This window comes from Cupriavidus necator (assembly GCF_013141915.1).
Classification (GTDB): Bacteria; Pseudomonadota; Gammaproteobacteria; order Burkholderiales; family Burkholderiaceae; genus Cupriavidus; species Cupriavidus necator_B.
In genome coordinates this window covers 1-56417 of sequence record NZ_SROX01000020.1, presented here as the reverse complement: position 1 = coordinate 56417, position 56417 = coordinate 1, and the positions used below count along the sequence as shown (strand labels likewise).

The following is a 56417-nucleotide window of genomic DNA, read 5'->3' as shown; positions in this document are numbered from 1 at the left end:
CTCATATTGCGTGGCGGGTCAGGAGCCCAGGGTCGAGCGGATGGCCTGGTAGCACAGGTTCATCAGCGCGGCCGGGAACAGGCCCAGCAGGATCACCGCGGCGCCGTTCACGCTCAGCATCGAACGCAGGCCGAAGGTGGCTTCCAGCTGCTCATCGCCGGCCGGAGCATCGAAGTACATCAGCTTGACGATGCGCAGGTAGTAGAACGCGCCGATCAGCGAGAACAGCACCGCCACCACCGCCAGCCAGGTCATGCCGGACTTGACCACGGCGTCGAGCACCGCCAGCTTGGCATAGAAGCCCACCGTCGGCGGGATGCCGGCCAGCGAGAACATCATCACCAGCATCAGGAAGGCAAACCACGGGTTGCGGCGCGACATGCCCTTCAGGTCTTCCAGCGTCTCGGCCTCGAAGCCCTTGGTGGTACGCAGCAGGATGATGCCGAACGTGCCCAGCGTGGTCAGCAGGTAGGTCACCGAGTAGAACATCGCCGAGCTGTAGGCATCGGCGGCGCCGTCGGCCTTGTTGGCGACCACGCCCGAGAGCAGGCCCAGCAGCACGAAGCCCATGTGCGAGATGGTCGAGTACGCCAGCATCCGCTTCAGGTTGCTTTGCACGATCGCGGTCAGGTTGCCGATCGCCAGCGAGACGATCGACAGCACCACCAGCATCATCTGCCAGTCGCTGGCCAGCGGCAGCAGGCCTTCCACCAGCACGCGGACGAACAGTGCGAACGCCGCCACCTTCGGGCCGCCGGCAATCAGCAGCGTCACCGCGGTCGGCGAACCCTGGTAGATGTCCGGAATCCACATGTGGAACGGCGCGGCACCCAGCTTGAACGACAGGCCGGCGACAATGAAGACCACGCCGAAGGCCAGCATGGTGGTGTTGATGCGGCCGGACTCGACCGCGCGGAACACCTCGCCCAGGTTCAGCGAACCGGTGGCGCCGTACATCATCGAGATGCCGTACAGCAGGAAGCCCGAAGCCAGCGCGCCCAGCACGAAGTACTTCATCGCCGATTCAGAGGTTACGCGCGACTCGCGGCGCAGCGCCACCAGCGCGTACGACGACAGCGACAGCAGCTCCAGGCCCAGGTACAGGGTCAGGAAGTTGTTGCCGGTGATCATCACGATCTGGCCGCCCAGCGTGAACAGCGCCAGCATGTAGAACTCGCCGGCGAACATGTCGCGCTCGGCCAGGTAGCGGCGCGTGTACACCAGCGTGACGAACAGCCCGGCGGCGCAGAACGCGGACAGCACGTTGGCCATCGGGTCGATCACGACCAGGTTGGCGAACGCGTAGTGGGTCTGGCCGGTGGCGGCATTCATGCCGAACCAGACCGTCAGTACCAGCGTGGTCAGCAGCGACAGCGGGTAAGCCACGCTCTGCCGGCCCTTGCCGCGGGCAAGGTCGATCCAGTTGACCGCGGCGATGGCGATCGCCAGGAAGATGATCGGCGCCACGGGGGCAAGTGTCGAGGACGGTTGCATGTTGATTTCTCTCCCCGATTACAGCTTGGACTGCGCCGCGTGGGACAGCAGGTTCACCACGGACGCGTGCATCACGTCAGTAAAGGGCTTCGGGTGCAAGCCCATGTACAGCGTCATGATGGCCAGCAGGCCGAGCATGACGAACTCACGCTTGTTCAGGTCGGCCAGCTCGCGCACGTGCTGGTGCACGACGTCGCCGAAGATCACGCGCTTGACCATCCACAGCGAGTAGGCGGCGCCCAGGATCAGCGCGGTGGCGGCCAGCAGGCCGATCCAGAAGTTGAACTTGACCGCACCCAGGATCACCATGAATTCGCCGACAAAACCCGAGGTGGCCGGCAGGCCGCAGTTGGCCATGGCGAAGAACACCGACAGCGCGGCGAACTTCGGCATGGTGTTGACCACGCCGCCGTAGTCGGCGATCTGGCGCGAATGCACGCGGTCGTACAGCACGCCGATGCACAGGAACATCGCACCGGAGATAAAGCCGTGCGAGATCATCTGGATGATGCCGCCTTCGACGCCGATGTCGCTGAAGATGAAGAAGCCCAGCGTGACGAAGCCCATGTGGGCGATCGACGAGTACGCCACCAGCTTCTTCATGTCGGCCTGCACCAGTGCCACCAGGCCGATGTAGATCACCGCCACCAGCGAGATGGTGATGATGAACGGGGCCAGGTAGTGGCTGGCGTCAGGCGCGATCGGCAGCGAAAACCGCAGGAAGCCGTAGGCGCCCAGCTTCAGCATGATGGCGGCCAGCACCACCGAACCGCCGGTCGGCGCTTCCACGTGGGCGTCGGGCAGCCAGGTGTGCACCGGCCACATCGGCACCTTCACCGCGAAGGCAACGAAGAAGGCGAGGAACAGCGCGATCTGCTCGTTCATCGACAGCTTGGCCTGGTGCCACTGCAGGATGTCGAACGTGCCGGTCTTGTTGTACAGGTACAGCAATGCCACCAGCGTCAGCAGCGAGCCCAGCAGCGTGTACAGGAAGAACTTGAACGCTGCGTAGACGCGGTTCGGGCCGCCCCAGACGCCGATGATGATGTACATCGGGATCAGCGTGGCTTCGAAGAACACGTAGAACAGCATGCCGTCGAGCGCGCAGAACACCCCGATCATCAGGCCGGACAGGATCAGGAACGACGCCATGTACTCGGCCACGCGCTCGGTGATCACCTCCCAGGCCGAGATCACCACGATCACCGTGATGAAGGCGGTCAGCACCACGAACCACATCGACAGGCCGTCAACGCCCAGCAGGTAGTGGATGTTGAAGCGCTCGATCCAGTTCATCTTCTCGACGAACTGCATGGCCGCGGTGGCGCGGTCGAAGTGGAATACCAGCGGCAGCGTGACGACAAAGCTGGCGATCGAGCCGAACAGCGACATCCACCGCACGAAGCCCGGGCTGCGGTCCGAGCCAAAGGCCAGGATCAGCAGGCCGAAAAAGACAGGCAGCCAGATTGAGAAAGACAGAACCATTTCTTCGTTTTCCTTACTTGGTGCCTATCACTTGGTGCCGATCACGCCCGTGATCGTCAGCGTCAGCAGCACCAGCATGCCGACGATCATCGCGAACGCGTAGTGGTAGATGTAGCCCGACTGCAGGTAGCGGCTGGCCGAAGCAAACGATGCCACCACGCGCGCCGCGCCGTTGACGAACAGGCCGTCGATCAGGCTCTGGTCGCCGCCCTTCCACAGGCCGGTACCGAGCAGGCGTGCGCCGCGGGCGAACACGGCCTGATTGATGGCGTCCATGTAGTACTTGTTGTCCAGCAGCGTGTACAGGCCCGAGAAGCGGTTCTTGATCGCCTCGGGGATGTCCGGGCGCTTCATGTAGAAGAACCACGACAGCACCACCCCGGCGATGGCCAGCCACAGCACCGGCGTGGTCAGCGAGTGGATCGCCATCGGCACCCAGCCGTGGAAGGCTTCCTTCAGCTCGGCCATGGCGTGGTGGTTCTCGCCGACGAAGATCACGTCCTTGAAGGCGATGCCCATCTTGAAGAAGTTGCCGAACAGCATCGGCTCGATCGCGATCGCGCCGATCACCACCGACGGAATCGCCAGCAGCACCAGCGGCAGCGTCACCACCCACGGCGATTCGTGCGGCGTCTCGCCGGCGGACAGGCCATGGTGATGGTCGTGCGAGACTTCCTCGTCCGCGTGGTCGCCCTCATGGTGCTGGTGGGCATGGTTCTGGCCCCAGCGCGACTTGCCATGGAACACCAGGAAGTACATGCGGAACGAGTAGAACGCGGTCACGAACACGCCCGCCAGCACGGCGAAGTAGGCAAAGCCCGAACCGGCTATGTGCGACTCGGCCACGGCCTCGATGATCGAGTCCTTGGAGTAGAAGCCGGCGAAGAACGGCGTGCCGATCAGCGCCAGCGAACCCACCAGCGAGGTGATCCAGGTGATCGGCATGTACTTGCGCAGGCCGCCCATGTTGCGGATGTCCTGGTCGTGGTGCATGCCGATGATGACCGAGCCCGCGCCGAGGAACAGCAGCGCCTTGAAGAACGCGTGCGTCATCAAGTGGAACACCGCCACCGAGTAGGCCGAAGCGCCCAGCGCCACGGTCATGTAGCCCAGCTGCGACAGCGTCGAATATGCGACCACGCGCTTGATGTCGTTCTGGATGATGCCCAGGAAACCCATGAACAGCGCCGTGATGGCGCCGATCACCAGCACGAACGACAGCGCGGTGTCCGACAGCTCGAACAGCGGCGACATGCGCGCGACCATGAAGATGCCGGCGGTCACCATGGTTGCGGCGTGGATCAGCGCGGAGATCGGGGTCGGGCCTTCCATCGAGTCAGGCAGCCAGACGTGCAGCGGAAACTGCGCCGACTTGCCCATCGCGCCGATGAACAGGCAGATGCAGGCCACGGTGATCATCAGCCAGTCGGTGCCCGGGAAGATCACGGTGGCCAGCTGGTCGCGCGCGGCGAACACTTCGGTGTAGTTCATGCTGCCGGCGTAGGCCAGCAGCAGGCCGATGCCCAGGATGAAGCCGAAGTCGCCGACGCGGTTGACCAGGAACGCCTTCAGGTTGGCGAAGATCGCCGTGGGACGGGTGTACCAGAAGCCGATCAGCAGGTACGACACCAGGCCCACCGCTTCCCAGCCGAAGAACAGCTGCAGGAAGTTGTTGCTCATCACCAGCATCAGCATCGAGAAGGTGAACAGCGAGATGTAGGCGAAGAAGCGGTTGTAGCCGGGGTCGCCGTCCATGTAGCCGACGGTGTAGATATGCACCATCAGCGAGACGAAGGTCACCACCACCATCATCATCGCGGTCAGCGAGTCGACCAGGAAGCCGACCTCCATCTTCAGGCTGCCGATGGCCATCCACTCGTAGACGGTGCCGTTGTAGCCGGCGCCGTTCATCACATCGAGCAGCACCATCACCGACAGCACGAAGGAAATGGCAACGCCCAGGATCGTGGCGGTATGCGCCACGACCCGGCCGCCGCGCGACTCCGAGGAAAACAGGTCGAAGAACTTGGTACCGAACAAGCCGGCGATCGCGGAGCCGACTAGCGGCGCCAGCGGGATCGCAAGCAGCAGGTTGGGGTTGAGCGTGGTTGCCATAGGACGCTTATTGGGGTGCGGTCGGTGAGTCTGGGTTATCTGTGTAGTGCGGCACGGATCAGTACTTCAGGGTGTCCATGTCGTCCACGTTGATCGTATCCAGGTTGCGGAACAGCACGACCAGGATTGCCAGACCGATTGCCGACTCGGCGGCGGCCACCGTAAGGATGAAGAAAACGAAAACCTGCCCAGCCAGGTCGCCCAGGTAATGCGAGAAGGCGACGAAGTTGATGTTCACCGCAAGCAGCATCAGTTCGATCGCCATCAGCAGCACGATCACGTTCTTGCGGTTCAGGAAGATGCCGACGATGCTGATCGCAAACAGGATCGCACCGAGCACGAGGAAATGAGCGAGAGAGAGCACAGCGATTTCTCCGGGCTTTAGTTCTTATTGGCGGCAGCCGCGGCTTCCGTCTGCTGGGTCTGGCCTTCGGACTGCATCGGCACCAGGCGCACGCGGTCGTCGCGGCGGGTGCGCAGCTGCGCCGACACGTCCTGGGCCTTGACGTCCTTGCGGCGGCGCAGGGTCAGCGCCACGGCGGCGATGATCGCCACCAGCAGGATGATGCCGGCCACTTCGAAGGCGTAGATGTAGTCGGTGTAGATCAGCCTGCCGAGCGCGGCGGTGTTCGAGTAGCCCGGCTCCTGCGAGCCGCTGGCCACCACCGGCGCGGTGGTGCCGATGAAGTTGCGCACCAGCACGATCGCCATCTCGGCAATGATCAGTGCGCCGACGATCGAGGCCATCGGCACGTAGGTCCAGAAGTCGCGGCGCAGGTGCTCGATGTCGATATCGATCATCATCACCACGAACAGGAACAGCACCATCACCGCGCCGACATAGACCAGCACCAGCAGGATGGCGAGGAATTCCGCCTGCAGCAGCATCCAGATCGCCGCGGCCGTGAAGAACGACAGCACGAGGAACAGTGCGGAGTGCACCGGGTTCTTCGCAGTGATGACTTTCAGTGCGGAGAGCACCAGCACCAGCGCAAAGACGTAGAAGATGGTGGTCGTGAGTTCCATGGTCCCTATCGGATCCTCTCTGGGCCGTCCGGCACAAGCCAACCCCTCGGGTGGCCCGCTCCTGCGGCATCCTTGCATTGGCCCCTGCATTGCGGGGGCCGCATTCAAATTCGGTGGCGGCGGCTACCAGGTCTGCTGCTTGCGGCAGCCGCCAACCGGCGGTACTTCAGTGGCCGAGACTTCCGGCCGGCATCGCGGCTTAGCGGTACTTCGCGTCGGCCGCCTTGGCCGCGGCGATCTGCGGCTCGTAGCGGTCGCCCACTGCCAGCAGCATGTCCTTGGTGAAGTACAGGTCGCCGCGCTTCTCGCCGTGGTACTCCAGGATCTGCGTTTCCACGATGGCGTCGACCGGGCAGGCCTCTTCGCAGAAGCCGCAGAAGATGCACTTGGTCAGGTCGATGTCATAGCGGGTGGTGCGGCGCGTGCCGTCGGCGCGCGCGTCGGACTCGATCGTGATGGCCAGCGCCGGGCACACCGCCTCGCACAGCTTGCAGGCGATGCAGCGCTCTTCCCCGTTGGGGTAGCGGCGCAGCGCGTGCAGCCCGCGGAAACGCGGCGAGATCGGCGTCTTCTCTTCCGGGAACTGGACCGTGATCTTGCGCGCGAAGAGATAGCGGCCGGTCAGGGCCATGCCCTTGAAGAGTTCCTTCAGGAGCAGGCTGTTGAAGAAGTCCTTGATGGCGAGCAGCATGATGCTTCCTAGTATTTCCACACGGTGCGCGCCCTGCCGTGCTGCGGCAGGCGCACCGTCGTTTGGCCGTTCAGTGCCAGATGTTCCACGGCGACTTGATCCAGATCGCCACGATGATCAGCCAGGCCACGGTCAGGGGAATGAACACCTTCCAGCCCAGGCGCATGATCTGGTCATAGCGGTAGCGCGGGAACGAGGCACGAATCCAGATGAACACGGACAGCAGCAGGAAAACCTTGATCAGCAGCCAGAAGAAGCCCGGGACCGCGTTGGTCACCACGCTCTCGAACGGAGGCGCCCAGCCGCCCAGGAACATCAGCGCGGTCATCGTCGAGATGACGATCATGTTGATGTACTCGGCCAGGAAGAACAGCGCGAAGCCCATGCCCGAATATTCGATCATGTGACCGGCAACGATTTCCGATTCGCCTTCGACCACGTCGAACGGGTGGCGGTTGGTTTCGGCCACGCCCGAGATGAAGTACACGCCGAACATCGGCAGCAGCGGCAGCCAGTTCCACGACAGGATGTTGAGGCCCATATCGGCGAAGTAGCCGGTGTTCTGGCTGTTGACGATGGCCGACAGGTTCAGGCTGCCGGCAACCATCAGCACCGTCACCAGGGCAAAGCCCATGGCGATTTCATACGACACCATCTGCGCCGCGGCGCGCATCGCGCCGATGAACGCATACTTGGAGTTCGAGGCCCAGCCCGCCAGGATCACGCCATACACGCCGACCGAGCTGATCGCCATCACGTACAGCAGGCCGGCGTTGACGTCGGCCATCACCACTTCGGCCTGGAACGGAATCACGGCCCAGATCGCCACGGCGGGCATCAGCACCATCAGCGGGGCAATCAGGTACATGCCCCGGCTGACCTGCGTGGGCATCATGACTTCCTTGAGCAGCAGCTTCAGCACGTCGGCGATCGGCTGCAGCAGGCCCAGCGGGCCGACGCGGTTCGGGCCGATACGGACGTGCATCCAGCCGATCAGCTTGCGCTCCCACAGGATCAGGTAAGCCACGCACAGCAGCAGCGGCACCACGATGATCACGGCGCGGATCAGGATCCACAGCGGCGTCCAGTAGGCGCCCAGCAGACCGTGTCCTTGCGAGGTAATCCAGTCAATCATGTCTTGTTCTCGCTCTTGTTCTTACGCCGTGGCCACGGTGCCGGTGGCCGGCGCCAGGTCAATGGCCTTCTCTACGGTGACCGTGCCGAACATCGCGCCCAGGCTCATCGCCGCCGGCGTCGCCGCCGGCACGCGCACGGTGTTGGCCGGCAGCGTGGCTTCGAGCACGGCCGGCAGCACCACGCTGCCCTGCCCTTGCGTGACCCGCACCGGATCGCCCGACTGGATGCCCAGGCGGGCGAACAGGTCGGCCGGCAGCGCGATCTGCATGGCGCGGCGCGCGGCGGCGCTCAGCTGCAGCGACTCGGCGCGACGCACGATCGGGTCGGCGTGGTAGATCGGCACGTCGGCGATGCGCTCGATGCCGTTGGCGGCAGCGGCGGCAACGCGGATCGGCGCGTCGGTGGCGTTGTCCAGCTGGGCCTCGACCGGGGCCGACAGAACTTCGGCGCGCACCGACTCGGCGGTCTCGTAGTCGAAGCCCGCCACGTCGAGCAGGTTACCCAGCACGCGCAGCACCTTCCAGCCCGGACGCGAGTCGCCCAGCGCGCGCACCACGCCGTTGAAGCTCTGCGGCTTGCCTTCGCAGTTGACGAAGGTGCCGGCGGTTTCCGTGAACGGCGTCACCGGCAGGATCACGTCGGCGTACTGCATGGCCGCTTCCGAGCGGAACGGCGACAGCACCACCACCGTGCCGGCCTGGGCCAGCGCGGCCAGCGCCTTGCGCGGGTCGGCGGCGTCGAACTCGGGTTCGGTGTTCAGCAGGATGTAGGCCTTGCGCGGCGTGTCCAGCATCGCCTGCGCATTGGCACCGCCCTGCTTCGGCAGCGCGCCGGCGACGTAGCCGCCGACGGTGTTGGCGGCTTCGGTCAGGAAGCCCAGCGTGGCGCCGGTTTCGGTAGCGATCCACTGCGCCAGCGCGTGCAGCGCCGAGAACTGCGGATGACGCACGGCCTCGTTGCCGAGGAACACGGCGCGGCGCTCGCCCGACAGCAACGCGTCGGCGGCCTTGGCGGCGGCATCGCCACCATCGAAGCCTTCGGTGCCGGCCGGCGCGGCCACGCCCTTGGCGGCGGCCACGGCACGGGCCACGCCCGCCAGCGCGGCGGTCCAGCCCGACGGGGCCACGTCGATGCGGGTGGCCGGCATCAGCAGGTCTTCACCGCCGGCGCCCAGCACGGTCACGCGGGCGCCCTTCTTGGTCGCCTGGCGCAGGCGCGAGGCCAGCAGCGGATGGTCCTTGCGCAGCGACGAGCCGATCACCAGCACGCGTTGCAGCGTGGTCACGTCGGCCACCGGCAGGCCCAGCCACGGCGCGCCCTTCAGCGCGGCCGAGAAATCGGTCTGGCGCAGGCGGAAATCGACATTGTCGCTGCCCAGGCCGCGCATCAGCTTGCCCAGCAGGAACAGCTCTTCCAGCGTGCTGTGCGGGCTGGCGAGCGCGGCGATCTGGTCGGCGCCATGTTCGCGCTTGATGCCGGCGAGGCCGTTGGCGACGTATTCGAGCGCGGTCTGCCAGTCGGTTTCCATCCATTCGCCGCCCTGCTTCAGCAGCGGACGGGTCAGGCGGTCGGCGCTGTTCAGGCCTTCATACGAGAAGCGGTCCTTGTCGGAGATCCAGCACTCGTTGATGTCTTTGTTTTCCAGCGGCAGCACGCGCATCACGCGCTGGTTCTTGGTCTGCACCACCAGGTTCGCGCCCAGGCCGTCATGCGGCGACACCGACTTGCGGCGGGCCAGCTCCCAGGTACGGGCCGAGTAGCGGAACGGCTTGCTGGTCAGCGCGCCGACCGGGCACAGGTCGATCATGTTGCCCGACAGTTCCGAATCGACGGTCTTGCCGACGAAGGTCGTGATCTCGGAATGCTCGCCGCGGTTGAGCATGCCCAGCTCCATCACGCCGGCCACTTCCTGGCCGAAGCGCACGCAGCGGGTGCAGTGGATGCAGCGGGTCATTTCCTCCATGGAGATCAGCGGGCCCACGTTCTTGTGGAACACCACGCGCTTCTCTTCCTTGTAGCGCGACTCCGAGGCACCATAGCCCACGGCCAGGTCCTGCAGCTGGCACTCGCCGCCCTGATCGCAGATCGGGCAATCCAGCGGGTGGTTGATCAGCAGGAACTCCATCACGGACTTCTGCGCCTTGACTGCCTTCTCCGAATTGGTGAAGACCTTCATGCCGGGGGTCACCGGCGTGGCGCAGGCAGGCAGCGCCTTCGGGGCCTTTTCGACCTCGACCAGGCACATGCGGCAGTTGGCCGCGATAGACAGTTTGCGGTGGTAGCAGAAGTGCGGGATGTAGGTGCCCAGCTTGCGGGCGGCTTCCATCACCAGGCTGCCCTCAGCAACCTCAACCTTCTTGCCGTCGATCTCTAGTTCAACCATGTTCTGCCACGCTTAGATGTAGGCCGGAACCATGCACTGCTTGTGTTCGACGTGATATTCGAACTCTTTCCAGTAGTGCTTGAGCATGCCGCGGACCGGCATCGCCGCGGCATCGCCGAGCGCGCAGATGGTGCGGCCCATGATGTTTTCCGCGACGTTGTTGAGCAGGTCCAGGTCTTCCTGGCGCCCCTCTCCGTGTTCGATGCGATTGACCATGCGGTAGAGCCAGCCGGTGCCTTCGCGGCACGGCGTGCACTGGCCGCACGATTCCTCAAAATAGAAGTACGACAGGCGCAGCAGCGAGCGGACCATGCAGCGCGTCTCGTCCATCACGATCACCGCGCCCGAGCCCAGCATCGAGCCGGCCTTGGCGATCGAGTCGTAGTCCATGTCGGACGCCATCATCAGGTCGCCCGGCACCACCGGCGCCGACGAGCCACCCGGGATCACCGCCTTGATGCGCTTGCCGCCGCGCATGCCGCCGGCCAGTTCCAGCAGCTTGGCGAACGGCGTGCCCAGCGGGATCTCGTAGTTGCCGGGACGCTCGACGTCGCCCGAGATCGAGAAGATCTTGGTGCCGCCGTTGTTCGGCTTGCCCATCTTCAGGTAGTTCTCGGGCCCGACCGCCAGCAGGAACGGCACCGCGGCGAAGGTCTCGGTGTTGTTGATGGTGGTCGGCTTGCCGTACAGGCCGAAGCTGGCCGGGAACGGCGGCTTGAAGCGCGGCTGGCCCTTCTTGCCTTCCAGCGACTCGAGCAGCGCGGTTTCCTCGCCGCAGATGTAGGCGCCGTAGCCGTGGTGCGCGTGCAGCTGGAAATCAAAGCCCGAACCCAGGATGTTGTCACCCAGGAAGCCGGCAGCACGCGCCTCTTCGAGGGCTTCCTCGAAGATCTTGTATTCGTTCCAGATCTCGCCGTGGATGTAGTTGTAGCCCACGGTGATGCCCATCGCGTACGCGCCGATGGCCATGCCCTCGATCAGCGCATGCGGGTTGTAGCGGATGATGTCGCGGTCCTTGAACGTGCCGGGCTCGCCTTCATCGGTGTTGCAGACCAGGTATTTCTGACCCGGGAAGGTGCGCGGCATGAAGCTCCACTTCAGGCCGGTCGGGAAGCCCGCGCCGCCGCGGCCACGCAGGCCCGAGGCCTTGACGTCGGCGATCACCTGCTCGGGCGGGATCTTCTCGGTCAGGATGCGCTTCAGTTGCTGGTAGCCGCCACGCTTGACGTAGTCTTCCAGGTGCCAGTTGTTGCCGTCCAGGCCGGCCAGGATCAGCGGCTGGATATGGCGGTCGTGCAGACAGGTCATGTTACTTGCCCCCCTTGGCGGCCTCGGCCCTGAGCTCGTCGACCAGGGCGTCGAGCTTGTCGTCGCTCATCCAGCTGCACATGCGGGTGTTGTTGACGATCATCACCGGCGCATCGCCGCAGGCGCCCATGCACTCGCCTTCCTTCAGCGTGAAGCAGCCATCCGCGGTGGTCTCGTTGTAGTCGATGCCGAGCTTGCGCTTCAGGTAATCGCCAGCCCGCTCGCCGCCCGACAGCGCGCACGGCAGGTTGGTGCAGACCGTGAGCTTGTACTTGCCCACCGGCTTGGTGTCGTACATGTTGTAGAAGGTCGCCACCTCTTCCACCCACACGGGCGGCATCTCGAGGTAGTTGGCGACGAACTGCATGACTTCGGGGGAAACCCAGCCCACCTCGCCCTGCGCCACGGCAAGCGCCGCCATCACGGCCGACTGCTTCTGGTCGGCCGGATACTTCGCGATCGCGCGATCGATTTCCTTGAGAGCTTCTGCTGATAGCATGGTCATTGCAGTAAAACGGCGGAGCCAGCGCACTGGTGCAAGCTTCCGCAGGTTTGCAGCCGTCGCTGCCGTTCCGCCGGCGGGCCTTAGGCCGTGCCGGTCCGCCGCGGGTCTTCCGGGCAGCTCCGCCCGGCGGAGCCCTCGGAAAGCGCCCGGATCGTCGTCCGGGCCGGCGGTCCGTGATTAGCGGTCGATCTCGCCGAAGACGATGTCTTGCGTGCCGATGATCGTTACCGCGTCAGCAATCATGTGTCCCTTGGCCATTTCGTCGAGCGCGGCCAGGTGCGGGAAGCCAGGCGCACGGATCTTCAGGCGGTACGGCTTGTTCGCGCCGTCCGAGATCGCGTAGATGCCGAACTCGCCCTTCGGGTGCTCCACCGCTGCGTACGCTTCGCCTTCGGGCACGTGCATGCCTTCGGTGAAGAGCTTGAAGTGGTGGATCAGTTCTTCCATGTTGGACTTCATCTCGACGCGCGAGGGCGGCGCCACCTTGTGGTTCTCGGTGATCACCGGGCCCGGGTTGCGGCGCAGCCATTCCACGCACTGCCGGATGATCCGGTTGGACTGGCGCATCTCTTCCACGCGCACCAGGTAGCGCGCGTAGCAGTCGCCGCCCACGCCCACCGGCACGTCGAAGTCCAGCTTGTCGTAGACCTCGTACGGCTGCTTCTTGCGCAGGTCCCATGCAATGCCCGAGCCGCGTAGCATCGGGCCGGTAAAGCCCATCTGCAGCGCGCGTTCCGGGCTGACCACGCCGATGTCCACCAGGCGTTGCTTCCAGATCCGGTTGTCGGTCAGCAGCGTCTCGTACTCGTCGACGTACTTCGGGAACCGGTTGGTGAAGTCCTCGATGAAATCCAGCAGCGAGCCCGAACGCGCCTCGTTCATGGCCTTGATGGCGCGCTCGTTGTGTACCTTGGACGCGCGATATTGCGGCATCGTGTCAGGCAGGTCGCGGTACACGCCGCCCGGGCGGTAGTAGGCCGCGTGCATGCGCGCGCCCGACACCGCCTCGTACATGTCGAACATGTCCTCGCGTTCGCGGAAGGCGTACAGGAACACCGCCATCGCGCCCACGTCGAGCGCATGCGAGCCGATCCACATCAGGTGGTTCAGCAGGCGGGTGATCTCGTCGAACATCACGCGGATGTACTGCGCGCGCACCGGCACCTCGAGGCCCAGCAGCCGCTCGATCGCCATCACGTAGGCGTGCTCGTTGACCATCATCGACACGTAGTCGAGGCGGTCCATGTACGGCACGCTCTGGATCCAGGTCTTCTGCTCGGCCAGCTTCTCGGTGGCACGGTGCAGCAGGCCGATATGCGGGTCGGCGCGCTGGATCACTTCGCCGTCCAGCTCCAGCACCAGGCGCAGCACGCCGTGCGCGGCCGGGTGCTGCGGGCCGAAGTTCAGGGTGTAATTCTTGATATCTGCCATGACGCGTTCTCAGTACTCCACACCGCCGTACTTGTCCTCGCGGATCACGCGCGGCGTGAGTTCGCGCGGCTCGATCGTGACCGGCTGGTAGATGACCCGCTTCTGTTCGGGGTCGTAGCGCATCTCGACAAAGCCGGAAACCGGGAAGTCCTTGCGGAACGGATGGCCGACGAAACCGTAGTCGGTCAGGATGCGGCGCAGGTCGGGATGGCCGTCGAACACGATGCCGTAGAAATCGAAGGCTTCGCGCTCGAACCAGTTGACCCCGTTCCACACGTTGATCAGCGACGGCAGCACCGGGAAATCGTCCTGCGGCGCAAACGCGCGCAGGCGCAGGCGCCAGTTGTGCGTAATGGACAGCAGTTGCGAGACCGCGGCAAAGCGCAGGCCGTCCCAGGCGCCATCGCCGTATTCGGAATAATCGACGCCGCACAGGTCGATCAGCTGCTCGAAGCGCAGCGACGGATCGTCGCGCAGGATCTGCGCCACTTCCAGGTAGTCGTCGGCCTTGACGATCAGCGTCAGTTCGCCGGTCGCCTCGACCAGTTTCTGCACGCGCTTGCCGAGAGCTTTCTCGAGCGCGGCCTTGAGGGTATCGAGCTTCGCCATTTCAGCCCTTGCGCGCGATGGTGTTGGTACGCTTGATCTTGTTCTGCAGCTGGATCACGCCGTAGATCAGCGCCTCGGCCGTCGGCGGGCAGCCCGGCACGTAGATATCCACCGGCACGATGCGGTCGCAGCCACGCACCACCGAATACGAATAGTGGTAGTAGCCACCGCCGTTGGCGCACGAGCCCATCGAGATCACCCAGCGCGGTTCCGCCATCTGGTCGTAGACCTTGCGCAGCGCGGGGGCCATCTTGTTGCACAGCGTGCCGGCCACGATCATCACGTCGGACTGGCGCGGCGACGGGCGGAAGATCACGCCGAAGCGGTCCATGTCGTAGCGCGCGGCGCCGGCATGCATCATTTCCACGGCACAGCAGGCCAGGCCGAAGGTCATCGGCCACAGCGACCCGGTGCGGGTCCAGTTGATCAGCTTGTCAGCGGTAGTCGTGACAAAGCCTTCATTGAGAACGCCTTCGATTGCCATTTCACATCACTCCCAATCGAGCGCGCCCTTTTTCCAGATGTAGACGAAGCCCACGATGAATTCCAGCAGAAACACGCCCATGGCGATGAAACCCGGCCAGCCGATATCCTTCAGGGCAACACCCCACGGAAACAGGAAGGCGGTTTCGAGATCGAACAGGATAAACAGGATGGCGATGAGGTAGTAGCGCACGTCGAACTTCATGCGCGCGTCCTCGAACGCTTCGAAGCCGCACTCGTACGGCGACAGCTTCGCGGGATCGGGCTTGTTCGGACCGAGGATCCGACCGATCGACATCAGCGCCACGCCAAGCACGACACCGAAAATGATGAAGATGAGAACGGGGAAGTAGGCTTCGAGATTCAAGGTACGGCCAGCCTTATCTGGAATGTTGTCAACAGCACCAGCTGAAGCGGCGTCCTGTTGCCCACCCCAGGCGCTAAGCCACGAGAATCATGGCGCGCCGCCTTGCGGACTGCCGGAGCCCCATGCGCGGGTGCATTGCCCGGCCAGGGACTCCGATCAAGTTGTTTGGTGCCGACGGCGAGACTCGAACTCGCACAGCTTTCGCCACTACCCCCTCAAGATAGCGTGTCTACCAATTTCACCACGTCGGCTGGGGGAGAAACAATATTGCCTGGCGCCGGGTTTTCAGGCCCTTCAGGTCCGTTGCAGAGGCTTTCGTCTTTGCTCGGAACCCCTCGCTGGGGAATCGTTTCAAGCCTTGCATTCTAACCCAAATTTCTTGCTTTGTTCAACGCACAACTGCAAAAAAACTCAGGAATCCGCCGCAAGGCAATCGGATTATTTCGGTACGGCGGGGGCTGCCGGCGCCGACGCATCCGCGGCTGCGGCAGGCGTCGAAGCACCGGCCACGGCGGGCGCCGATGCCGGCGCGGCGCCCATCACGCCCAGCGACGCGGCGGGCTTGTAATTGCCCAGCAGCGTCAGCGCTAGCGTGCAGACAAAGAACAGCGTGGCCAGCACGGCGGTGGTGCGCGACAGGAAGTTTGCCGAGCCGGTAGCGCCGAACAGGCTGCCCGAGGCGCCCGAGCCGAAGGCCGCGCCCACATCGGCGCCCTTGCCATGCTGGATCAGCACCAGGCCAATTACGCCCAGCGCCGACAACACCTGCAGCACCACCAACAAAGTCTTGAAGATTGCCATTTGATTTAAATAAGCCTTACTGGCTGGTTACTTGCCTGATCGGTCGATCGGGACGGCCGGCATTCAGGCGTTGCCGATCGCGAGAAAATCTTCCGACTTCAGCGAGGCGCCGCCAATCAGGCCCCCGTCGATATCGGTCATCGAAAACAGTTCGGCCGCATTGTCGGGCTTGACGCTGCCGCCATACAAAATCGCCATGCGTTCGGCCACGCCGGCATCGCGCGCGGCCACCTGGCCACGCAGGAAGGCATGCACCGCCTGAGCCTGCGCGCTGGTGGCGGTCTTGCCGGTACCGATCGCCCAGACCGGCTCATAGGCCAGCACCACGCGACCCAGCTGCTCCACGGTCAGCGCGTCCAGCACCGCCTGCAGCTGCCTGCCGACCACGGCTTCGGTCTCGCCCGCCTCGCGCTGGGCCAGCGTCTCGCCCACGCAAACCACCGGGACGATGCCGAACTCGAGCGCACGCAGTGCCTTGGCCGCAACGGTCTGGTCGGTTTCGCCATGGTAAGTGCGGCGCTCGGAGTGGCCGACCAGTGCATAGGTGCAGCCAAACTCGCCCAGCATCGACGCAGCCACTTCACCGGTGAAGGCCCCGCGCGCTTCCGCTGAGACGTCTTGTGCACCCCAGGCCACTTTGGAGCCCTGCAGCAGCGCCTGGCATTGTGCAAGATAGGGGAACGGCGCGCAGACCGCCAGCGTCGCGCCGGTCACACCAGCGCCAGCCTGGATGCCTTCCAGCAGCGCCGCGTTGGCAGCAAGGCTGCCGTGCATCTTCCAATTGCCGATGACGAGCTTTTGTCTCACGAGGTGCCCCTCCCAAATCAAACCCGCTATTGTAGCGTGTGGCAGGGGCAAGGCGCTACCGCCGCCCGCTGGCGGCGGGCCGCTTACCAGGTCAGCACGATCTTGCCAATATGCTCGCTGGACTCCATCAGCCGGTGTGCCTCGGCCGCCTGCGCGGCCGGGAACACCTGGTGGATCACCGGCTTGATCTTGCCGGCGGCCAGCAGCGGCCACACCTGTTCGTGCAGCGCCGCGGCAATCTTGCCCTTGAACGACGCCGGGCGCGGACGCAGCGTGGAGCCGGTCACCGTAATGCGCCGGCGCAGGATGTCGCCTAGCGGAATCTCGGCCTTGGCGCCGCCCAGCAGCGCGATGATGACAATGCGGCCATCGTCGGCAATGCATTTGAGTTCGCGCGCCAGGTACGGGCCGGCCACCATGTCGAGGATCACGTCGACGCCCTTGCCGCCGGTCAGCGCGGCAACCTCGGCGACGAAGTCCTGGGTCTTGTAGTTGATGGCGCGATCGGCGCCGAGGTCTTCGCAGGCCTTGCACTTGTCATCGGTGCCGGCGGTGACGAACACCTTGTAGCCGAGCGCCTTGGCGATCTGGATCGCGGTGGTGCCAATGCCGCTGGAGCCACCCTGGATCAGCAGGGTCTCGTCCTTGCCGCGCGGACCCTGGCCCAGGTAGCCGCGGTCGAACACATTGCTCCACACGGTGAAGAACGTCTCCGGCAGCGCCGCGGCCTCGATATCGCTCAGGCCTTGCGGCGCGGGCAGGACCTGCGCCAGCGGCGCGGTGCACAGCTGCGCGTAGCCGCCGCCCTGCACCAGCGCGCAGACACGGTCGCCCACCTTGAGGCTAAAGCGGTTGTCGGCATGGCCGAGGTCGCCGCCCACCACGACACCGGCCACTTCCAGGCCGGGCAGGTCCGAAGCGCCCGCCGGCACCGGGTAGTTGCCGGTGCGCTGGAATACGTCCGGACGGTTGACGCCGGCGGCAGCCACGCGGATCAGGACTTCGCCTGCGCCCGGCACCGGGTCGGGACGCTCGGTCAGCTGGAGGACTTCGGGGGCGCCGTATTCGCGGATCTCGATGGCTTGCATGCTTGCTGCTCCTTGTCTTCTGTCTGGGTCGGTGTGAGCCTGCGCTCGATTGGGTTGCCCGGCAGTGTAAACAAAAAAACGGCTGGACATGGTCCAGCCGTTTTGCGGTGGCGCCCCCAACCGGAGGCGCCGGCGGGCAGAACTGCCCGTGGTGTTACTGCTGTTCCGAACTACCGGCCGGTGCTGCCGGCGCGGCGCTCTCGCCAGCGTTGATCGGGCTGATGCTGCCGCCCTCTTCCGCCAGCGCGGCCTTCAGCGACAGGCGCAGGCGGCCCTTCTCGTCGGCCTGGATCAGCTTGACGCGGACCTGCTGGCCTTCCTTCAGCCAGTCCTTGATGTCCTTGACACGCTCGTTGACGATTTCCGAGATGTGCAGCAGGCCGTCCTTGCCCGGCAGGATGTTGACGATGGCGCCGAAGTCCAGCAGCTTCAGCACGGTGCCGGCGTAGATCTTGCCCACTTCGGCTTCCGCGGTGATGCCCTCGATGCGGCGCTTGGCTTCTGCCATGCCATCGGTCGAGGTCGACGCGATGGTGATGGTGCCGTCTTCCTGGATGTCGATGGTGGTGCCGGTTTCCTTGGTCAGCGCCTGGATGGTCGAGCCGCCCTTGCCGATCACTTCGCGGATCTTGTCCGGATGGATCTTCATGGTGATCATGCGCGGCGCGTGCGCCGACAGTTCGGTGCGGGCGTGGCCCATCGCTTCCTGCATGTTCGCCAGGATATGCAGACGGCCTTCCTTGGCCTGCGCCAGCGCCACCTGCATGATTTCCTTGGTGATGCCCTGGACCTTGATGTCCATCTGCAGGGCGGTGATGCCGTTGTCGGTGCCGGCTACCTTGAAATCCATGTCGCCGAGGTGGTCTTCGTCGCCCAGGATGTCGGTCAGCACCGCAAACTTGTTGCCTTCCAGGATCAGGCCCATGGCCACGCCGGCCACGTGCGCCTTCACCGGAACGCCGGCGTCCATCAGCGCCAGGCAGCCGCCGCAGACCGAAGCCATCGACGACGAGCCGTTGGACTCGGTGATTTCCGAAACCAGGCGGATGGTGTAGGCGAATTCATCGTCCTTCGGCAGCACCGGGATCAGTGCGCGCTTGGCCAGGCGGCCGTGGCCGATTTCGCGGCGCTTGGGGCTGCCCACGCGGCCGGTTTCACCGGTGGCGAACGGGGGCATGTTGTAGTGGAGCATGAAGCGGTCGCGGTATTCGCCGGCCAGCGCGTCGATGATCTGCTCGTCGCTCTTGGTGCCCAGCGTGGCCACCACCAGCGCCTGCGTCTCGCCACGGGTGAACAGTGCCGAGCCGTGCGCGCGCGGCAGCACCGACGAGCGGATCTCGATCGGGCGCACCGTGCGGGTGTCGCGGCCGTCGATACGCGGCTCGCCTGCCAGCACCTGGCCACGCACGATCTTGGCTTCCAGGTCGAACATGATGTTGCCGACTTCCACCTTGTCGGCTTCCACGCCGGCTTCGGCCAGCGCGGCCGCCACCTTGGCCGACACTTCCTTCAGCTTCTGGCTGCGCGCCGACTTCTGGCGCAGCTGGTAGGCTTCCTGCAGCAGCGGCAGCGCGACTTCAGTGACCTTGGCGATCAGCGGCTCGTTCTTGGCGGCCGGGGCCCAGTCCCACTCCGGCTTGCCGCCTTCGCGCACCAGTTCATGGATGGCGTTGATGGCGATCTGCATCTGCTCGTGGCCATAGACCACGGCGCCCAGCATCACGTCCTCGGACAGCTGGTTGGCCTCCGATTCCACCATCAGCACGGCGCGCTCGGTGCCGGCGACGATCAGGTCCAGGTCCGACGTGGCGAGCTGCGGGCGGGTCGGGTTGAGCAGGTACTGGCCATCCTTGTAGCCGACGCGCGCGGCGCCCACCGGGCCACTGAACGGGATGCCCGACACGGCCAGCGCGGCCGATGCGCCGATCAGCGCGGGGATGTCGGCGGGCACTTCCGGGTTCAGCGACACCACGTGCACCACCACCTGCACTTCGTTGTAGAAGCCTTCCGGGAACAGCGGGCGCAGCGGACGGTCGATCAGGCGCGAGGTCAGGGTCTCGTTTTCCGACGGACGGCCTTCACGCTTGAAGAAGCCGCCGGGGATCTTGCCGGCGGCGTAGGTCTTCTCGATGTAGTCGACGGTCAGCGGGAAGAAGTCCTGGCCCGGCTTCGGGTTCTTGGCGGCGACCACGGTCGCCAGCACCACGGTGTCTTCCACATCGACCAGCACGGCACCGCCGGCCTGGCGGGCGATTTCGCCGGTTTCCATGCGGACCGTGTGCTGGCCCCACTGGAATTCCTTGACGACCTTGTTGAACATGGACATGTGCATTCCTTGACTTGCGTGCTGGCCGCGCAATTCACGCAATGACACGTGCGCGGCCAACGACGCCTGCGTTCTCAGCCGCAGGCAAACTGCCGGGTTGCCGGTCGCGGTCGCAGGGAAGTGCTATGCCATTCCAGCGCGGCACCGGCGTTGCCGATGCCGCGCTGGAATGACACAAAGCCCTGTTTCCTTGCCCGATCCGGGGTGTTTGAAAAAGAACAACTTACTCCGTTGCGAAGCTTGCCGCAACGGGCGCCCGGGCCATCGCAATGGCCGGGCAGCATGAAGCGAAAATCACTCCATGGTCGGCCCGCACCGCCGGGAGAGGCGGTTCGCGCCCCGCCAGAAATGCAAAATGCCTGCCCAGCAATGCTGAAGCAGGCATCGAGGCCTCACGCGAAACCGTGCAAACGCTGGAATCGCGCTGCCATCGGACGCAACCTTACTTGCGCAGGCCCAGCTTTTCGATCAGGGCGCGGTAACGGTCGGCATCGTTGGACTTGAGGTAGTCCAGCAGGCGGCGACGGCGGCTCACCATGCGCAGCAGGCCGCGGCGGCTGTGGTGGTCCTTCATGTTGGCCTTGAAGTGCGGGGTCAGTTCGTTGATGCGGGTGGTCAGCAGGGCCACTTGCACTTCGGGGCTGCCAGTGTCGTTGGCGCCACGTGCGAACTGCTTGATGACTTCGGACTTGTTGATATCGGCGACTGCCATGATGATTTCCTTTCACTTGCGAACGCCACAGCGCGGGATGCGCCGCATGCGTCGTGCCATCTGATGACTGGCTACTGCCGTCACCCGGCCGATGGCCAGATCACGACAGCGGCGGATTATAGCCGAAAAGCCGCGACAGGAGTACCCGGGCGCCGCACCGCTCAGGGACGCTCCATGCGGCAGGTGGTGGGCAGCGTGGTCTGCGCTGCCTTGAGCTTGCGCACGGTGCGGAAGCCATAGCCGGAGCCCTCGTTGTCGAAGCGCACGGCCCCGCCCTGGCGCTCCATCACCGACACGTACAGCGGCTGCAGCACCTGGTGGTCGTCGGCGCGCACGGTGGCCTCATGGAAGTCGTTGACGTAGCGCATGTTCTCCAGCGCGCACGCCACCTTCACTGCGTCGGTGGATCCAGCCTGCGTGATCGCGCGCGCCAGCATCTCGACCATCATCTGCATGCGCAGGTGGACGTAGTCGTCCTTTGGTTCCGGATAGCGCGCCCGGAACTCCTGATAGAACGCATCGGAAGCCGTCCCGCCCACGTTCGGATGCCACTCTGCCACCGCCAGCACGCGCCCCACGCCGGCATCGCCCATCGCCGCCGGCGCGCCCAGGCCGTTGCCGTAGAAGGTATAGAACTTGGCCTGCAGCCCGCCCTCGCGCGCGGCCTTGACCATCAGTGTCAGGTCATTGCCCCAGTTGCCGGTGATGACCGCGTCGGCGCCGCTGGCCTTGATCTTGGCAATGTAGGGCGCAAAATCCTTGATCTTGCCGATGGGGTGGAACTCGTCGCCAACGATCTGGATGTCGGGACGGCGCGCGCCCAGCATCTCGCGCGCCGAGCGCGCCACCTGGTGGCCGAAGCTGTAGTCCTGGTCGATCAGGTAGACCTTGCGCACGCCCTGGTCGTGGCGGATCACCTCGGTCAGCGCCTGCATGCGCATGTCGGCGCTGGCGTCGAAGCGAAAGTGCCAGAAGCTGCAGTTCTCGTTGGTCAGGCTCGGATCGACCGCCGAATAGTTCAGGAACAGCACGCGCGCATCGGGCTGGCGCGTGTTATGGCGGTTGATCGCCGACACCAGCGCACCGGCCACCGCCGAGCTGTTGCCTTGCAGGACGAACGGAATGCGCTTGTCGGTCAGGGCGCGCAGCTGGATCAGGCTTTCGTCGACATTGCCCTTGCTGTCGAAAGTGACCAGTTCCAGCGGGCGCGTCCCCTCGGCGGTCTTGACGCCGCCGCGCGCATTGATGCGCTCGATCGCCAGGCGCAGGTTGCGCACCACCGCTTCGCCGGCATTGGCGAAGGGACCGGACAGGCCGTCGATCATGCCCAGCCGGATCGGCTCCTGCGCCGATGCGCCCGCCGCTGCCGCCAGCAATAACCCGCCCAGCCATCCCCGCCACCGCGCCCCAACCGTCATTCGTCTCTCCTGGAAAGCGCAGGATAGTACGGCAGCGTCCCGTTACGGGCAAATGCGCCCTCCGCGGGTCCTTCGGCTCCATTCCATGCAGATCCGGACGCGTTATCGCGCGATCCGCACAAAAGCTGCGCCCGGCGCACACAACACCGGTGCCGCACTACACTTGCGATATACGGAACCACTGCACCTACCGAGGTTTTGCCATGAATTCCCTCATCGCCAGGGCCACCCGCCGCCTGGGGCTGGCGCTATGCGTCGCCATGCTTGCCGCCTGCTCCACGCTGATGCCGGTGCAGGAAGGTAGCAGGCTGGTGGGCCAGCCGCAGGCGGCAGTGCAAGCCATGTTCGGGCCGCCCACCGATGTGTTCCAGCTGCGCGACGGCACCTCGCGCTGGATTTACTCGAAGCAGCCCATGGGCCAGTATGCCTATGGCGCGGATTTCGACCGCAACGGCAACCTGACCGCGTTCCGCAACATGCTGGCAACACCCGAGCTGTACCAGGCGCAAGTCAACACCTGGACCAAGCGCGACGTGGCCGAGCATTTCGGCATGACGCGGCTGCCGGTCAGCTACTACCCGCGCATGCGCAACGAGGTCTGGTCCTACCGCTTCCGCCACGAAGACGTGTGGCCGTCGCTGTTCCACTTCTATTTCGACGACGCCGGCGTGCTGCGCCGGACCCAGATCACGCCCGACCCGCTCTACGATCCCGACGAGCGGCGTTTTTTCTGACGCGCCGCCCTTGAGGCCATGAAAAAGCCCGCCATCCCCGGGTCGGGAATGGCGGGCCTGGTCCGTACGTTCGGGCCGGATAGGCCTTCCGCCGTCTGCGCAGAGGCCTGGGTCAGATCTGCGGATTGATCTTCTGCACGGCCTTGTCGTGCAGCTTGTTCAGCGCGGCCAGGTAGGCCTTGGCCGACGCGGCGACAATATCCGGGTCAGTGCCGACGCCGTTGACGATGCGGCCGGCCTTGGTCAGGCGCACCGTGACTTCACCCTGCGCCTCGGTGCCCCCGGTGATGGCGTTGACCGAATACAGCACCATTTCGGCACCGCTGGCCACGCGCGACTCGATCGCATGCAGGGTGGCGTCGACCGGGCCATTGCCCTCGCCTTCGCCGCTCTGCTCCTGGCCGTCCATGCTGAACACCACGCGCGCGTGCGGACGCTCGCCGGTTTCCGAGCGCTGCGACAGCGAGATAAAGCGGAAGTGCTCGTTGGCGTCGTGCTGGGCCTCGTTCGAGACGATGGCGACGATGTCCTCGTCGAAGATCTCGGCCTTCTGGTCGGCCAGTTCCTTGAAGCGGGTGAAGGCGGCGTTGACTTCGGCTTCGCTCTCGAGCTCGATGCCGAGTTCCTGCAGGCGCTGCTTGAAAGCATTGCGGCCCGACAGCTTGCCCAGCACGATCTTGTTGGCGGTCCAGCCCACGTCTTCCGCGCGCATGATCTCGTAGGTGTCGCGCGCCTTGAGCACGCCATCCTGGTGGATGCCCGAGGCATGCGCAAAGGCATTGGCGCCAACCACGGCCTTGTTCGGCTGCACCGCGAAACCGGTGATCTGCGACACCAGCTTCGACGCCGGCACGATCTGCGTGGTGTCGATGCCGAGGTCCAGGTTGAAGTAGTCGCGGCGGGTCTTCACCGCCATCACGACTTCTTCAAGGCTGGTGTTGCCGGCGCGCTCGCCGAGGCCGTTGATGGTGCATTCGATCTGGCGCGCACCGGCCATCTTGACCGCGGCCAGCGAGTTGGCCACCGCCATGCCCAGGTCGTTATGGCAGTGCACCGACCAGACCGCCTTGTCCGAGTTGGGGATGCGCTCGCGCACCGAGCGGATCAGCTCGGCATAGCCTTCCGGCACGGCATAGCCGACGGTATCGGGCAGGTTGATGGTGGTCGCGCCCTCGGCGATCACGCCTTCGAGCACGCGGCACAGGAAGTCCATGTCGGAGCGGCTGCCGTCTTCCGGCGAGAACTCGATATCGTCGGTGAACTGGCGCGCGAAGCGCACCGCCAGGCGCGCCTGCTGGTACACCTCGTCCGGCGTCATGCGCAGCTTCTTCTCCATGTGCAGCGCGGAGGTGGCGATGAAGGTGTGGATGCGGAACGAGTTGGCCGGCTTGAGCGCCTCGGCGGCGCGGGCAATGTCCTTGTCGTTGGCGCGCGCCAGCGAGCAGATGGTGGAGTCCTTGACCACCTGCGCGATCGAGCGGATCGCCTCGAAATCGCCATTGGAGCTCGCCGCGAAACCGGCCTCAATCACATCGACCTTCAGGCGTTCCAGCTGGCGCGCGATGCGGATCTTTTCCTCGCGGGTCATCGAGGCGCCGGGCGACTGCTCGCCGTCACGCAAGGTGGTGTCGAAAATGATGAGTTTGTCAGACATGGTGTGGAGCTCCTGATTGCTTGTCGTGTGCTGTCCCCGGCATGCTGCGTCCGGGGCTTTACCGCCTGTTCCGCGCTCCACGGCTGTGGAATGCAAAACGCCCCGGCGTGCATGGTGCAGGCCGGGGCGTTGGAAAAATTCCTTGCGGATTTCGCGCTAAGGGGTAAGTCCGTCCTTAGCGCGCGCGCGTCCCGACCTGATGGCCTAGTAGGCCACCTAGGGTGGTGCGGGCGATTAGGACTTGGCGCGAAATCATGGCTGCGACTATAGCTGACTTGGCGGGCGCGTGCAACACGGGGTTTTGCCGCACGCGCCGCCAGCCGTTGCCTCAGCCCTTGGGCGGGATGCGCAGCTTCTGGCCCGGATAGATCTTGTCCGGGTGGCTCAGCATGGGCTTGTTGGCCTCGAAGATCTTGTTGTAGTCGGCGCCGTTGCCGTAAGCCGCCTGCGCGATTGCCCACAGCGTGTCGCCCTTGACCACGGTGTGCCAGCCGGATTCCGCGGACTCGACATTGACCGACATCTTGTCCTCGACCTTGTCCACACCCTCGACATTGCCGGCGCACAGGATGATCTTCTCGCGCGTGGCCTGGTCGGGCGCCACGCCGAATACGGTGACCAGACCCTGCGAGCCGTCGACCTGCACCATCAGCCCGGTGGCGTCCAGCCCCATCTTCTTGATATACGCCTCGATCGCATCGCCCGCGGCGCGATTGGCGGCATCGACCTTCTCCGCCGATGCATCCGCGGCGGCGGCCGCCTGCGCGGCCTTGGCCTCGCCGGTACCGAACAGCTTTTCTCCCGCTTCCTTGATGAAGTCGAACATGCCCATGACATCCTCCTGACGGTGGGTGGAAAACACTGCAGAGTGCCACAGCCCGATGGCCGCGGCATGAAAACAATGGTGAACGCCGCAATGCATGAAGGGCGCCTGAGCGCCCTTCTGCCACCTATTCGCGCGGCTTCTTTTCGATCGCCGGCTTGCCGTGGATGGCCCGCCAGCCCCACAGCACATAGCCGGAAATGGCGTAGGCCACGAACAGCCCGAACAGCGCCACCGGCGGATCGGTCGAGACCACCACAAACAGCACCAGGACCAGCACCATCATGCCGAACGGCACGCGGTAGCGCACGTCGAGCGCCTTGCCGCTGTAGAACGGCGCGTTGGACACCATCGACAGTCCCGCGTACAGCGTGATGCCGAACGCCACCCACGGCATCCACAGCTCCTTGACCGGCAGCTTGTTGTCGATCACCAGCCAGACGAAGCCGGCCACCAGCGCCGCCGCGGCCGGACTCGGCAGGCCCTGGAAGAAGCGCTTGTCGACGACGCCGATATTGGCGTTGAAGCGCGCAAGCCGCAATGCCGCACAGGTGCAATAGACAAAGGCTGCGATCCAGCCCCACTTGCCCAGGTCATGCAGGATCCATTCGTACATCACCAAAGCCGGCGCCACGCCGAATGAAGTCATGTCCGACAGCGAGTCATATTGCTCGCCGAACGCGCTTTGCGTGTTGGTGATGCGCGCCACGCGCCCGTCCATGCCATCCAGCACCATCGCCGCGAAGATGGCGATGGCCGCGGCATCGAAGCGCATGTTCATCGCCTGCACGATGGCGAAGAAGCCGGCAAACAGCGCCGCGGTGGTGAAGGCATTAGGCAGCAGGTAGATGCCGCGCCGGCGCGGGCGCTGGTAGACGATGTCCTGGTCGTCGGCGGCTTCGTCGTCGAAGTCGTCGTCGGCGCCGCGCAACTGGTTGTGGCGGAACGGCCGCAAGTGGGTCACGTTGCCGCTGTTGCTGCGCTTGTTACGTCGATGGAAGGCAACCATCACAGTCCTCCGGTCAGGCCGCCGCTCACAGCACGTCGAGTTCGGCGAGGACCGTCGACGAGGCCGACACCTTCTCGCCGATGGTCACGCGCGGGCGCGCGTCGAGCGGCAGGTACACGTCGACACGCGAGCCGAAGCGGATAAAGCCGTAGCGCTGGCCGCGCGAAAGGTTGTCGCCGGCCTTGGTGTAGCACAGGATGCGGCGGGCCACCAGGCCTGCCACCTGCACCAGCGTGACCAACTGGCCGTCGGCCGCGCGCCGGATCAGCACCGCGTTGCGCTCGTTCTCGGTCGATGCCTTGTCCAGGTCGGCATTGACAAACTTGCCGGGAAAGTACTCGACCTTCTCCACCGCGCCGTCGACCGAGACGCGGTTCGAGTGCACGTTGAAGACGTTCATGAAGACGCTGATCTTCAGCGCCTCGCGATTGGCGTACGGGTCCATCGTCTTCTCGACCACGACGATGCGGCCGTCGGCCGGGGCCAGCACGGCATTGGGCTGCGACGGGATCGGACGCGGCGGATCGCGGAAGAACTGCAGCACGAATATCGTGATGATCCACAGCGGCAGCGCCCACCAGAAGCCCGCGCTGGCATGCACCAGCAGCGAAATGACAAAGGCGCCGGCCAGGAACGGCCAGCCTTCACGGGCGATCAGCGGATGAGGATAGTTCATGCAGTACGTGTTTCGGTGAAGTCAGGCCAAGGCAAGGCGGCATGGCTGCGGGCACGCATGTGCCGCGCGTGCCAGGCAGCCGCCGCAGGAGCAGCATCCGGCACGCCTTGCCCAAAAAGTTCGACAAGGATAACAAAAAGCCGTTCAGGTCCCGGCAATCCCCTTCCGATGATAGAAGGGCAAGGCACGGAACGCTGAACGGCTTCGGCCCGCCGCCGTGCGGCGCGGGCCATCAGACAGCGTGTCTGCTTAGTTCTTCGACTGGTCGACCATCTTGTTCTTGGCAATCCACGGCATCATCGCACGCAGCTTCTCGCCGACCACTTCGATCTGGTGCTCGGCGTTCAGGCGACGACGCGAGATCAGCGTCGGGGCACCGGCCTTGTTTTCCAGCAGGAAGCTCTTGGCGTATTCGCCGGTCTGGATGTCCTTCAGGCACTGCTGCATCGCCTTCTTGGTCTCCTCGGTCACCACGCGCGGGCCGGTGACGTACTCACCATATTCGGCGTTATTGGAGATCGAGTAGTTCATGTTGGCGATGCCGCCTTCGTAGATCAGGTCGACGATCAGCTTGAGCTCGTGCAGGCACTCGAAGTAGGCCATTTCCGGAGCGTAGCCGGCTTCCACCAGGGTCTCGAAGCCAGCCTTGATCAGCTCGACGGTACCGCCGCACAGCACGGCCTGCTCGCCGAACAGGTCGGTTTCGGTTTCTTCGCGGAAATTGGTCTCGATGATGCCGGCACGGCCGCCGCCGTTGGCGGTGGCGTACGACAGTGCGATGTCACGGGCGGCGCCGGACTTGTTCTGGTGCACGGCGATCAGGTGCGGCACGCCGCCACCTTGCGTGTAGGTGGCGCGCACGGTGTGGCCCGGGGCCTTCGGCGCGATCATGATCACGTCGAGGTCGGCGCGCGGGATCACGGCACCGTAGTGCACGTTGAAGCCGTGGGCGAAGGCCAGCGCGGCGCCTTCCTTGATGTTGGCGTGCACTTCGTTCTTGTACACATCGGCGATCTGCTCGTCCGGCAGCAGGATCATGACCACGTCGGCGTTCTTGACGGCCTCGGCCACTTCCTTGACCTGCAGGCCGGCGTTGACGGCCTTGTTCCACGACGCGCCGCTCTTGCGCAGGCCGACCGTCACGTTGACGCCCGAGTCCTTCAGGTTCAGCGCGTGGGCATGGCCCTGCGAGCCATAGCCGATGATGGTGACGTTCTTGCCCTTGATCAGGGAGAGGTCGGCGTCCTTGTCGTAAAACACTTTCATGATGATTCCTTCAATCTCTGTCTTTTGTATGAGAGGGACGGCATCCTCGGGCGCATCGTGTGCGCCCGGATCGCGCCGCCCCGGGGATACTGCGTGAAGCCGTTGCCGTGAGCCGGGAGCCGTTCAGACCTTCAGGATGCGTTCGCCGCGGCCGATGCCCGAGCCGCCGGTACGGACGGTCTCCAGGATGGCGGTGCGGTCGATCGCGTCCAGGAACGCATCGAGCTTCACGCCGTTGCCGGTCAGCTCGATGGTGTAGGTCTTCTCGGTGACATCGATGATGCGGCCGCGGAAGATGTCGGCGGTGCGCTTCATTTCCTCGCGCTCCTTGCCCACCGCGCGCACCTTGACGAGCATCAGCTCGCGTTCGATGTGCGCGCCTTCGGTCAGGTCGACCACCTTGACCACCTCCACCAGCCGGTTCAGGTGCTTGGTGATCTGTTCGATCACGTCGTCCGAGCCGGAGGTGACGATGGTCATGCGCGACAGCGAGGCATCCTCGGTGGGTGCCACGGTCAGCGTCTCGATGTTATAGCCGCGGGCCGAGAACAGGCCCACCACGCGCGACAGCGCGCCCGGTTCGTTTTCCAGCAGGACCGAAATGATGTGTCGCATTTACAGGTCCTCCGCGCCGAGCAGCATTTCGGAAATGCCCTTGCCGGCCTGGACCATCGGCCAGACGTTTTCGGTGGGATCGGTCTGGAAGTCCAGGAACACGGTACGGTCCTTCAGGCGGAAGGCCTCGCGCAGCGCCGGCTCGACGTCCGCGCTTTTCTCGACGCGCATGCCGACGTGGCCATAGGCCTCGGCCAGCTTGACGAAATCAGGCAGCGCGTCCATGTAGGAATGCGAGTAGCGGTTGTCGTACTCGATCTCCTGCCACTGGCGCACCATGCCGAGGTAGCCGTTGTTCAGCGAGCAGATCTTCACCGGGGTGTCGTACTGCAGGCAGGTCGACAGCTCCTGGATGCACATCTGGATCGAGCCCTCGCCGGTGATGGTGACCACCTCTTTCTCCGGGAACGCCTTCTTGATGCCCATTGCGTACGGCAGGCCCACGCCCATCGTGCCCAGGCCGCCGGAGTTGATCCAGCGGCGCGGCTCGTTGAACTTGTAGAACTGCGCGGCCCACATCTGGTGCTGGCCGACGTCGGAGCAGATGAAGGCGTCGCCCTTGGTCAGTTCCCAGATCTTTTCCACCACGTATTGGGGCTTGATGATCTCGGAGCTGCGGTCGTACTTGAGGCAGTCCACCGAACGCCATTGCTCGATCTGCTCCCACCACCTGGCGAGCGCCTCGCGCTTGGGCTTGATGTCGCTGGCCTTGATCTGGGCGATCAGTTCCTGCAGCACGTCCTTGACGTTGCCGACGATGGGGATGTCGACCTTGACGCGCTTGGAAATCGACGACGGGTCGATGTCGATATGGATGATCTTGCGCGCCTGCGAGGTGAAGTGCGACGGGTTGCCGATCACGCGGTCGTCGAAGCGGGCGCCGATGGCGATCAGCACGTCGCAGTTCTGCATGGCCATGTTGGCTTCATACGTGCCGTGCATGCCGAGCATGCCGACGAACTGCTTGCTGGTGCCGGGGAACGCGCCCAGGCCCATCAGCGTGTTGGTCACCGGGTGGCCGGTCAGCGCCGCCAGCTGGCGCAGCTCGTCGCTGGCATTGGCCAGCACCACGCCGCCGCCGCTGTAGATGTACGGGCGCTCGGCATTCTGCAGCAGCGCCACCGCCTTGCGGATCTGGCCCGAGTGGCCCTTGTTGACCGGGTTGTACGAGCGCATGTCGATCGACTTGGGGTACTCGTACTTGCAGGCATTGCGCGAGACATCCTTGGGGATGTCCACCACCACCGGGCCGGGACGGCCGGTCGCGGCAATGAAGAATGCCTTCTTGATGGTCGCGGCAAGATCGCGCACGTCCTTCACCAGGAAGTTGTGCTTGACGATCGGGCGGGTGATGCCGACGGTGTCGCACTCCTGGAAGGCGTCCTGGCCAATGGCGTGGGTCGGCACGTTGCCGGTGATGACCACCATCGGGATCGAGTCGAGGTACGCGGTGGCAATGCCGGTGACGGCATTGGTCACACCGGGACCGGAGGTCACCAGGGCGACACCCACCTTGCCGGTTGCGCGTGCGTAGCCATCCGCGGCATGGACCGCGGCCTGCTCGTGGCGCACCAGGATGTGCTCGAACTTGGTTTGCTTGTGGAGCTCGTCGTAGATGTACAGCACTGCGCCGCCGGGGTAGCCCCAGACGTACTCGACGCCTTCTTCGGCAAGTGCGTGAACGAGAATTTCCGCCCCGATCATTTCGGGTGCGGCAGATGAATTGCTATCGGCGTGGGAGAATTCCGCGCTGGGCATGTTCATTTCAGTCCTTTGCAATTTTCGGCAAAAAATTGTTTGGATGCTCTCTGCCGAACTTGTGGCTCGGGTTCAAGCGGTGCGCGTCTGCATGGAAGACCGCCTCATAAGCGGCCGGATGAGACAACCACTGATGTCGTGTGAACCGTCGATGATACTGCAATGCACCAGCGCGGTCTACGATTGTTTACGCCTGTGGCGCTGCCAAGTTCCCCGGATTCCTGAAAAAAGTTTTCCGCACTGCCATGTATGTCACGCCATACAAAACGGTACAGCGCGGCGAAATTTTGCTAGCATCGCAGCACATTGGGCATGCACGCGCCCTAGGCAGCACATTCACCAGAACCGGGCATTTGTCCCGCAGCAACAAGCCCCAACCGCCTGAATGGCCACCGACCAGGAACTGTCCGCTTTTCTTGCCAGCGTCGAGCGGCGCGCCTTCAAGCAGGCCGTGTTCGCCGTCCGCGACGACGAGGCCGCGCTGGACATCGTCCAGGACGCCATGATCAAGCTGGCCGAGAAGTATGGTGACAAGGGTGCCGCGGAACTGGCGCCGCTGTTCCAGCGCATCCTGCAGAACACCATCCACGACTGGTTTCGACGCCAGAAAGTGCGCAATACCTGGGTCTCGCTGTTTTCCAGCCTGCGCGACGACCGTGACGGCGGCGACGACAACGACCTGCTCGAGACGCTCGAGGCACAGGCCGGCTCGGCATCGGCCGAAAGCAGCGCCGACCACGTCGAGCGCGCCCAGACCATGCACATCATCGAGCAGGAAATCCAGCGCCTGCCCACGCGTCAACGCCAGGCGTTCCTGATGCGTTACTGGGAAGATATGGACGTCGCCGAAACCGCCGCCGTGATGGGCTGTTCCGAAGGCAGCGTCAAGACGCACTGTTCCCGTGCCACGCATACACTTGCGCAGGCCCTGCGCGCGCGGGGAGTCCGACTATGAGCAGAAACGACAAAGAAATCCGCGAACGCCGGTTTGCCCATGAGGTCCGGGCGGCACTGGATGCCGGCGCCGACGCATTGCCGGCCGATATTTCCGAACGGCTCGCCGCCGCGCGCCGGATGGCGGTCGCCCGCAAGAAGGCCGAGGCGCCTGTGCTGGTGCCGCAATTGGCCATGCCGGGCGCGCACGCACCGATGTTCGACGACGACGCCTCGCCGCTGCACCGCGCCGGCGCGTGGCTGCGGCGCCTTGGCCTGGTGTGGACGTTGGTGGCACTGGCCGCCGGCCTGACGGGCATCTACCACTGGCAGGAGCAGAAGCGCATCGAGGAACTGGCCGATATCGACGCCGCCATGCTGCTCGACGACCTGCCGCCCACGGCCTACGCCGACGAGGGCTTCCACGTGTTCCTCAAGCGCGGTCAATAGCATGGCGCGCGCGATCTTCCGTCCCGACGCCATGCGCCGGCTGGCAGCATTGCTGGCCGGCGCCAGCGCGGCCGCCTGCTGGGCGTTGCTGCCCGCCGTGGCGCAGGCCCAGGGCGCTTCCGCGGCGACCGGCCCCGCCGTGGCGCAGCCCGCCCAGACTGCCAGTGCCAAGCCGGCCTGGGCCGACCTGAGCCCCGTCAACCAGCGCATCCTCGCGCCGCTGCAGCCGCTGTGGGACAGCCTGCCGGAACTGAACCGCCACAAGTGGCTGCGCATCGCCGCGCGCTATCCGAAGTACTCGCCGGCCGAACAGGCACGGCTGCAGGCGCGCATGGCGGAGTGGGTCAGGATGACCCCGCAGCAACGCCGGCTGGCGCGCGAAAACTACCAGATCACCCGCACGTTGCCGGCCGAGAAAAAGGCCGAGGCCTGGGACAGGTATCAGCAGCTGCCTGAAGAGCAGAAAAAGAAACTGGCCGCCGCCGACCGCGTGCCGCGCCGCCCCGGCGCTGTCAGCGCGCTGCCCAGCGGCAAGCGCCTGCCCAGCGACACCAGCCGCCAGCTCCACCGCGAGCCCAGGACAACCGCTGCCACGGGCCACGGCGGCCGCGCCACCGGCAAGCCGGCCAGCGAGGCGCAGGCGCAACCGGCCGCGTCGTCGGCTGCCATGGCCGCCGCTTCCGGGCCTGCCGCCCCGACCGCCCCTTCTGCCGCCACCCCCGCACTTCCCGCGAGCGCGGCGCCGGTTGCGCCGCAGGCAGCCGAGGTCGCCACCGAAGCGGCTGCGGCCGCTTCTGACGCCACCGTGCGCCAGTAATTTCCACGCCATTTGGCATAATGGCGGTCTCACGCCGGCCAGCGAAGCCAGGCCGGCCCCGCCACCGCATCGGCACCCAAGGCCGCGCGCCGGCGCCCGTCCCCATCGCCTTCCATGCCCGCCGCCACACTCAAACCCAAGCCCCCCGCCACAGCTGCCACCGTGCCGGCCGCGCCGCCGCTGCGCCGCCGCATCGCCTGCATGCTTTACGAAGGCGTGCTGCTGTTTGGCGTGCTGAGCGCATCGACCGCGGCCTATTTGCTGGTGCGGCCGCTGCTGCAGAAGCTTGGCATGGATGGAGCGCTGGCGATCCAGCTATGGAGCTTCCTGGTGATGGGGTGGTATTTCACCTGGTTCTGGCAGCGCAACGGCCAGACCCTGGCGATGCAGACCTGGCGCATGCGCGTCGAAAACTCCGCGGGCGTGCCGCCGCGCTGGCCCCAGGCGGCCCTGCGCTACGTGCTGGCGTGGCTGTGGCTGCCGCCATCGGCCGCGCTCGGCCATCTGCTGGGGCTGGTGAAAGGCCCGTTCGTCGGCGTGCTGGGCGCTGGCCTGCTGGTCTGGATCCTGCTGGCATGGCTGGATCCGCGCCGCCAGTTCCTGCATGACCGGCTGGCCGGCACGCGGCTGACGGACCTGCGCGGCAAGCCATGAGCCTGGGGGCCGCCGGCATCCGCCGCGTCGCGGTGACCTTGCAGGCGGCCGCAGCGCTAGGCATTGCCGCGGCGCTGGTGCGCGCGGCCGCCTGGCCGTGGCCCGGCGCGCTCGCCGCCGGTGCCGGGCTGATCCTGGGCGGCTTCGCCATCGGCATTGCCATCGCCTTCGGGTTGAGCGGGCGCGGCCTGTGGGTCGGACGCGGCAATCACCCGCCCGCGCCGCCCGTTGCACTTGCCGCCACCCGCAGGCCGCTGAAGCTGGCGGAGGCGTTGCGCTGCTACGCAGCCGAATGCCTGGCCGTGCTGCGTATGTTCGACTGGCTGCAGCCGTTCCGCGCGAGGGCGTCCTTCGTCCCGGCCGTGGATGCCGCGCCCGGACGCGATGCCCCGCCGGTGCTGCTGGTCCATGGCTACGCCTGCGGCCAGGCCATCTGGCTCGACATGCAGCCGGCGCTGGCGGCCGCCGGCTACCGCTGCCAGGGGATCGACCTGGAACCCGTGTTCGGCGACATCGACGACTACGCGCGTGCGCTGCTGGCCTCGATGCGGCGTATCCGCGCGGAAAGCGGGCGCGCGCCGCTGCTGCTCTGCCACAGCATGGGCGGCCTGGCCGCGCGCGCCGCGCTGCGGCTGGCCGGCGACGAAGACGCCTGCGCCGGCGTGGTGACGCTAGGCAGCCCTCACCACGGCAGCGCGCTGGCGCGCTTTGGCGGCGGCCATAATGCGCGCCAGATGCGCTGCGGCAGTCCCTGGCTGCGCGCGCTGGCAGCGGCCGAAACCCCACGCCTGCGCGCCCGCATGGTGTCGATCTTCAGCTGGCATGACTCGATTGCCGGGCCGCCTTGCACCGGCTGGCTCGACGGTGCCGGGTATATCGCGCTGTCCGGCATCGGCCATGTGTCACTGCTGCGCCATCCCGCCGCGGTGCGGGCCGTGCTCGACGCGCTGGCCGAGTTGTCTGCGCGTGGCCGCTGAGCCGGCCGGCCGCCTGCCCTGTCCCGCCGCCGCAACGATTCATATGTCAGTCATGTTTCCGTCACGGTGCCGTCATCGCGGGCTGGCTGAATGCAGCCATCGCCGCAACCGGGACTGGCATGGTGCAAGCAATCCGATCTGCCCGCGGGTATCTGTCGAAGGCCTCGCAACTGGCGCCATGGCTGCGCCGCAGCGCTGACAGCGGCCCCGCCGCGCCGGTGACCGCCTTCATGGCGCCGGTGCTCGATGGCGCCACGCTGGCGCCGCCGCGCGAAGCGCAGGAAACCTATCCGCCCGAGCCGCACCCGATCCAGCGCTACCGCGCAATCTGGTTGTCGGATATCCACCTGGGCACGCCCGGCTGCCAGGCCGATTACCTGCTGGATTTCCTCAAGCACAATGAATCCGACCAGCTCTACCTGGTCGGCGACATCATCGACGGCTGGCAGCTGCGCCGCGGCTGGTACTGGCCGCAAAGCCACAACGACGTGGTGCAGAAGCTGCTGCGCAAGGCGCGCAAGGGCACCGAGGTGATCTATGTCCCCGGCAACCACGACGAAGCCGCGCGCCAGTTCGACGGCATGGCCTTTGGCGACATCACCGTGCGCGAAGAGGCGGTGCACGTCACCGCCACCGGGCGCCGCCTGTGGGTGGTGCACGGCGACCTGTTCGACGGCGTGGTGCAGCACGCGCGCTGGCTGGCCTACCTGGGCGATTCGCTGTACACGATGATCCTCGTGCTGAACCGGCACTTCAACCGGCTGCGTGCGCGCCTGGGCTTCCCGTATTGGTCGCTGTCGCAATTCCTGAAGCACCAGGTCAAGAACGCGGTCAACTACATCGGCGCGTTCGAAAGCGCGATGGTGGACGAGGCACGCCGGCGCGGCTGCGACGGCGTGGTCTGCGGCCATATCCACAAGGCCGAGATCCGCGAGGTCAACGGCCAGCTTTACTGCAACGACGGCGACTGGGTCGAGAGCCTGTCGGCGCTGGTCGAGACCCTGGAAGGCGAACTGAAGATCGTCTACTGGACCACGCTGCTGGACGCACCGGCGTCGGCCACGCGCCGCCGGCGCCGTGCTGCCGTGGCCGGCTGACCCGGCGCCACCCGTTGCCCTATCCGCATTGCCCTTCCACCGCGCCCGAGGAGGCTGCATGAAGATCCTGATCGTCACCGATGCCTGGGAACCGCAAGTCAATGGCGTGGTGCGCACGCTCAAGTCCACGCGCCGCGAACTGGAGGCAATGGGCCACCTGGTCGAGATGATCACGCCACTGGAATTCCGCACCGTGCCGTGCCCGACCTACCCCGACATCCGCCTGTCGCTGTTGCCGGGTGCGCGCGTGCGGCGCCGCATCGAGGCCTTCGGCCCCGACGCCCTGCACATCGCCACCGAGGGTCCGCTGGGACTGGCCGCGCGGCGCCATGCGCTGCGCTGCAAGCTGCCCTTCACCAGCGCCTACCACACCCGCTTTCCGGAATACGTGCAGGCCCGCTTCGGCATACCGGTGGCGTGGACCTACCGCTTCCTGCGCTGGTTCCACGGCCCGGCCCAGGCCGTGATGGCGCCGACCCCGGTGGTGCTGGACGACCTGCGGCGTTACGGCATCACTAACGCCGTGCTGTGGACGCGCGGCGTGGACCTCGACGTGTTCACGCCGCAGCGCGCCAATGTGCTCAACACCGCCCACCCGATCTTCCTGTACGTCGGCCGCGTGGCGGTGGAGAAGAACGTCGAGGCCTTCCTCGCGCTCGACCTGCCCGGCTCCAAATGGGTGGTCGGCGACGGGCCGGCGCTGCCGGCGCTGCGCGCGCGCTATCCCGGCGCCAACTATCTGGGCGTGCTGAGCCAGCCCGAACTGGCCCGGGTGTATGCTTCCGCTGACGTGTTCGTGTTCCCGAGCCGCACCGACACCTTCGGGCTGGTACTGCTGGAAGCGCTGGCCAGCGGGCTGCCCGTGGCCGCCTACCCGGTCACCGGCCCCATCGATGTGCTGGGCGACAGCCCCGCCGGCGTGATGCACGAAGACCTGCGCGAAGCCTGCCTGGAAGCGCTGCGCATCGACCGCGCCACGGCCCGGGCCCATGCCGAGCGGTTCTCGTGGCGCGCCGCCTCCGAGCAATTCCTGGCCCACCTGCGGCCGTTCGCCGCCAGGCCCGGGCGGGGCGGCGCAGCGACCCAACCCGCCCCGCAAACCCATGTCGACACCGCATCCGCAACTGCCGCCCGACCCGCCAATGCAGAGGCCGCCGCCGGCAATGCAGAGCGCTGACTACTCGGTCGACCAGAATCCTCACAAGGGCAACCGCGGCCTGGCGCGCGCCTGGCACGCGGCGATCAATTCGCTGTCGGGGCTGCGCTACGCAGTGCTGGAGGAAAGCGCGTTCCGCCAGGAACTGACCCTGGTGGTGCTGCTGACGCCGTGCGCGTTCCTGCTGCCGGTGGCGGCGGTCGAGCGCATCCTGCTGCTCGGCACGCTGCTGGTGGTGCTGATCGTGGAACTGCTCAACTCCAGCGTCGAGGCCGCGGTCGATCGCATCTCGCTGGAGCGGCACAGCCTGTCCAAGCGCGCCAAGGACTTCGGCAGCGCGGCGGTGATGCTGGCGCTGGTGCTGTGCGGCGGCACCTGGCTCACCATTGCCGGGCCGCACGTGGTGCGGTGGGCGCGGGCGCTGGCGGGCTGAGCCGGCGCCAGGCGGCCCCGCCCGGAGCGGGATGGGGCATGGCAAGCCGATTGCTTATAATCGCTACCCTGCCCCCGACTTAACGATCGCACCGATCGCCCGGACGCCCATGGAACCGAAACCGCAAACCGGCCCCCGCCGCACCAGGGACCGCATCCTCGACGTCTCGCTGCGCCTGTTCAACGAAGTCGGCGAGCCCAACGTCACCACCACCACGATCGCGGAAGCGATGGAGATCAGCCCCGGCAATCTCTACTACCACTTCCGCAACAAGGACGACATCATCAACTCGATCTTCGTGCGCTTCGAGCAGGAGATGGAGCGCCGCCTGAAGATGCCGGACGACCACAAGGCCACGCTCGACGAAAGCTGGGGCTACCTGCAGTACATGTCCGAGTTCCTGTGGAACTACCGCTTCCTGTACCGCGACATCAACGACCTGCTGGCGCGCAACCGGATGCTGGAGACCAACTTCAAGCGCATCGTCGAGCAGAAGCAGCGCTTCGCGCACGAGATCTGCCGCCAGTTCATCGAAGACGGCGAAATGGATGCCACGCCCGAACAGGTCGAAGCCATCTGCACCAACATGGTGGTGATCGCCACCTACTGGCTGTCGTTCCAGTTCGTGCAGCACCCGCGCCAGTACAACGACCCCGAGCAGATCCGCGGCTACCTGCACGGATCGAGCTACCACATCTTCTCGATCCTGGCCCCTTACCTGCGTGGCCGGGCGCGGGAGGCATTCGACCAGCTGGCGCGCGACTACTCCGCCGCCAAGGCCGCCGCCGGCGCGGCAAAGGAACCGAAGTGAAATCCGTCTGCGTGTATTGCGGGTCCAGTCCCGGCAACCGCCCCGAATACGCCGAAGGCGCGCGCCTGCTCGGCCGCACCCTGGCCGAAAGCGGCCTGGCGCTGGTGTACGGCGGCGGCAAGGTGGGCCTGATGGGCATCGTCGCCGACGCCGTGCTGGCGCATGGCGGCAGCGCCATCGGCATCATCCCGGAAGCCCTGATGCAGAAGGAAGTCGGCCACCGCGGCCTGACCGAACTGCATGTGGTGCGCAACATGCACGAGCGCAAGCAGATGATGGCCGACCGTGCCGATGCCTTTATCGCCATGCCCGGCGGCGTGGGCACGTTCGAGGAACTGTTCGAGACCTTCACCTGGCTGCAGCTGGGCTACCACGACAAGCCGGTGGGCCTGCTAAATGTCGCCGGGTTCTACGACGGCATGCTGGGCTTCCTGTCGCATGCGGTGCGGGAGGGCTTTCTGAAGCAGGTGCACGCCGACCTGCTGCACGTGGCCGACACGCCCGCTGGCCTGCTGCAACAACTGGCGGCCGCGCCACGCGTGCGCGTCGACAAGTGGCAGCAGGCGCGCGACAAGACCTGAGCGCGCCCTGCTATCCCGGCCTGGGCTCGCTCAGAACGACGAGCCCGGCTGCTGCAGGAACGCCATTTCCTCAGCCGTGCTCTGCCGCCCCAGCACTGCATTGCGGTGCGGGAAGCGGCCAAAGCGCGCGATGATCGCGCGGTGCTTCTCGGCCCACTCGACCACGTCCACTACGCCGCCGCTGGCCTCGCGCAGTTGCGTCATCAGGCGCACGGCCTCGTCCTGGTCTTCCAGTGATTCCGAATGCTCGAACGGCATGTAGCAGAACATGCGGTGATAGTCGGTCGGCAATGCGCGGTCCATGCCGGTAGCGACGATGCGCCGGGCCAATGCCAGCGCCAGCGCATCGGTGCCGAAGCTGCGCGGATCATTGCGGAACATGTTGCGCGGGAACTGGTCCAGCAGCACCACGCGCGCGCAGGCGCCTTCAGGCGTGACCGACCAGTCGTCCGGTGCCCCGTCGCAGGCGACCTGCCAGTCGGACAGGAAGTTTGCGCGGATCTGCGCATCGAAGGCGTCCGACTTGGTGAACCATTGCGGGCGCTCGGTATTCCAGGCGGCCGTACCGGGCTGGCCGAACCAGAAATCGAGCAAACGCAGGGCGTCTTCAGGCAGTTGGTCTGTCATGGGCTGGGAAACCTTTCGGTAGAAAGAAGGAAGTGGCAGCGCCTCAGCGCGCCACGTTGCGCATCCAGTCGGCGGTCTGGAAGAAGGCCTGCATCAGGCGCAGCTGCAGGTCTTCGGACAGGCCGAGGTCCTGCATCGCCAGCGCCATGCAGCGCATCCACTGGTCGCGCTCGCTCACGCCGATCTCGAACGGCATATGACGCGCGCGCAAGCGCGGATGGCCGAAGCGCTCGATAAAGTGGTTGGGGCCACCCAGCCAGCCGCACAGGAACCAGAACAGCTTGTCGCGCGAGCCCTCCAGCGAGGGCGGGTGCAGCGCGCGCAGGCCCGCGAACTGCGGCTCCAGGTCCATCAGGTCATAGAAGCGGTCGACCAGTTCGCGCACGCGCGCCTCGCCGCCCACCAGTTCAAATGCTGTCACCTCGGCGCTGCCGGGCTTGTCGTCGGATTCAGTACTCATCACACACTCGGTCTGCGCTGCGCGGCCAAGTTGGCTCAGGCATCGCGCAAGGTCGCCAGCGCAGGCTGGCGCAGCACTTCGCGCAGGCCCAGCCAGCCGCCGGCAAAAGCGCACAGCATGCCAGAAACCACGCCCACCGGCACGATCCAGGCATTGAAGCGGTAGGGAAAATCGAACACGAACTGCGACAGGCCCCAGCCTACCGCGATCGCGCCGAGGCTGGCCAGGAACCCGGCCAGGCCGCCCACCACCAGGAATTCGGCGTACTGCGTCTGCCGCACCAGCGCGGCCGAGGCCCCCAGCGCCTTGAGCAGGCCCGCGTCGCGCCTGCGTTCGTCGCGCGCGCCGGACAGCGCCGCGTACAGCACCGTCACCCCTGCGGCCAGCGTGAACACGAACAGGAACTCCACCGCCGCGATGACCTGGTCCAGGATGTCCTGGATCTGGCGCAGGATCATGTCGGTGTTGACCACGGTGATGTTGGGAAAGGCCGCGATCAGCCGGTTGCCCAGCGCGGCGCTGGCAGCCGGCAAATGGAACGACGTGATGTAGGTCTCGGGCAGCCCCTGCATCGCCCGCGGCGGCAGGATCACGAAGAAATTGACCCGCATCGAACCCCAGTCGAGCTTGCGCAGGGAGGTCACGCGCGCCTGCACGGGCTGGCCGGCGACGTCGAAGCGCAGCGTGTCGCCAAGCCGGATCCCCAGCGTCTTGGCGATGCCCTCTTCCACCGACGCGCCCGCCTCGGCGCCGTCTGACCCGTTCGACCAGCTGCCGGCGATGACGCGGTTGCCCTCCGGCAGCGCATCGGTATAGGACAGGTTGAACTCGCGCTCGACCAGGTTGCGCGCGCGCCCGTCCTCGAAGCTGTCGCCGCGGATGGCGCGCGCGCCGATATGGGTCAGGCGCCCGCGCACCATCGGGTAGAGCAGGTCGGTGATGCCGGCGCCGGCCAGTATCTGGCGCAACGGCTCGCGCTGGTCCGGCTGGATATTGATGATGAAGCGGTTGGGCGCGTCAGCCGGCGTGGCGTTGCGCCATGAATCGACCAGGTCGTTACGCGTCATGCCGAGCAGCAGCAGCGCCATCAGCCCCACCGCCAGCGCCACGGTCTGCAGCACCGTGACCGCGCGGCGGCGCTCCAGCACCGCCAGCGCAAAGCGCCACCCCATCGCCGTGCGGCCGCGCAAGCGCCCCCGCAGCAGCCGCGACAGCAGCGTCAGCAGGCCGAGCGCCAGCACGCCGAACACCACCCCCGCGGCGACAAAGCCGCCGGCGGTGGCCAGCCCGAGCCGCAGGTCCCGCGCCGCCACCAGCAGCAGCGCGATAAAGGCGCCCAGGCCCAGCGCGTAGGCAATCCAGGCCGACACCGGTGGCAGCCCGATATCGCGTCGCAGCACCCGCAGCGGCGCCACCCGCGTCAGCGCCAGCAGCGGCGGCAGCGCAAACCCGGCCAGCAGCACCAGCCCCGCCAGCATGCCCACCAGCGCCGGCAGCAGCGACGGCTGCGGCAGCGACACCTTGAGCAGCCCGCCGAGCGACAGCAGCAGGCCATAGTGCGCGAGGTAGCCGAGCAGCACGCCGGCCAGCGCGCCGGCCCCGCCAATCAGCAGGAATTCCAGGCCGAACGCCCGCAGGATCTGCCCGCGCGACAGCCCCAGGCACTTGTAGACCGCGCAGGCATCGGTGTGGCGTTGCATGTAGCGGCGCGCCGACATGGCGATCGCCACCGCCGCGATCATCGACGACAGCACCGCCACCAGCGACAGGAAGCGCTCGGCGCGGTCCAGCGTGGCGCGCATCTGCGGCTGGCCGGACTCCAGCGACTCAACCCGCGTATTGCGCAGCTGGCGGCGTTCGATCTCGTCCTGCGCCCATTTCTGGAAGGCCGCGCCGGCGGCATCGGGGCCGGCCACCAGCAGGCGGTAGGTGACGCGGCTGCCCCAGCCGATCAGCCCGGTGCTGTCCAGGTCCGACAGCGGCATCAGCACGCGCGGCGCGAAGTTCATGAAGCCGGTGCCGCGATCGAGTTCCTGCGTGATGATGCGGTCAATGCGGAAGGTGCGGCTGCCGAGCCGCACGCTGTCGCCCACCGCAACGCCCAGCGCGCCCAGCAGCGCCTCGTCGACCCATACCGTACCCGGCGCGGGAATCCCGTCGGCGGGGGCCTCCGGCCCGCCCGGTGCCGCGGCCACCTTGAGCCGGCCGCGCAGCGGATAGCCGTCGGTGACCGCCTTGAGCGCGGCCAGCTGGCTGGCCGGCCCGGCGCCGTCCGGTGCCTTGCCGTTGGCGGTGGCCATGCTCGGGAAGGTGACGGTCTGCGCTACCGACAGTCCGGCCGCCCGGGCACGCTGCGTGAACGCGGCGTCGAAGGGCTGGTCAGCCACCAGCAGCACGTCCGAGGCAATCATCTGGCGCGCATCGCGCTCCAGCCCCAGCCGCATGCGATCGGCCATGAAACCCACGCTAGTGAGCGCGGCCACCGCCAGCACCAGCGCAAACAGCAGCAGGTATAGCTCGCCCGCCAGCCAGTCGCGGCGGGCCATGCGCAGCGCCTGGCGCCAGGCGGAGAACTTGCCGCCCGCGGCGGGGTGCGTACCGGCAGGATGGGCGGCAGTGGCCGGGACGTCGATGGCGGACTCGGAGGGCATCGGTTGGTGTGGTTCTTGGTTGCTGGCGCCGGTGCGCCTCGGGTCAGTCGGGCAATGCGAAAATGCTGGCCAACAAGGCCGCGGCGCTAGCGCGGTGCGTCGCGCCGGGCCCCGCCGCGCAGGCTGGCATGGAGGCGGCGCACCCCGCGCCACAACTTCGGCAGCAGCCACACCGACACCAGCAGGAACACCGCCAGCAGGACCAGGAACAGCACTGGCACGAAGAACGCCAGCAGCAGGCTGCCGGTGGCGGTCAGGTCTTCAGTGAATGAGGCCGTCCAGTTGGAAAACGGTTCCGGCGACACGTTGATCAGCGCGCGGGTGCCGGCCTTGACCGCATGCGCGGTGCCGGCCAGCGTGCCGCCGACCAGGCCAGCCGCCACCATCCACTGCGGATCCAGCTGGCCGAAGGCGGCGGCGGCCAGGATTGCACCGGCAGGAATGCGGATGAAGGTATGGATGCCGTCCCAGACGGTGTCGAAGGCCGGCACCTTGTCCGCCACGAACTCGGCCACGGCCAGCGCCGCGGCCACGCCGATCACCCACCAGGATTCCAGCGGCTGCAGCCCGGGTGGCAGCTCCAGCCAGCCCAGCCGCGCCAGCACTCCGGCGGCCAGAACGGCAAGATACAGGCGAAATCCGCTGGCCCAGGACATGCCCGCGGCCAGCGCGGCGGTTTCCAGCATGGCGCTCCTTGCAAGGATCCGGCGCGAGCCGGTGCAGACATCGGCGCGCCCTGGCAGGGAGTGTAATACGGACCCGCGTGCGGTGCGCCCGGGCCGTGTGCGGGGGGAAAGCCGGCCTTCAGTTGTTTTCCTTGCCGTCCACGCCGAACCAAGGCAGCGCCTCTTGCGGCGTCAAGATGCCAGCCGACTCGGCCATGGTGTAGCCCGGCAGCGCCTCGATGCGCCGGGCAAAGGCCGGGTCGGCCAACAAAGCCAGCAGCCCGGCCATCCACCCGGCGGTCTGGTCGTTCTTGCGCAGCGCCAGGTAGTAGGCCTCGCGCGTGAGCGGCACGAACGCCAGCCCGTGGGCCTCGGCATTCATGCGCAGCCCGAAGCCGGCCTGCGCGCGGCCGGTGTGCACGGCTTCGGCCACTTTTTCGTTGCTGAACTCGGTTTCGTCGTAGCCGGCGATCTGGTCCGGATACAAACCCTCGGCAGCCAGCAGCTGGTCGAACAGCATGCGTGTGCCCGAACTGCGCTGGCGGTTGACAAAGCGCGCCTGGCTGCGCGCCAGCCCGCGCAGGTCGTGCACCTCGCGCGCCACGTCGGGCGCCAGGATCAGCCCCTGCTCGCGCCACGCCAGCCGTAGCAGCCGCACTGAGGCCGGCCGCAGCCATTTGCGCAACGTCACATGCGCCACCGAGCCCGCGGTCTGCACCGGCGAAACATAGAATCCGGCCAGCTCCGACTGGCGCTCCTGCAGGCAGATCAGCCCCTCGACGCTGCCGCAGAACACCGTGTCGAGTTGCAGCGGAGTCCGCGCCGTGCCCAGCGCGGCGGCCAGCACCTCCACCGCCGGATCATGGCTGCCGGTGAAATGCACGCATGACTGCGGCTGCTGGGCGTCGTCCAGGTCGGCAATGAACTCGGCCATGGCCCGCTGCACCGCCGGCTCGATCGATTCGCGCAAGCGCAATTCGGCGCGCAGCAGGCGCTCGCCGAAACGCGTCAGCGAGGCGCCCCGCCCGCGTTCCATATCCAGCATGCTGCGCCCGAGCATCGCTTCCCATGACCGCATCACGCCCCAGGCGTGGCGGTACGACAACCCGATCTCGCGCGCGGCGCGATGCAGCGATCCGGTTTCGCGCACGGCCTTGAGCAACTGGAACACCTTCGCATTGGCGCGCGGATTGTCGTCGGCGGCAATCACCGGAAACAGGTCGAAGCGGAAAGTCATAGGTTCTCCGCGACATATTTACTTGGCGATCTTGGCTGGATCACAATGTTTACCCCATTTTTATCTTTGTTTTGCCGCATTCTCCCCGAGAACCCAAGGCAAAAGCAATTATGTCCACAGAAACATAACATCGAGGAGATACCGCATGTCCCGTCGTGCCCAACCCATGCATCGCCGCTCGCGCCACCTGGTCGCGTCGATCCTAGGCATCGGCTTGCTGTCGGCCGCGCACGCCGGCGACCTGAAGCTCGCAACCACCACCAGCACCGAGAACTCCGGCCTGCTCAAGGTCCTGCTGCCGCGCTTCGAGCAGAAGTCGGGCGTCACCGTAAAGGTGATCGCGGTGGGCTCGGGCAAGGCCATGAAGATGGGCGAGATGGGCGATGTCGACGTGCTGCTGGTGCACGCACGCAAGATGGAGGACGCCTTTGTCGCGGCGGGCTACGGCGTGAACCGGCGCGACGTGATGTACAACGATTTCATCGTGGCCGGGCCCGCCAGCGACCCGGCCGGCCTGAAAGGCGGCAAGGACGTGCTGGCCGGCCTGCGCAAGCTCGCCGGCAGCGGCAGCAAGTTCATCTCGCGCGGCGACAACTCCGGCACCGACGTGATGGAGAAGGACTATTGGAAGCAGCTCGGCATCGAGCCCAAGGGCCAGCCGTGGTACGTCAGCGCCGGCCTGGGCATGGGCGAGGTGCTGACCATGGCGGCGCAGATGCCGGCTTATACCCTGTCAGACCGCGCCACCTATGGCGCTTACCGCGCCAAGACCGGCCTGGCGATCGCCATCGAAGGCGATCCAAGGATGTTCAATCCGTACGGGATCATCGCGGTCAACCCGGCTCGGCATCCGGGCACCAACTACAAGGACGCGATGAAGCTGGTGGAGTGGATCACGTCGAAGGAGGGACAGGACGCGATTGCGGGGTACAAGCTCGAGGGCGAGCAGTTGTTCTTTCCCGACTACAGGACATCGACCGCCCAGAAATAACGGAGTGGCTGTCGTGCCCCGGATGGCGGGTCACCCCGCCTCGGCCTCCAGCCTGGGCAACTGCGGCAAGTCCGCCGCTACCTCCGCGATCATGCGCCGGATCCACATCACGTCCGGCGCGGCATGGCAGCGCTCGTGCCAGAGCTGGTAGAAGCGCATGCGCGGGAACGACACCGGCGACGGCACCATGCGGATCGGCAGGTACTGTGCATAGTGCGCGGCAAACTGCCGGCCGGTGGTAAACACCATATCGGTCTTCATCAGCACATACGGCACCAGGCCGAAATACGGCAGCGTAACCTGGATATTGCGCTTGTAGCCCTGCTCGGCCAGGGCCTGGTCGATCATGCTGCGCTGCATCGACGCATAGGGCGCCGGCGCCAGGTGCGGCATCTCAAGGTAGTGTTTCAGCGTCAGCCCCTTGCGCGCCAGCGGATGCTGCGCGCCCAGCATGCACACCACCTCATCGTCGAACAGCGGCGAGATGTGCAGGTGCTCCGGCGGCGACAGCCAGTTGCCGACCACAATATCCAGTTGCCCCTGCTCGAGGTCATCCAGGAAGTCCGATGACGAGGTCATCGGATGCACGAACAGCTTGGCGCCCGGCGCCAGCCGGCGCACGCGCTCGACGATATTGGGCAGGAAGAAGGCGTCCAGGTAATCGGGGGCGCCGAGGTGGAACGTGCGCGTGGTGGTGGCCGGGTCGAACTGCTGCGGCGGCCGCGCGATGCGGTCCATCGCGGCCAGGCTCTGCTCGGCCAGCGCCAGCAGTTCGCGGCCGCGCTCGGTCGGCACCATGCCGTTTTTGCCCCGCACCAAAATGGCGTCGCCGGTGATTTCGCGCAGCCGCTTCAGCGTATTGCTGATGGCGGGCTGAGACTGGCCCAGGCGCACGGCAGTGCGGGTCACGCTCTGCTCGGTGAGCAGGGTATGGAGCACCCGCAGCAAATAGGTATCGAGATGGTCGCGTCCGTGCATGGCGATGGCGGCCCTCCGGCGGGGGCCGGATGGGTGGCGTGGGGGATGGGAACGGCGCATAGTGTATGACAGGCACCCCACAATCGGTCAAATCACCCCCTCGCGGGGGGCGCCGCCTGGTGCGGCGGCGTACCGACCGGTGCGCCCGCTGATGGGGCATATCACCTGGGCTGAATATTGCTGCAAAGCCCGGGTGCTATGTTTCCGCCATCACCAAGAGAGAGAAGACCATGGAGACGCAAACCATCCGCTTTTTCCACCGCGGCCAGGTCAAGGAAGTATCCGACGCCCCCATTACCCGCACCGTGCTGCAGTACCTGCGTGAAGACGCGCGCTGCACCGGCACCAAGGAAGGCTGCGCCGAAGGCGACTGCGGCGCCTGCACCGTCGTGATCGGCGAGCTGCAGGACGGCGGCGATGTCGAATTCAAGGCGGTCAACGCCTGCATCCAGTTTCTGCCCACGCTCGACGGCAAGGCCCTGATCACGGTCGAGGACCTGCGCCAGGCCGATGGCAACCTGCACCCGGTGCAGGAAGCCATGGTCGAGTGCCACGGTTCGCAATGCGGCTTCTGCACCCCGGGCTTCGTGATGTCGCTGTGGGCGCTGTACCAGCAGCACACCCCAGGCGGCGAGGCACCTTCGCGCCAGACCATCTGCGACGCGCTGACCGGCAACCTGTGCCGCTGCACCGGCTACCGCCCGATCATCGATGCCGGCGAGCGCATGATGGCCCTGCCCGCCCCCACCGCGGACAAGCTCAACCCCAGGCAGATCGCCGACACGCTGCGCAACCTCAAGCGCGGCGAGACCTTCCGCTACCGCGCCCAGGGTCAGGAATTCCTGGCCCCGCGCACCGCGGCCGAGTTCGGCGCGATCAAGGCTGCGCAGCCCGATATCCGCATCCTGGCCGGCAGCACCGACGTCGGCCTGTGGGTCACCAAGCAGTTCCGCGAACTGGGTAACCTGCTCTACGTCGGGCAGGTTGAAGACCTGAACCAGATCGAACAGCGCGACGGCATGATCGAGATCGGCGCCGCCGTGACGCTGGAAAAGGCCTACACCGCACTCAACGCCGCGCACCCCGAGCTGGAAGAACTGTGGAAGCGCTTTGCCTCGCTGCCGATCCGCAATGCCGGCACGCTGGGCGGCAATATCGCCAACGGCTCGCCGATCGGCGATTCGATGCCGGCATTGATCGCGCTGGGTACTGAAGTGGTGCTGCAGCACAGCGAGACGCGCCGCACGCTGCCCCTGGAAGACCTGTACCTGGCCTACCAGAAGACCGCGATGCAACCGGGCGAATTCGTCGCCGCGCTGCGGGTGCCGGTGACCGGCCCGCAGCACTTCCGCACCTACAAGCTGTCCAAACGCTTTGACGAGGACATTTCCGCCGTGTGTGCCGCATTCGGCATCACCGTGCAGGACGGCATCGTCACGCAGGCCCGCATCGCCTTCGGCGGCATGGCCGCGACGCCCAAGCGCGCCGCCGCCACCGAGGCGGCCCTGACCGGCCAGCCGTGGAACGAAGCCACCGCCCGCGCCGGCATGGCCGCACTGGCACAGGACTACACGCCGCTGTCCGACATGCGCGCGACCGCGTCGTACCGCAGCCGCGGCGCCGCCAACCTGCTGTACCGGTTCTGGCTGGAAACCCACGCCAACGCGCTGCCCGCCGCAGCCGTCAATGTCCGCGCCCCCGGCGCAGGCGCCACTGCAATCGCCACGGCCTGAGCCAGAGAACAAGGAACGCATCGGCATGAACAAGCAAACCGAACCCTTCCTGCTCGACGCCACCGCCGAACAGGTCCCGCAGGTCGGCATCTCGCGCCCGCACGAATCCGCCCACCTGCACGTGGCCGGCACCGCCACCTACACCGACGACATCCCGGAGCTGGCCGGCACGCTGCACGCCGCGCTCGGCATGAGCACCCGCGCGCACGCGCGCATCAAGTCGGTCTCGCTCGACAAAGTGCGTGCCGCGCCGGGCGTGGTCGACGTGCTGACCGTGGACGACATCCCCGGCACCAACGACTGCGGCCCGATCATCCATGACGACCCGATCCTGGCACGCGACGTGGTGCAGTTCATCGGCCAGCCGGTCTTTATCGTGGTGGCTACCTCGCATGACGCCGCGCGCCGCGCTGCCCGCCTCGGCGTGATCGACTACGAGGACCTGCCACCGGTGCTGTCGCCGCAGGCCGCGCACGAGGCCGGCAGCTATGTGCTGCCGCCGATGCACCTGACCCGCGGCGAGCCCGCCGCGCGCATTGCCGGCGCGGTCCACCAGGACAGCGGCACGATCCACCTGGGGGGCCAGGAGCAGTTCTACCTGGAAGGCCAGATCTCCTACGCCGCCCCGCGCGAGAACGACGGCATGCATGTGTGGTGCTCGACCCAGCACCCGACCGAAATGCAGCACGCCGTGTCGCACATGCTGGGCTGGCACGCGCACCAGGTGCTGGTCGAATGCCGCCGCATGGGCGGCGGCTTCGGCGGCAAGGAATCGCAGTCGGCGCTGTTCGCCTGCTGCGCCGCGCTGGCCGCCTGGAAGCTGATGTGCCCGGTCAAGCTGCGCCCGGACCGCGACGACGACATGATGATCACCGGCAAGCGCCATGACTTCGTGTTCGACTACAGCGTGGGCCACGACGACGAGGGCCATATCGAAGGCGTCAAGGTCGAGATGGTGTCGCGCGCCGGCTTCTCGGCCGACCTGTCTGGCCCGGTGATGACCCGTGCCATCTGCCACTTCGACAACGCCTACTGGCTGCCGAACGTGCAGATCGACGGCTACTGCGGCAAGACCAACACGCAGAGCAACACCGCGTTCCGCGGCTTCGGCGGCCCCCAGGGCGCGTTCGCGGTCGAGTACATCCTGGACAATGTCGCCCGTACGGTCGGCAAGGATTCGCTGGACGTGCGCCGCGCCAACTTCTACGGCAAGACCGAGAACAACGTCACGCCTTACGGCCAGACCGTCGAAGACAACGTCATCCACGAACTGATCGACGAACTGGTGGCCAGCAGCGCATACCGCGCCCGCCGCGAGGCCACGCGCGCGTTCAACGCCGCGAGCCCGGTGCTGAAGAAAGGCATCGCCATCACCCCGGTGAAGTTCGGCATCTCGTTCAACGTTGCCCACTTCAACCAGGCCGGCGCGCTGGTGCACGTCTACAACGACGGTTCGGTGCTGGTGAACCACGGTGGCACCGAAATGGGCCAGGGCCTGAACACCAAGGTGGCGATGGTGGTGGCGCACGAACTGGGCATCCGCATGGAACGCGTGCGCGTGACCGCGACCGATACCAGCAAGGTGGCCAACACCTCGGCCACCGCCGCGTCGACCGGTGCCGACCTGAACGGCAAGGCCGCGCAGGACGCCGCGCGCCAGATCCGCGAGCGCCTGGCCGCTTTCGCCGCGCGCAAGGCGGGCGTGGAACCGTCCGAAGTGCGCTTCAACGATGACCTGGTCAGCGCCGGCGAACTGCGCCTGTCGTTCGGCGAGCTGGCGCGCGAAGCCTACGTGGCGCGCGTGCAGCTGTGGTCCGACGGCTTCTACACCACGCCCAAGCTGCACTGGGACCAGAGCAAGCTGCAGGGCCGCCCGTTCTACTACTTCGCCTACGGTGCCGCGTGCTCCGAGGTGCTGGTCGACACCCTCACCGGCGAATGGAAGCTGCTGCGCGCCGACGCGCTGCACGACGCCGGCCGCTCGCTGAACCCGGCGATCGACATCGGCCAGGTCGAAGGCGCCTTTATCCAGGGCATGGGCTGGCTGACCACCGAGGAACTGTGGTGGAACAAGGACGGCAAGCTGATGACGCACGCCCCGTCCACGTACAAGATCCCGACGGTCAACGACTGCCCGGAAGCATTCAACGTGCGCCTGTTCCAGAACCGCAACGTCGAGGACAGCATTCATCGTTCCAAGGCCGTGGGCGAGCCGCCGCTGCTGCTGCCGTTCTCGGTGTTCTTCGCGATCCGCGATGCCGTCGCCGCGGTGGGCGACTACCGCATCAACCCGCCGCTGAAGGCGCCGGCCACCAGCGAGGCGATCCTGGACGCCGTCGACGCGGTGCGCGAGGCGGTGGCGCAAGGGGCTGCGCAGGCAGCCTGAACCATGGTCAGGAAGCGCGCGCCCGCGGGCGCCCCGGACTTTCCCCCGGCGGCTGCGTTGACAGCCGCCGGGCCGGTGGAAGAAGCCGGCGCGCGCCACCCCTGAACCCGGCAACTCAAAGCCTCACCAGGCATCACCAGGCATCTCCCCAAAGGCCCCCGACCATGCAGGACGCACCGCTCAAACCCTTCCGCTTCGCCGATGCCGCACGCATGGTGCGCGCCGGCGTGCCGGTGGCGATGGTCACCATCGTCGAGGTCAAGGGCTCGGCCCCGCGCGAGGCCGGCATCCGCATGCTGGTCAGCGCCGACGACCTGGTCGGCACCATCGGCGGTGGCCACCTGGAGTGGCGCGGCATGGATATCGCCCGCGCAATGCTGGTGCGCGGAGAGGCCCGCCGGATCGAGCGCATTCCACTGGGGCCCGCGCTGGGGCAGTGCTGCGGCGGCGTGGTGCAGCTGGCGTTCGAGGTCCTTGGCGCGTCCGACCTGGCGTGGCTGGATACCGTCGAACGCAGGTTTGCCGCGCACCGCTCGCTGCAACGGCATGTCCCCGCCCACGGTGCCATCACGTTCGCAGACAGCCGCGCCGTCCTGCCCGGCGTCATGCTGGAGCCGGACGGCAGCTGGACCGACACGCTGGTGCCCGACACCATGCACGTGGTGCTGTTCGGCGCGGGCCATGTCGGCCACGCGCTGGTCAAGGTGCTGGCCACGCTGCCGTGCCGCGTGCACTGGGTGGACGAGCGCGACACCCTGTTCCCCGGCGGCCTGCCCGACAACGTCGAGGCCGAGGCCAGCGACACCCCCGAGGCCGTGGTGGCGCAGGCGCCGGCGGGCAGCTACTTCCTGGTGATGACGCACAGCCATGCGCTCGACCAGACCCTGTGCGAAGCAATCTTCAAGCGCACCGATTTCGCGTACTTCGGCCTGATCGGCTCCAAGACCAAGCGCGCATGCTTTGAACACCGCATGGCCGAGCACGGCATCGACCCGGCCCGGTTTGCGGAAATGACATGCCCCATGGGGGTTTCGGGGATCACCGACAAGGCTCCGGCTATGATTGCAATTGCCATCGTCGCCCAGCTGCTCCAGGTCCGTGAACAGCGCCTTGCCGCGCTGCGTGCGGGCCATGCCGAGACGGTGCATCCCTGAACCCGTGCCGCCGGCCCTGCCGGCCGGCACAGAAAAGCCCAGAAACGAGGCCCCCATGACCATCGATGCCGCGCTCGCGGAACAGATCCGCCGCACTCCCAAGGCCGAACTGCATGTGCATATCGAAGGCACGCTTGAGCCGGAACTGATCTTCCGGCTGGCGCAGCGCAACCAGGTGGCGCTGCCCTACCCCAGCGTCGACGCGCTGCGCGCCGCCTACGCCTTCACCGACCTGCAATCGTTCCTGGACATCTATTACGCCGGCGCCAGCGTGCTGCTGACCGAGGAAGATTTCTTCGACATGACCATGGACTACGTCAAGCGCGCCGTCGCCGACAACGTCCGCCACGCCGAGATCTTCTTCGATCCGCAGACCCATACCGCGCGCGGCGTGCCGATGGGCGTGGTGATCGACGGCATTGCCGATGCCCTGGCCCAGGCCCGCACCGAATACGACTTCTCCAGCAGCCTGATCCTGTGCTTCCTGCGCCATCTGCCCGAGGAAGACGCGTTCGCCACGCTGGAAGCGGCGCTGCCCTACCGCGACCGCTTCGTCGGCGTGGGCTTGGATTCGTCCGAGCAAGGCAACCCGCCGGAAAAGTTCGCACGCGTGTTCGCGCGGGCGCAAGCGCTGGGCCTGCACCGGGTCGCCCACGCCGGCGAGGAAGGCCCGGCGCAATACGTCACCGATGCGCTCGACATCCTGAACGCCGAGCGCATCGACCACGGCGTGCGCGCCATCGACGATCCCGCGCTGGTCGAGCGCCTGGCGCGCGAGCGCGTGGCGCTGACCGTATGCCCGCTGTCGAACGTCAAGCTCAAGGTCTATCCCGACCTGCGCGACCACCCGCTCAAGCGCATGCTCGATGCCGGCGTGGCGGTCACGCTGCATTCGGACGACCCGGCCTACTTCGGCGGCTATATGAATGCCAACTGGGAAGCCAGCTTCGACGCGCTGCCGCTGGATGCGGCCGACGCGCACAAGCTGGCCCGCAACAGCTTTGAAGCGGCCTTCCTGCCTGCCATGCAGAAGGCCGAGTTCCTGGCGGAAGTCGACCACTTCTGGTCCGATCCGCCCAAGTCCCTGCCTGCAACGGCCCCCGCGGCCTGAGCACGGCGCATGCCAATAGCGCGGCCTGCTGCTTGCACCCCTGCGGTGCCGCGCGGGCCGGCCACGAGAGACAAACCATGACGACCCACCCCATTACTGACTCCCGTACCCGCGCCATTCGCGGCCGCGTCCTGCATTTCCTGCGCGATCCGCAATTCCATGAAGACGCGTATCAGTATTGGGACGACGGGGTGCTGATCGTCACCGACGGGCGCATTGCCGCCGCCGGCGACTACGCGGAACTGGCCGCGCGCATCCCGGCCGGCGCGGAGGTGATCGACCACCGCGGCAAGCTGATCGTGCCCGGCTTTATCGACACCCACGTGCACTACCCGCAGACCGACATGATCGCGTCGCCGTCGCCTGGCCTGCTGCACTGGCTCGACACCTACACCTTCCCCGAAGAGCGCCGCTTCGCCGATCCCGACTATGCGCGCGGCGTGGCCGGCTTCTTCACCGAGGAACTGCTGCGCAACGGCACCACCAGCGCGGTGGTCTGGAGCACGGTGCACAAGGCCTCCGCCGACGCGCTCTTTGCCGAAAGCGAGGCGCGCAACCTGCGCATGGTCACCGGCAAGGTGATGATGGACCGCAACTGCCCCGAGTTCCTGCGCGATACGGCCGAGACCGGCGCCCGCGATTCGGCCGACCTGCTGTCGCGCTGGCATAACAAGGGACGCCTGTCGTACGCCATCACGCCGCGCTTCGCGCCCACCTCGACCGAGGCGCAACTGGCCGCCTGCGGCGAGCTGGCGCGCGCCTACCCGGACGCCTTTATCCAGACCCACGTGGCCGAGAACCGCGACGAGGTCAAATGGGTGGCCGAACTGTTCCCGGACGCGCGCAGCTACCTGGACGTCTACGACCGCTACGGCCTGCTGCGTCCGGGCGCGATGTACGGCCACGCCATCTACCTGGACCAGGACGATCGCCGCCGTCTGGCCGACAGCGGCGCCGCGGTGGCGCACTGCCCCACTTCCAACCTGTTCCTGGGCAGCGGCTTCTATGACTTCCACCAGTCCGACGCCAACCGCCTGAACGTGACGCTGGCCACCGACGTCGGCGGCGGCACCTCGTTCTCGATGTTCCGCACCATGAACGCCGCGCACAAGGTGGCGCGCATGGGCGGCTACTACCTGACCGCGCTGCGCATGTTCTACCTGGCCACGCGCGCCGCCGCCGAGGCGCTGGGATGGACCGGCCGCGTCGGCAGCTTCAGCGAGGGCTGCGAGGCCGACTTCATCGTGCTCGATCCCAAGGCCACGCCGCTGATCGCCCGGCGCAGCAACCGTTCGGAGACGCTGGAAGAAGAACTGTTCGCCTTTGCCATGCTGGGCGACGACCGCGTGATCGACAGCGTCTATGTGATGGGTGAGGCGGCAAGCGTCCCGGCAGCCTGACACATCACACCGCGCCGCGCACACACCCGCCGCCATGGCGGCGGGCACGCCTTTACCGCTTTCACCATCCCACCGGCTTGACGACCGTCAAGACTGCCCCCGACAAAGCCTTCTAACCTTGCGGTTTCGCCGCGGCCTTCGTGTTGCCGCGCACCCATACCCATCGACCGCAATCAGAAGGTTCTGCATGACCGCTTCTCACACCGCAGATTCCCCCGCCGCGCATGCCGCCCCGCAAGCCCGCGCGCGCCCCCAGGCCCGGCATGACGTCCCCCTGCCCGAACCGATCGCGCCGGACGCGCCGCTGCCCTCGCGCAAGATCATCCGCGGCTGGCTGATCCCGCTGGGCCAGCGCAGCACGCCGCGCGCGCTGATGCTGTTCGCCTTCGACTACCTGCTGTTCGGCGCCGTGCTGGCCGGCGTGGTGCTGGCGCCGTACTGGGCCGCCAAGCTGGCGCTGGGCGTGCTGGCGGGGCTGTTGATCGCGCGCCTGTTTATCATCGGCCACGATGCCTGCCACCAGAGCCTGACCCCGCGCCGCGGCCTGAACAAGTGGCTGGGCCGGCTGACCTTCCTGCCGTCGCTGACGCCGTACAGCCTGTGGGAAGTCGGCCACAACGTGGTGCACCACGGCTACACCAACCTCAAGGGCTTCGACTTCGTCTGGGCGCCCTACTCGCTCGAAGAATTCAACGCACTGCCGCGCTGGCGCCGCGTGATGGAGCGCATCTACCGCACCGGCTTTGGCCCGGGCCTGTATTACCTGGTCGAGATCTGGTGGTGCAAGCTGTTCTTCCCCAGCAAGCGCCAGATGGCCACGCGCCGCGCTATTTTCACCGGCGACTGCATGCTGGTGGCGGGCTTCGGGCTGGCATGGATCGGCGCGCTGGCAGCCTTGGCGCTGGCCACGGAGCAGTCGGTATGGATGCTGATCGGCGCCGGCTTCGTGCTGCCTTTCCTGGTGTGGAACGTCACCGTCGGCTTCGTGCTGTATGTGCACCATACCCACACCAGCGTCGCCTGGTACGACACCAAGGCCATGTGGGCAAAAGCCCAGCCGTTCGTTTCCACCACCGTGCACCTTCGCTTCCGCCATGGCATCGGCGCCGCGCTGCACCACATCATGGAACACACCGCGCACCACGTCGACATGAGCGTACCGCTGTACCGCCTCAAGCGCGCGCAGGCGCTGCTGGAACACGCGCTGCCGGGCCGCATCATCATCGAGAACTTCTCCTGGCGCTGGTACTTCGACACCGCGCGCCGCTGCAAGCTCTATGACTTCAAGGCGCTGTGCTGGACCGATTTCCGCGGCCGCCAGACCAGCGAGAACGCGCCGGTACCGGCCTGATCGCCGTGCCGACCGCGGCGGTGGTGGACGATCCGCCGCCGCCGCGGTTATAATTGCCGCTTCCATTGGGGAGTAGCCGCCCTGCTCTCACCGCGCCGCGCAATGCGGACTCCGGGGGACAGGGGCGTACGTCAACAGACTTGACCGCTTGCGGTTATGGCGTACGCAGCTCCGGACCCGCCTGGCCAACTGGCCCAGGCAGCGTCCATGCCTGGCGAGACCGATGACCATCCCTTTCTGGCCGGGCCGGGAAAGGGTTGTGTCATTGGCATCTCGCGATGCATTGCGGCCCGGTTATCCCACATAAAAACATGGAAGCCTTCCTCGTCTCCACAGGCATCGTCGCCCTTGCTGAAATGGGCGACAAGACGCAGCTGCTGTCGCTGGTTCTGGCGGCACGTTATCGCAAACCCCTTCCCATCATTCTCGGCATCCTGGTCGCCACGCTGTTCAACCACGGCTTTGCCGGGGCGCTTGGCGGCTGGCTCACGCACGTGGTCGGCGCAAGCCTGCTGCGATGGATCCTGGGCCTGGGCTTTATCGCAATGGCCGCGTGGATGCTGATCCCCGACAAGCTTGACGACGCCGAGCAGGCCAGGCCCGTCAAGGGCTTCATCGGCATCCTTGGCACCACCCTCGTCGCCTTCTTCTTTGCCGAGATGGGCGACAAGACCCAGATCGCCACGGTCGCGCTGGCGGCGCGCTTCAGCGACGCCGTGCTGGCGGTGGTGATGGGCACGACTTTCGGCATGATGATCGCCAATGCGCCGGCGGTGCTGCTGGGGGACAAGTTTGCCCACAAGATGCCGATCGGGCTGGTGCATAAGATTGCGGCGGGGATTTTTTTGGTGCTGGGGGTGTTGGTGTTGGTGAATGTTGGGGGGTGATTATTTGGTTGGGGCTGGTGGTGACGTGGTGTCGGGCTTTTTTGCGGTGGTCGCTGCTGGTGACATGCTGTCGGCTTTTGGGACCTGTCAGAAATTTTGTGTTTAGGGCATAACATGTCGCCAAGGAGCATGTATGCCACGCAAAACCAAGACGAG

At 66.3% G+C, this 56417-nt stretch carries 53 protein-coding genes, 1 tRNA gene and 1 riboswitch (1 of these 55 running past the window's edge); of the genes, 19 read left to right on the top strand and 35 right to left on the bottom strand.

The features are described 5' to 3' along the window. The 22 genes from E5S69_RS27090 to E5S69_RS26985 all read right to left on the bottom strand — a co-directional run. Positions 1-5, bottom strand: the start of a protein-coding gene (locus E5S69_RS27090; protein WP_171517540.1) for a DUF2818 family protein. 304 nt of this gene lie to the left of the window's left edge; 5 of the gene's 309 nt are visible here — the first part of the coding sequence; its start codon is at positions 3-5; its stop codon lies off the left edge, out of view. Between the two features lie 13 nt (positions 6-18). Beyond that, the gene (gene nuoN / locus E5S69_RS27085; protein ID WP_171517539.1) at positions 19-1494 is read right to left on the bottom strand and encodes an NADH-quinone oxidoreductase subunit NuoN; all 1476 of its coding nucleotides are present in this window, start codon (positions 1492-1494) and stop codon (positions 19-21) included. Positions 1495-1512: 18 nt separating this feature from the next. Next, entirely contained in the window at positions 1513-2979 is a 1467-nt protein-coding gene (locus E5S69_RS27080; RefSeq protein ID WP_171517538.1) for an NADH-quinone oxidoreductase subunit M, read from the bottom strand. Positions 2980-3006: 27 nt separating this feature from the next. After that, positions 3007-5094, bottom strand: a complete 2088-nt coding sequence (nuoL, locus tag E5S69_RS27075; RefSeq protein ID WP_171517537.1) for an NADH-quinone oxidoreductase subunit L — start codon at positions 5092-5094, stop codon at positions 3007-3009. Positions 5095-5152: 58 nt separating this feature from the next. After that, positions 5153-5458, bottom strand: coding sequence for an NADH-quinone oxidoreductase subunit NuoK (nuoK, locus tag E5S69_RS27070; protein ID WP_029044763.1), 306 nt, complete (start codon positions 5456-5458; stop codon positions 5153-5155). A gap of 17 nt (positions 5459-5475) precedes the next feature. Further along, a complete protein-coding gene (locus tag E5S69_RS27065; protein ID WP_171517536.1) occupies positions 5476-6120 on the bottom strand; it encodes an NADH-quinone oxidoreductase subunit J in 645 nt (214 codons plus the stop codon). 199 nt (positions 6121-6319) lie between these two features. Beyond that, entirely contained in the window at positions 6320-6811 is a 492-nt protein-coding gene (gene nuoI / locus E5S69_RS27060) for an NADH-quinone oxidoreductase subunit NuoI (RefSeq protein WP_010809124.1), read from the bottom strand. Positions 6812-6881: 70 nt separating this feature from the next. Continuing rightward, a complete protein-coding gene (nuoH, locus tag E5S69_RS27055; RefSeq protein WP_171517535.1) occupies positions 6882-7946 on the bottom strand; it encodes an NADH-quinone oxidoreductase subunit NuoH in 1065 nt (354 codons plus the stop codon). 21 nt (positions 7947-7967) lie between these two features. After that, entirely contained in the window at positions 7968-10331 is a 2364-nt protein-coding gene (gene nuoG, locus E5S69_RS27050) for an NADH-quinone oxidoreductase subunit NuoG (RefSeq protein WP_171517534.1), read from the bottom strand. Positions 10332-10343: 12 nt separating this feature from the next. Beyond that, on the bottom strand, positions 10344-11639 hold the full coding sequence (gene nuoF, locus E5S69_RS27045) for an NADH-quinone oxidoreductase subunit NuoF (RefSeq protein WP_171517533.1): 1296 nt from the start codon (positions 11637-11639) through the stop codon (positions 10344-10346). Position 11640: 1 nt separating this feature from the next. Further along, on the bottom strand, positions 11641-12138 hold the full coding sequence (gene nuoE / locus E5S69_RS27040; RefSeq protein WP_171517532.1) for an NADH-quinone oxidoreductase subunit NuoE: 498 nt from the start codon (positions 12136-12138) through the stop codon (positions 11641-11643). A gap of 183 nt (positions 12139-12321) precedes the next feature. Beyond that, a complete protein-coding gene (locus E5S69_RS27035) occupies positions 12322-13575 on the bottom strand; it encodes an NADH-quinone oxidoreductase subunit D (protein WP_171517531.1) in 1254 nt (417 codons plus the stop codon). A gap of 9 nt (positions 13576-13584) precedes the next feature. After that, positions 13585-14184: an NADH-quinone oxidoreductase subunit C gene (locus tag E5S69_RS27030; RefSeq protein ID WP_171517530.1), complete on the bottom strand. Its 600-nt coding sequence runs from the start codon at positions 14182-14184 to the stop codon at positions 13585-13587. A 1-nt stretch (position 14185) separates the two neighbouring features. Continuing rightward, entirely contained in the window at positions 14186-14668 is a 483-nt protein-coding gene (locus tag E5S69_RS27025; RefSeq protein ID WP_008643342.1) for a NuoB/complex I 20 kDa subunit family protein, read from the bottom strand. Between the two features lie 6 nt (positions 14669-14674). After that, a complete protein-coding gene (locus E5S69_RS27020; protein ID WP_012352330.1) occupies positions 14675-15034 on the bottom strand; it encodes an NADH-quinone oxidoreductase subunit A in 360 nt (119 codons plus the stop codon). 166 nt (positions 15035-15200) lie between these two features. After that, positions 15201-15285, bottom strand: a tRNA-Leu gene (locus E5S69_RS27015). A 187-nt stretch (positions 15286-15472) separates the two neighbouring features. Continuing rightward, positions 15473-15835: a preprotein translocase subunit SecG gene (secG, locus tag E5S69_RS27010; RefSeq protein ID WP_171517529.1), complete on the bottom strand. Its 363-nt coding sequence runs from the start codon at positions 15833-15835 to the stop codon at positions 15473-15475. A 63-nt stretch (positions 15836-15898) separates the two neighbouring features. After that, the gene (gene tpiA / locus E5S69_RS27005) at positions 15899-16642 is read right to left on the bottom strand and encodes a triose-phosphate isomerase (RefSeq protein WP_171517528.1); all 744 of its coding nucleotides are present in this window, start codon (positions 16640-16642) and stop codon (positions 15899-15901) included. A gap of 83 nt (positions 16643-16725) precedes the next feature. After that, entirely contained in the window at positions 16726-17730 is a 1005-nt protein-coding gene (locus E5S69_RS27000; RefSeq protein ID WP_171517527.1) for an NAD(P)H-quinone oxidoreductase, read from the bottom strand. A gap of 154 nt (positions 17731-17884) precedes the next feature. After that, positions 17885-20056, bottom strand: a complete 2172-nt coding sequence (pnp, locus tag E5S69_RS26995; protein ID WP_171517526.1) for a polyribonucleotide nucleotidyltransferase — start codon at positions 20054-20056, stop codon at positions 17885-17887. 442 nt (positions 20057-20498) lie between these two features. Further along, complete coding sequence (rpsO, locus tag E5S69_RS26990; RefSeq protein WP_010809136.1) at positions 20499-20768, bottom strand: 30S ribosomal protein S15; 270 nt, start codon at positions 20766-20768, stop codon at positions 20499-20501. A 161-nt stretch (positions 20769-20929) separates the two neighbouring features. Further along, the gene (locus tag E5S69_RS26985) at positions 20930-22186 is read right to left on the bottom strand and encodes a branched-chain amino acid ABC transporter substrate-binding protein (RefSeq protein WP_171517525.1); all 1257 of its coding nucleotides are present in this window, start codon (positions 22184-22186) and stop codon (positions 20930-20932) included. Positions 22187-22389: 203 nt separating this feature from the next. Here E5S69_RS26985 and E5S69_RS26980 point away from each other — a divergent pair, with 203 nt between their 5' ends. Next, positions 22390-22920, top strand: a complete 531-nt coding sequence (locus E5S69_RS26980) for a hypothetical protein (RefSeq protein WP_171517524.1) — start codon at positions 22390-22392, stop codon at positions 22918-22920. Between the two features lie 112 nt (positions 22921-23032). On the opposite strand, the gene E5S69_RS26975 is transcribed toward E5S69_RS26980, so the two are convergent. The 7 genes from E5S69_RS26975 to E5S69_RS26945 form a co-directional block, all read right to left on the bottom strand. Continuing rightward, on the bottom strand, positions 23033-24574 hold the full coding sequence (locus tag E5S69_RS26975; RefSeq protein ID WP_171517523.1) for a 2-isopropylmalate synthase: 1542 nt from the start codon (positions 24572-24574) through the stop codon (positions 23033-23035). A 328-nt stretch (positions 24575-24902) separates the two neighbouring features. Next, positions 24903-25406 carry a peptidoglycan-binding protein LysM gene (lysM, locus tag E5S69_RS26970; RefSeq protein WP_171517522.1) on the bottom strand — a complete coding sequence of 168 codons (504 nt, stop codon included), beginning with the start codon at positions 25404-25406 and terminating at the stop codon, positions 24903-24905. 118 nt (positions 25407-25524) lie between these two features. Further along, positions 25525-26406, bottom strand: coding sequence for a CDP-diacylglycerol--serine O-phosphatidyltransferase (gene pssA, locus E5S69_RS26965; protein ID WP_171517521.1), 882 nt, complete (start codon positions 26404-26406; stop codon positions 25525-25527). A gap of 25 nt (positions 26407-26431) precedes the next feature. Continuing rightward, positions 26432-27082 carry a phosphatidylserine decarboxylase gene (locus E5S69_RS26960; RefSeq protein ID WP_171517520.1) on the bottom strand — a complete coding sequence of 217 codons (651 nt, stop codon included), beginning with the start codon at positions 27080-27082 and terminating at the stop codon, positions 26432-26434. Positions 27083-27331: 249 nt separating this feature from the next. Then, positions 27332-28348: a ketol-acid reductoisomerase gene (gene ilvC, locus E5S69_RS26955; protein ID WP_171517519.1), complete on the bottom strand. Its 1017-nt coding sequence runs from the start codon at positions 28346-28348 to the stop codon at positions 27332-27334. Between the two features lie 123 nt (positions 28349-28471). Continuing rightward, positions 28472-28963 (bottom strand): acetolactate synthase small subunit, encoded by a 492-nt coding sequence (ilvN, locus tag E5S69_RS26950; protein ID WP_010809144.1) that lies wholly within the window; start codon positions 28961-28963, stop codon positions 28472-28474. After that, the gene (locus tag E5S69_RS26945) at positions 28964-30727 is read right to left on the bottom strand and encodes an acetolactate synthase 3 catalytic subunit (protein ID WP_171517518.1); all 1764 of its coding nucleotides are present in this window, start codon (positions 30725-30727) and stop codon (positions 28964-28966) included. A 379-nt stretch (positions 30728-31106) separates the two neighbouring features. Between E5S69_RS26945 and E5S69_RS26940 the strand changes: the two genes are divergently transcribed. From E5S69_RS26940 to E5S69_RS26895, 10 genes are all read left to right on the top strand, one after another. After that, positions 31107-31676, top strand: coding sequence for an RNA polymerase sigma factor (locus E5S69_RS26940; protein ID WP_171517517.1), 570 nt, complete (start codon positions 31107-31109; stop codon positions 31674-31676). Beyond that, entirely contained in the window at positions 31673-32104 is a 432-nt protein-coding gene (locus tag E5S69_RS26935; protein WP_171517516.1) for a DUF3619 family protein, read from the top strand. The genes E5S69_RS26940 and E5S69_RS26935 overlap by 4 nt, the downstream gene beginning before the upstream one ends. A gap of 1 nt (position 32105) precedes the next feature. After that, on the top strand, positions 32106-32921 hold the full coding sequence (locus E5S69_RS26930) for a DUF3106 domain-containing protein (protein WP_171517515.1): 816 nt from the start codon (positions 32106-32108) through the stop codon (positions 32919-32921). Between the two features lie 114 nt (positions 32922-33035). Next, on the top strand, positions 33036-33575 hold the full coding sequence (locus E5S69_RS26925) for an RDD family protein (RefSeq protein ID WP_171517514.1): 540 nt from the start codon (positions 33036-33038) through the stop codon (positions 33573-33575). Beyond that, positions 33572-34552: an esterase/lipase family protein gene (locus E5S69_RS26920; RefSeq protein WP_171517513.1), complete on the top strand. Its 981-nt coding sequence runs from the start codon at positions 33572-33574 to the stop codon at positions 34550-34552. Before E5S69_RS26925 ends, E5S69_RS26920 begins: the two co-directional genes overlap by 4 nt. Before the next feature lie 119 nt (positions 34553-34671). Beyond that, positions 34672-35649, top strand: a complete 978-nt coding sequence (locus E5S69_RS26915) for a UDP-2,3-diacylglucosamine diphosphatase (RefSeq protein WP_171517512.1) — start codon at positions 34672-34674, stop codon at positions 35647-35649. Positions 35650-35707: 58 nt separating this feature from the next. Further along, on the top strand, positions 35708-36826 hold the full coding sequence (locus E5S69_RS26910; protein WP_171517511.1) for a glycosyltransferase family 4 protein: 1119 nt from the start codon (positions 35708-35710) through the stop codon (positions 36824-36826). Next, positions 36753-37238: a diacylglycerol kinase gene (locus E5S69_RS26905; RefSeq protein WP_171517510.1), complete on the top strand. Its 486-nt coding sequence runs from the start codon at positions 36753-36755 to the stop codon at positions 37236-37238. Before E5S69_RS26910 ends, E5S69_RS26905 begins: the two co-directional genes overlap by 74 nt. 109 nt (positions 37239-37347) lie before the next feature. Further along, positions 37348-38049: a TetR/AcrR family transcriptional regulator gene (locus tag E5S69_RS26900; protein WP_171517509.1), complete on the top strand. Its 702-nt coding sequence runs from the start codon at positions 37348-37350 to the stop codon at positions 38047-38049. Beyond that, positions 38046-38630: a TIGR00730 family Rossman fold protein gene (locus E5S69_RS26895; RefSeq protein WP_171517508.1), complete on the top strand. Its 585-nt coding sequence runs from the start codon at positions 38046-38048 to the stop codon at positions 38628-38630. The genes E5S69_RS26900 and E5S69_RS26895 overlap by 4 nt, the downstream gene beginning before the upstream one ends. Positions 38631-38660: 30 nt before the next feature. On the opposite strand, the gene E5S69_RS26890 is transcribed toward E5S69_RS26895, so the two are convergent. The 5 genes from E5S69_RS26890 to E5S69_RS26870 all read right to left on the bottom strand — a co-directional run bounded on the left by E5S69_RS26890 (position 38661) and on the right by E5S69_RS26870 (position 44270). Beyond that, complete coding sequence (locus tag E5S69_RS26890) at positions 38661-39257, bottom strand: DUF924 family protein (protein WP_171517507.1); 597 nt, start codon at positions 39255-39257, stop codon at positions 38661-38663. Positions 39258-39300: 43 nt separating this feature from the next. Then, on the bottom strand, positions 39301-39717 hold the full coding sequence (locus E5S69_RS26885) for a group II truncated hemoglobin (RefSeq protein WP_171517506.1): 417 nt from the start codon (positions 39715-39717) through the stop codon (positions 39301-39303). 35 nt (positions 39718-39752) lie between these two features. Then, entirely contained in the window at positions 39753-42368 is a 2616-nt protein-coding gene (locus E5S69_RS26880; RefSeq protein ID WP_171517505.1) for an ABC transporter permease, read from the bottom strand. A gap of 86 nt (positions 42369-42454) precedes the next feature. Then, positions 42455-43054 carry a DUF4126 domain-containing protein gene (locus tag E5S69_RS26875; RefSeq protein ID WP_171517504.1) on the bottom strand — a complete coding sequence of 200 codons (600 nt, stop codon included), beginning with the start codon at positions 43052-43054 and terminating at the stop codon, positions 42455-42457. Between the two features lie 118 nt (positions 43055-43172). After that, complete coding sequence (locus E5S69_RS26870) at positions 43173-44270, bottom strand: substrate-binding domain-containing protein (protein WP_171517503.1); 1098 nt, start codon at positions 44268-44270, stop codon at positions 43173-43175. Between the two features lie 145 nt (positions 44271-44415). Between E5S69_RS26870 and E5S69_RS26865 the strand changes: the two genes are divergently transcribed. Next, positions 44416-45261 carry a substrate-binding domain-containing protein gene (locus E5S69_RS26865; RefSeq protein WP_171517502.1) on the top strand — a complete coding sequence of 282 codons (846 nt, stop codon included), beginning with the start codon at positions 44416-44418 and terminating at the stop codon, positions 45259-45261. A gap of 30 nt (positions 45262-45291) precedes the next feature. Here E5S69_RS26865 and E5S69_RS26860 read toward each other — a convergent pair whose 3' ends face one another. After that, complete coding sequence (locus E5S69_RS26860; RefSeq protein ID WP_010809162.1) at positions 45292-46239, bottom strand: LysR substrate-binding domain-containing protein; 948 nt, start codon at positions 46237-46239, stop codon at positions 45292-45294. 230 nt (positions 46240-46469) lie between these two features. Between E5S69_RS26860 and xdhA the strand changes: the two genes are divergently transcribed. The 7 genes from xdhA (at position 46470) to E5S69_RS26825 (ending at position 56261) form a co-directional block, all read left to right on the top strand. Further along, complete coding sequence (gene xdhA, locus E5S69_RS26855) at positions 46470-47972, top strand: xanthine dehydrogenase small subunit (protein WP_171517501.1); 1503 nt, start codon at positions 46470-46472, stop codon at positions 47970-47972. Between the two features lie 25 nt (positions 47973-47997). Next, positions 47998-50358, top strand: a complete 2361-nt coding sequence (gene xdhB / locus E5S69_RS26850; RefSeq protein ID WP_171517500.1) for a xanthine dehydrogenase molybdopterin binding subunit — start codon at positions 47998-48000, stop codon at positions 50356-50358. Between the two features lie 164 nt (positions 50359-50522). Then, complete coding sequence (xdhC, locus tag E5S69_RS26845) at positions 50523-51512, top strand: xanthine dehydrogenase accessory protein XdhC (RefSeq protein WP_171517499.1); 990 nt, start codon at positions 50523-50525, stop codon at positions 51510-51512. Between the two features lie 55 nt (positions 51513-51567). Next, positions 51568-52623 (top strand): adenosine deaminase, encoded by a 1056-nt coding sequence (locus tag E5S69_RS26840; RefSeq protein WP_171517498.1) that lies wholly within the window; start codon positions 51568-51570, stop codon positions 52621-52623. Positions 52624-52700: 77 nt separating this feature from the next. Continuing rightward, positions 52701-54023, top strand: coding sequence for a guanine deaminase (gene guaD, locus E5S69_RS26835; RefSeq protein ID WP_171517497.1), 1323 nt, complete (start codon positions 52701-52703; stop codon positions 54021-54023). 187 nt (positions 54024-54210) lie between these two features. Next, positions 54211-55374: a fatty acid desaturase gene (locus tag E5S69_RS26830; protein WP_171517496.1), complete on the top strand. Its 1164-nt coding sequence runs from the start codon at positions 54211-54213 to the stop codon at positions 55372-55374. A 55-nt stretch (positions 55375-55429) separates the two neighbouring features. Continuing rightward, a riboswitch (yybP-ykoY riboswitch) is annotated at positions 55430-55659 on the top strand. Positions 55660-55685: 26 nt separating this feature from the next. Beyond that, positions 55686-56261 (top strand): TMEM165/GDT1 family protein, encoded by a 576-nt coding sequence (locus tag E5S69_RS26825; protein WP_171517622.1) that lies wholly within the window; start codon positions 55686-55688, stop codon positions 56259-56261. Positions 56262-56417 lie beyond the last annotated feature (156 nt).

Bases quoted from the DNA above. Each gene is read 5' to 3' on its own strand.
- nuoG (WP_171517534.1), bottom strand. From the start codon at position 10,331: ATGGTTGAACTAGAGATCGACGGCAAGAAGGTTGAGGTTGCTGAGGGC.
- E5S69_RS26830 (WP_171517496.1), top strand. From the start codon at position 54,211: ATGACCGCTTCTCACACCGCAGATTCCCCCGCCGCGCATGCCGCCCCG.
- E5S69_RS26935 (WP_171517516.1), top strand. From the start codon at position 31,673: ATGAGCAGAAACGACAAAGAAATCCGCGAACGCCGGTTTGCCCATGAG.
- E5S69_RS26900 (WP_171517509.1), top strand. From the start codon at position 37,348: ATGGAACCGAAACCGCAAACCGGCCCCCGCCGCACCAGGGACCGCATC.
- ilvC (WP_171517519.1), bottom strand. From the start codon at position 28,348: ATGAAAGTGTTTTACGACAAGGACGCCGACCTCTCCCTGATCAAGGGC.
- pnp (WP_171517526.1), bottom strand. From the start codon at position 20,056: ATGTCCATGTTCAACAAGGTCGTCAAGGAATTCCAGTGGGGCCAGCAC.
- nuoL (WP_171517537.1), bottom strand. From the start codon at position 5,094: ATGGCAACCACGCTCAACCCCAACCTGCTGCTTGCGATCCCGCTGGCG.
- nuoH (WP_171517535.1), bottom strand. From the start codon at position 7,946: ATGATTGACTGGATTACCTCGCAAGGACACGGTCTGCTGGGCGCCTAC.
- E5S69_RS26960 (WP_171517520.1), bottom strand. From the start codon at position 27,082: ATGAACTATCCTCATCCGCTGATCGCCCGTGAAGGCTGGCCGTTCCTG.
- E5S69_RS26840 (WP_171517498.1), top strand. From the start codon at position 51,568: ATGACCATCGATGCCGCGCTCGCGGAACAGATCCGCCGCACTCCCAAG.
- ilvN (WP_010809144.1), bottom strand. From the start codon at position 28,963: ATGCGACACATCATTTCGGTCCTGCTGGAAAACGAACCGGGCGCGCTG.
- E5S69_RS26860 (WP_010809162.1), bottom strand. From the start codon at position 46,239: ATGCACGGACGCGACCATCTCGATACCTATTTGCTGCGGGTGCTCCAT.
- E5S69_RS26975 (WP_171517523.1), bottom strand. From the start codon at position 24,574: ATGTCTGACAAACTCATCATTTTCGACACCACCTTGCGTGACGGCGAG.
- E5S69_RS26880 (WP_171517505.1), bottom strand. From the start codon at position 42,368: ATGCCCTCCGAGTCCGCCATCGACGTCCCGGCCACTGCCGCCCATCCT.
- xdhB (WP_171517500.1), top strand. From the start codon at position 47,998: ATGAACAAGCAAACCGAACCCTTCCTGCTCGACGCCACCGCCGAACAG.
- E5S69_RS26865 (WP_171517502.1), top strand. From the start codon at position 44,416: ATGTCCCGTCGTGCCCAACCCATGCATCGCCGCTCGCGCCACCTGGTC.
- E5S69_RS26890 (WP_171517507.1), bottom strand. From the start codon at position 39,257: ATGACAGACCAACTGCCTGAAGACGCCCTGCGTTTGCTCGATTTCTGG.
- nuoN (WP_171517539.1), bottom strand. From the start codon at position 1,494: ATGCAACCGTCCTCGACACTTGCCCCCGTGGCGCCGATCATCTTCCTG.
- E5S69_RS27080 (WP_171517538.1), bottom strand. From the start codon at position 2,979: ATGGTTCTGTCTTTCTCAATCTGGCTGCCTGTCTTTTTCGGCCTGCTG.
- nuoE (WP_171517532.1), bottom strand. From the start codon at position 12,138: ATGCTATCAGCAGAAGCTCTCAAGGAAATCGATCGCGCGATCGCGAAG.
- E5S69_RS26985 (WP_171517525.1), bottom strand. From the start codon at position 22,186: ATGACGGTTGGGGCGCGGTGGCGGGGATGGCTGGGCGGGTTATTGCTG.
- E5S69_RS26915 (WP_171517512.1), top strand. From the start codon at position 34,672: ATGGTGCAAGCAATCCGATCTGCCCGCGGGTATCTGTCGAAGGCCTCG.
- E5S69_RS27000 (WP_171517527.1), bottom strand. From the start codon at position 17,730: ATGCAAGCCATCGAGATCCGCGAATACGGCGCCCCCGAAGTCCTCCAG.
- rpsO (WP_010809136.1), bottom strand. From the start codon at position 20,768: ATGGCAGTCGCCGATATCAACAAGTCCGAAGTCATCAAGCAGTTCGCA.
- pssA (WP_171517521.1), bottom strand. From the start codon at position 26,406: ATGGTTGCCTTCCATCGACGTAACAAGCGCAGCAACAGCGGCAACGTG.
- E5S69_RS27035 (WP_171517531.1), bottom strand. From the start codon at position 13,575: ATGGCAGATATCAAGAATTACACCCTGAACTTCGGCCCGCAGCACCCG.
- E5S69_RS26940 (WP_171517517.1), top strand. From the start codon at position 31,107: ATGGCCACCGACCAGGAACTGTCCGCTTTTCTTGCCAGCGTCGAGCGG.
- secG (WP_171517529.1), bottom strand. From the start codon at position 15,835: ATGGCAATCTTCAAGACTTTGTTGGTGGTGCTGCAGGTGTTGTCGGCG.
- E5S69_RS26905 (WP_171517510.1), top strand. From the start codon at position 36,753: ATGTCGACACCGCATCCGCAACTGCCGCCCGACCCGCCAATGCAGAGG.
- xdhA (WP_171517501.1), top strand. From the start codon at position 46,470: ATGGAGACGCAAACCATCCGCTTTTTCCACCGCGGCCAGGTCAAGGAA.
- E5S69_RS26980 (WP_171517524.1), top strand. From the start codon at position 22,390: ATGAATTCCCTCATCGCCAGGGCCACCCGCCGCCTGGGGCTGGCGCTA.
- E5S69_RS26825 (WP_171517622.1), top strand. From the start codon at position 55,686: ATGGAAGCCTTCCTCGTCTCCACAGGCATCGTCGCCCTTGCTGAAATG.
- E5S69_RS26885 (WP_171517506.1), bottom strand. From the start codon at position 39,717: ATGAGTACTGAATCCGACGACAAGCCCGGCAGCGCCGAGGTGACAGCA.
- E5S69_RS26910 (WP_171517511.1), top strand. From the start codon at position 35,708: ATGAAGATCCTGATCGTCACCGATGCCTGGGAACCGCAAGTCAATGGC.
- E5S69_RS27030 (WP_171517530.1), bottom strand. From the start codon at position 14,184: ATGGCGAAGCTCGATACCCTCAAGGCCGCGCTCGAGAAAGCTCTCGGC.
- nuoI (WP_010809124.1), bottom strand. From the start codon at position 6,811: ATGCTGCTCGCCATCAAGGACTTCTTCAACAGCCTGCTCCTGAAGGAA.
- lysM (WP_171517522.1), bottom strand. From the start codon at position 25,406: ATGGGCATGTTCGACTTCATCAAGGAAGCGGGAGAAAAGCTGTTCGGT.
- xdhC (WP_171517499.1), top strand. From the start codon at position 50,523: ATGCAGGACGCACCGCTCAAACCCTTCCGCTTCGCCGATGCCGCACGC.
- E5S69_RS26925 (WP_171517514.1), top strand. From the start codon at position 33,036: ATGCCCGCCGCCACACTCAAACCCAAGCCCCCCGCCACAGCTGCCACC.
- E5S69_RS26870 (WP_171517503.1), bottom strand. From the start codon at position 44,270: ATGACTTTCCGCTTCGACCTGTTTCCGGTGATTGCCGCCGACGACAAT.
- nuoF (WP_171517533.1), bottom strand. From the start codon at position 11,639: ATGACCTGTCTGCACGACCGCCATATCCAGCCGCTGATCCTGGCCGGC.
- guaD (WP_171517497.1), top strand. From the start codon at position 52,701: ATGACGACCCACCCCATTACTGACTCCCGTACCCGCGCCATTCGCGGC.
- E5S69_RS27065 (WP_171517536.1), bottom strand. From the start codon at position 6,120: ATGGAACTCACGACCACCATCTTCTACGTCTTTGCGCTGGTGCTGGTG.
- E5S69_RS26920 (WP_171517513.1), top strand. From the start codon at position 33,572: ATGAGCCTGGGGGCCGCCGGCATCCGCCGCGTCGCGGTGACCTTGCAG.
- E5S69_RS26945 (WP_171517518.1), bottom strand. From the start codon at position 30,727: ATGAACATGCCCAGCGCGGAATTCTCCCACGCCGATAGCAATTCATCT.
- E5S69_RS26930 (WP_171517515.1), top strand. From the start codon at position 32,106: ATGGCGCGCGCGATCTTCCGTCCCGACGCCATGCGCCGGCTGGCAGCA.
- E5S69_RS26875 (WP_171517504.1), bottom strand. From the start codon at position 43,054: ATGCTGGAAACCGCCGCGCTGGCCGCGGGCATGTCCTGGGCCAGCGGA.
- E5S69_RS27025 (WP_008643342.1), bottom strand. From the start codon at position 14,668: ATGGCAATCGAAGGCGTTCTCAATGAAGGCTTTGTCACGACTACCGCT.